This window comes from Rhodococcus sp. p52 (assembly GCF_000763325.2).
GTDB lineage: Bacteria > Actinomycetota > Actinomycetes > Mycobacteriales > Mycobacteriaceae > Rhodococcus > Rhodococcus pyridinivorans.
Genome location: NZ_CP016819.1, coordinates 4,642,761 through 4,700,028, shown reverse-complemented (window position 1 = coordinate 4,700,028; position 57,268 = coordinate 4,642,761). Strand labels below are relative to the sequence as shown.

Annotated in this window: 51 protein-coding genes and 1 tRNA gene (2 of these 52 only partly in view); 30 read left to right on the top strand and 22 right to left on the bottom strand. The window is 69.3% G+C overall.

Going from position 1 to position 57,268, the window contains the following annotated elements:
* Positions 1-100, top strand: the final stretch of a protein-coding gene (gene rsrA / locus IM25_RS21815; RefSeq protein ID WP_006550233.1) for a mycothiol system anti-sigma-R factor. Its footprint begins 182 nt before the window's first position; the window shows 100 of its 282 coding nt (coding positions 183-282); its start codon lies beyond the left edge, outside the window; its stop codon occupies positions 98-100.
* Between the two features lie 218 nt (positions 101-318).
* On the opposite strand, the gene IM25_RS27680 is transcribed toward rsrA, so the two are convergent.
* A complete protein-coding gene (locus IM25_RS27680) occupies positions 319-393 on the bottom strand; it encodes a 50S ribosomal protein bL37 (protein WP_022597109.1) in 75 nt (24 codons plus the stop codon).
* Positions 394-488: 95 nt separating this feature from the next.
* Here IM25_RS27680 and IM25_RS21810 point away from each other — a divergent pair, with 95 nt between their 5' ends.
* Positions 489-704: a biotin/lipoyl-binding carrier protein gene (locus IM25_RS21810; RefSeq protein ID WP_006550234.1), complete on the top strand. Its 216-nt coding sequence runs from the start codon at positions 489-491 to the stop codon at positions 702-704.
* A 34-nt stretch (positions 705-738) separates the two neighbouring features.
* The gene (locus IM25_RS21805) at positions 739-2,214 is read left to right on the top strand and encodes a sensor histidine kinase (RefSeq protein ID WP_033097101.1); all 1,476 of its coding nucleotides are present in this window, start codon (positions 739-741) and stop codon (positions 2,212-2,214) included.
* Between the two features lie 80 nt (positions 2,215-2,294).
* Here IM25_RS21805 and IM25_RS21800 read toward each other — a convergent pair whose 3' ends face one another.
* Both IM25_RS21800 and IM25_RS21795 read right to left on the bottom strand, forming a co-directional pair.
* Positions 2,295-2,549, bottom strand: coding sequence for a WhiB family transcriptional regulator (locus tag IM25_RS21800; protein WP_006550236.1), 255 nt, complete (start codon positions 2,547-2,549; stop codon positions 2,295-2,297).
* A gap of 271 nt (positions 2,550-2,820) precedes the next feature.
* Positions 2,821-3,759 (bottom strand): diacylglycerol/lipid kinase family protein, encoded by a 939-nt coding sequence (locus tag IM25_RS21795; protein WP_006550237.1) that lies wholly within the window; start codon positions 3,757-3,759, stop codon positions 2,821-2,823.
* A gap of 47 nt (positions 3,760-3,806) precedes the next feature.
* On the opposite strand from IM25_RS21795, the gene IM25_RS21790 reads away from it, so the two are divergent.
* Positions 3,807-4,229, top strand: coding sequence for a hypothetical protein (locus tag IM25_RS21790; protein ID WP_024101488.1), 423 nt, complete (start codon positions 3,807-3,809; stop codon positions 4,227-4,229).
* 6 nt (positions 4,230-4,235) lie between these two features.
* On the opposite strand, the gene IM25_RS21785 is transcribed toward IM25_RS21790, so the two are convergent.
* The gene (locus tag IM25_RS21785) at positions 4,236-4,721 is read right to left on the bottom strand and encodes a GNAT family N-acetyltransferase (RefSeq protein ID WP_019288485.1); all 486 of its coding nucleotides are present in this window, start codon (positions 4,719-4,721) and stop codon (positions 4,236-4,238) included.
* Positions 4,722-4,795: 74 nt separating this feature from the next.
* On the opposite strand from IM25_RS21785, the gene IM25_RS21780 reads away from it, so the two are divergent.
* A complete protein-coding gene (locus IM25_RS21780; RefSeq protein ID WP_065996565.1) occupies positions 4,796-5,596 on the top strand; it encodes a ParA family protein in 801 nt (266 codons plus the stop codon).
* A gap of 108 nt (positions 5,597-5,704) precedes the next feature.
* Here the strand turns inward: IM25_RS21780 and IM25_RS21775 are convergent, their stop codons facing one another.
* Together IM25_RS21775 and IM25_RS21770 are read right to left on the bottom strand one after the other, a co-directional pair.
* Positions 5,705-6,910 (bottom strand): Rv3212 family protein, encoded by a 1,206-nt coding sequence (locus tag IM25_RS21775; protein ID WP_033097102.1) that lies wholly within the window; start codon positions 6,908-6,910, stop codon positions 5,705-5,707.
* 4 nt (positions 6,911-6,914) lie between these two features.
* A complete protein-coding gene (locus IM25_RS21770; RefSeq protein WP_033097103.1) occupies positions 6,915-8,579 on the bottom strand; it encodes a DEAD/DEAH box helicase in 1,665 nt (554 codons plus the stop codon).
* Positions 8,580-8,785: 206 nt separating this feature from the next.
* Here IM25_RS21770 and IM25_RS21765 point away from each other — a divergent pair, with 206 nt between their 5' ends.
* Both IM25_RS21765 and IM25_RS21760 read left to right on the top strand, forming a co-directional pair.
* Positions 8,786-9,490 carry a ferritin-like fold-containing protein gene (locus IM25_RS21765; protein WP_033097104.1) on the top strand — a complete coding sequence of 235 codons (705 nt, stop codon included), beginning with the start codon at positions 8,786-8,788 and terminating at the stop codon, positions 9,488-9,490.
* A gap of 57 nt (positions 9,491-9,547) precedes the next feature.
* Positions 9,548-9,778: a DUF3107 domain-containing protein gene (locus IM25_RS21760; protein ID WP_006550244.1), complete on the top strand. Its 231-nt coding sequence runs from the start codon at positions 9,548-9,550 to the stop codon at positions 9,776-9,778.
* 91 nt (positions 9,779-9,869) lie between these two features.
* Here the strand turns inward: IM25_RS21760 and IM25_RS21755 are convergent, their stop codons facing one another.
* On the bottom strand, positions 9,870-10,526 hold the full coding sequence (locus tag IM25_RS21755; protein ID WP_065996405.1) for a TetR/AcrR family transcriptional regulator: 657 nt from the start codon (positions 10,524-10,526) through the stop codon (positions 9,870-9,872).
* A gap of 194 nt (positions 10,527-10,720) precedes the next feature.
* Between IM25_RS21755 and IM25_RS21750 the strand changes: the two genes are divergently transcribed.
* The 8 genes from IM25_RS21750 to IM25_RS21715 all read left to right on the top strand — a co-directional run bounded on the left by IM25_RS21750 (position 10,721) and on the right by IM25_RS21715 (position 20,539).
* Entirely contained in the window at positions 10,721-11,779 is a 1,059-nt protein-coding gene (locus IM25_RS21750; protein WP_373922158.1) for a DUF3152 domain-containing protein, read from the top strand.
* 89 nt (positions 11,780-11,868) lie between these two features.
* Positions 11,869-13,101 carry an adenylyltransferase/sulfurtransferase MoeZ gene (gene moeZ, locus IM25_RS21745; RefSeq protein ID WP_052040030.1) on the top strand — a complete coding sequence of 411 codons (1,233 nt, stop codon included), beginning with the start codon at positions 11,869-11,871 and terminating at the stop codon, positions 13,099-13,101.
* Positions 13,102-13,176: 75 nt separating this feature from the next.
* Positions 13,177-14,031, top strand: coding sequence for a TIGR02569 family protein (locus IM25_RS21740; RefSeq protein WP_006550248.1), 855 nt, complete (start codon positions 13,177-13,179; stop codon positions 14,029-14,031).
* Between the two features lie 122 nt (positions 14,032-14,153).
* Entirely contained in the window at positions 14,154-15,608 is a 1,455-nt protein-coding gene (locus IM25_RS21735; protein WP_065996403.1) for a nitrate/nitrite transporter, read from the top strand.
* Positions 15,609-15,637: 29 nt separating this feature from the next.
* Entirely contained in the window at positions 15,638-18,154 is a 2,517-nt protein-coding gene (nirB, locus tag IM25_RS21730; protein WP_033097106.1) for a nitrite reductase large subunit NirB, read from the top strand.
* 89 nt (positions 18,155-18,243) lie between these two features.
* Positions 18,244-18,678 (top strand): nitrite reductase small subunit NirD, encoded by a 435-nt coding sequence (nirD, locus tag IM25_RS21725; RefSeq protein WP_006550251.1) that lies wholly within the window; start codon positions 18,244-18,246, stop codon positions 18,676-18,678.
* Complete coding sequence (locus IM25_RS21720; protein ID WP_006550252.1) at positions 18,675-19,814, top strand: uroporphyrinogen-III synthase; 1,140 nt, start codon at positions 18,675-18,677, stop codon at positions 19,812-19,814. Before nirD ends, IM25_RS21720 begins: the two co-directional genes overlap by 4 nt.
* Positions 19,811-20,539 carry a sirohydrochlorin chelatase gene (locus IM25_RS21715; protein WP_019288475.1) on the top strand — a complete coding sequence of 243 codons (729 nt, stop codon included), beginning with the start codon at positions 19,811-19,813 and terminating at the stop codon, positions 20,537-20,539. The genes IM25_RS21720 and IM25_RS21715 overlap by 4 nt, the downstream gene beginning before the upstream one ends.
* A 1-nt stretch (position 20,540) precedes the next feature.
* Here the strand turns inward: IM25_RS21715 and IM25_RS21710 are convergent, their stop codons facing one another.
* Positions 20,541-22,277 (bottom strand): NTP transferase domain-containing protein, encoded by a 1,737-nt coding sequence (locus IM25_RS21710; protein ID WP_065996402.1) that lies wholly within the window; start codon positions 22,275-22,277, stop codon positions 20,541-20,543.
* 143 nt (positions 22,278-22,420) lie between these two features.
* Between IM25_RS21710 and IM25_RS21705 the strand changes: the two genes are divergently transcribed.
* Genes IM25_RS21705 through IM25_RS21695 form a run of 3 tightly spaced genes read left to right on the top strand, consistent with a single transcriptional unit; the run spans position 22,421 to position 24,775 of the window.
* Positions 22,421-22,834 (top strand): DUF6412 domain-containing protein, encoded by a 414-nt coding sequence (locus IM25_RS21705; RefSeq protein ID WP_033097107.1) that lies wholly within the window; start codon positions 22,421-22,423, stop codon positions 22,832-22,834.
* Positions 22,767-23,420: an ABC transporter ATP-binding protein gene (locus tag IM25_RS21700; protein WP_033097108.1), complete on the top strand. Its 654-nt coding sequence runs from the start codon at positions 22,767-22,769 to the stop codon at positions 23,418-23,420. The genes IM25_RS21705 and IM25_RS21700 overlap by 68 nt, the downstream gene beginning before the upstream one ends.
* Positions 23,411-24,775, top strand: a complete 1,365-nt coding sequence (locus tag IM25_RS21695; protein WP_033097109.1) for a DUF6297 family protein — start codon at positions 23,411-23,413, stop codon at positions 24,773-24,775. The genes IM25_RS21700 and IM25_RS21695 overlap by 10 nt, the downstream gene beginning before the upstream one ends.
* Here IM25_RS21695 and IM25_RS21690 read toward each other — a convergent pair.
* Both IM25_RS21690 and IM25_RS21685 read right to left on the bottom strand, forming a co-directional pair.
* The gene (locus tag IM25_RS21690; RefSeq protein WP_006550258.1) at positions 24,734-25,075 is read right to left on the bottom strand and encodes an MGMT family protein; all 342 of its coding nucleotides are present in this window, start codon (positions 25,073-25,075) and stop codon (positions 24,734-24,736) included. The genes IM25_RS21695 and IM25_RS21690 overlap by 42 nt on opposite strands.
* 3 nt (positions 25,076-25,078) lie before the next feature.
* Positions 25,079-25,864 carry an alpha/beta fold hydrolase gene (locus IM25_RS21685; protein WP_198162518.1) on the bottom strand — a complete coding sequence of 262 codons (786 nt, stop codon included), beginning with the start codon at positions 25,862-25,864 and terminating at the stop codon, positions 25,079-25,081.
* Between the two features lie 154 nt (positions 25,865-26,018).
* On the opposite strand from IM25_RS21685, the gene IM25_RS21680 reads away from it, so the two are divergent.
* Together IM25_RS21680 and IM25_RS21675 are read left to right on the top strand one after the other, a co-directional pair.
* Positions 26,019-29,345: an ATP-dependent helicase gene (locus IM25_RS21680; protein ID WP_065996564.1), complete on the top strand. Its 3,327-nt coding sequence runs from the start codon at positions 26,019-26,021 to the stop codon at positions 29,343-29,345.
* Positions 29,342-32,698 (top strand): ATP-dependent helicase, encoded by a 3,357-nt coding sequence (locus IM25_RS21675; RefSeq protein WP_033097110.1) that lies wholly within the window; start codon positions 29,342-29,344, stop codon positions 32,696-32,698. Before IM25_RS21680 ends, IM25_RS21675 begins: the two co-directional genes overlap by 4 nt.
* A 7-nt stretch (positions 32,699-32,705) precedes the next feature.
* Here the strand turns inward: IM25_RS21675 and IM25_RS21670 are convergent, their stop codons facing one another.
* A complete protein-coding gene (locus tag IM25_RS21670; protein WP_033097111.1) occupies positions 32,706-33,770 on the bottom strand; it encodes an NAD-dependent epimerase/dehydratase family protein in 1,065 nt (354 codons plus the stop codon).
* Between the two features lie 49 nt (positions 33,771-33,819).
* Positions 33,820-34,209, bottom strand: a complete 390-nt coding sequence (locus tag IM25_RS21665) for a DoxX family protein (protein ID WP_033097208.1) — start codon at positions 34,207-34,209, stop codon at positions 33,820-33,822.
* Between the two features lie 121 nt (positions 34,210-34,330).
* On the opposite strand from IM25_RS21665, the gene IM25_RS21660 reads away from it, so the two are divergent.
* Both IM25_RS21660 and nudC read left to right on the top strand, forming a co-directional pair.
* Positions 34,331-35,419 (top strand): potassium channel family protein, encoded by a 1,089-nt coding sequence (locus IM25_RS21660; RefSeq protein ID WP_006550264.1) that lies wholly within the window; start codon positions 34,331-34,333, stop codon positions 35,417-35,419.
* 9 nt (positions 35,420-35,428) lie between these two features.
* A complete protein-coding gene (nudC, locus tag IM25_RS21655; protein ID WP_006550265.1) occupies positions 35,429-36,328 on the top strand; it encodes an NAD(+) diphosphatase in 900 nt (299 codons plus the stop codon).
* Positions 36,329-36,454: 126 nt separating this feature from the next.
* Here nudC and IM25_RS21650 read toward each other — a convergent pair whose 3' ends face one another.
* The gene (locus IM25_RS21650; RefSeq protein ID WP_024101470.1) at positions 36,455-36,709 is read right to left on the bottom strand and encodes a mycoredoxin; all 255 of its coding nucleotides are present in this window, start codon (positions 36,707-36,709) and stop codon (positions 36,455-36,457) included.
* A gap of 112 nt (positions 36,710-36,821) precedes the next feature.
* On the opposite strand from IM25_RS21650, the gene IM25_RS21645 reads away from it, so the two are divergent.
* The gene (locus tag IM25_RS21645) at positions 36,822-38,963 is read left to right on the top strand and encodes an ATP-dependent DNA helicase UvrD2 (RefSeq protein ID WP_197481798.1); all 2,142 of its coding nucleotides are present in this window, start codon (positions 36,822-36,824) and stop codon (positions 38,961-38,963) included.
* Positions 38,964-39,629: 666 nt separating this feature from the next.
* Complete coding sequence (locus tag IM25_RS21640; RefSeq protein WP_228044579.1) at positions 39,630-39,956, top strand: WhiB family transcriptional regulator; 327 nt, start codon at positions 39,630-39,632, stop codon at positions 39,954-39,956.
* A gap of 19 nt (positions 39,957-39,975) precedes the next feature.
* Here IM25_RS21640 and IM25_RS21635 read toward each other — a convergent pair whose 3' ends face one another.
* From IM25_RS21635 to IM25_RS21625, 3 genes are all read right to left on the bottom strand, one after another.
* A complete protein-coding gene (locus IM25_RS21635) occupies positions 39,976-41,301 on the bottom strand; it encodes an ABC1 kinase family protein (RefSeq protein ID WP_033097113.1) in 1,326 nt (441 codons plus the stop codon).
* Positions 41,298-42,188: a hypothetical protein gene (locus IM25_RS21630; protein ID WP_065996399.1), complete on the bottom strand. Its 891-nt coding sequence runs from the start codon at positions 42,186-42,188 to the stop codon at positions 41,298-41,300. The genes IM25_RS21635 and IM25_RS21630 overlap by 4 nt, the downstream gene beginning before the upstream one ends.
* An 85-nt stretch (positions 42,189-42,273) precedes the next feature.
* Positions 42,274-43,719, bottom strand: a complete 1,446-nt coding sequence (locus IM25_RS21625) for a zinc-dependent metalloprotease (RefSeq protein WP_024101466.1) — start codon at positions 43,717-43,719, stop codon at positions 42,274-42,276.
* 115 nt (positions 43,720-43,834) lie between these two features.
* On the opposite strand from IM25_RS21625, the gene IM25_RS21620 reads away from it, so the two are divergent.
* Entirely contained in the window at positions 43,835-44,860 is a 1,026-nt protein-coding gene (locus IM25_RS21620; protein ID WP_006550272.1) for a YlbL family protein, read from the top strand.
* Between the two features lie 63 nt (positions 44,861-44,923).
* Here the strand turns inward: IM25_RS21620 and IM25_RS21615 are convergent, their stop codons facing one another.
* On the bottom strand, positions 44,924-45,529 hold the full coding sequence (locus tag IM25_RS21615; RefSeq protein ID WP_006550273.1) for a PPA1309 family protein: 606 nt from the start codon (positions 45,527-45,529) through the stop codon (positions 44,924-44,926).
* Between the two features lie 192 nt (positions 45,530-45,721).
* On the opposite strand from IM25_RS21615, the gene IM25_RS21610 reads away from it, so the two are divergent.
* The gene (locus IM25_RS21610; protein WP_198162517.1) at positions 45,722-48,736 is read left to right on the top strand and encodes a UPF0182 family protein; all 3,015 of its coding nucleotides are present in this window, start codon (positions 45,722-45,724) and stop codon (positions 48,734-48,736) included.
* A gap of 95 nt (positions 48,737-48,831) precedes the next feature.
* Here IM25_RS21610 and IM25_RS21605 read toward each other — a convergent pair whose 3' ends face one another.
* Positions 48,832-49,356 (bottom strand): transglycosylase family protein, encoded by a 525-nt coding sequence (locus tag IM25_RS21605; RefSeq protein ID WP_033097209.1) that lies wholly within the window; start codon positions 49,354-49,356, stop codon positions 48,832-48,834.
* Between the two features lie 465 nt (positions 49,357-49,821).
* Between IM25_RS21605 and IM25_RS21600 the strand changes: the two genes are divergently transcribed.
* Positions 49,822-49,898: transfer RNA gene (locus IM25_RS21600), tRNA-Met, on the top strand.
* A gap of 50 nt (positions 49,899-49,948) precedes the next feature.
* Here the strand turns inward: IM25_RS21600 and IM25_RS21595 are convergent.
* The 3 genes from IM25_RS21595 to IM25_RS21585 all read right to left on the bottom strand — a co-directional run bounded on the left by IM25_RS21595 (position 49,949) and on the right by IM25_RS21585 (position 54,511).
* Positions 49,949-51,652, bottom strand: coding sequence for an acyl-CoA synthetase (locus tag IM25_RS21595; RefSeq protein ID WP_052040031.1), 1,704 nt, complete (start codon positions 51,650-51,652; stop codon positions 49,949-49,951).
* Positions 51,653-51,873: 221 nt separating this feature from the next.
* A complete protein-coding gene (locus tag IM25_RS21590) occupies positions 51,874-53,088 on the bottom strand; it encodes an acyl-CoA dehydrogenase family protein (protein WP_019288456.1) in 1,215 nt (404 codons plus the stop codon).
* Between the two features lie 28 nt (positions 53,089-53,116).
* Positions 53,117-54,511: an acyl-CoA dehydrogenase family protein gene (locus IM25_RS21585; RefSeq protein ID WP_019288455.1), complete on the bottom strand. Its 1,395-nt coding sequence runs from the start codon at positions 54,509-54,511 to the stop codon at positions 53,117-53,119.
* Between the two features lie 166 nt (positions 54,512-54,677).
* On the opposite strand from IM25_RS21585, the gene IM25_RS27070 reads away from it, so the two are divergent.
* Positions 54,678-54,911: a MerR family DNA-binding transcriptional regulator gene (locus IM25_RS27070; RefSeq protein ID WP_231912117.1), complete on the top strand. Its 234-nt coding sequence runs from the start codon at positions 54,678-54,680 to the stop codon at positions 54,909-54,911.
* Positions 54,838-55,302, top strand: coding sequence for a GyrI-like domain-containing protein (locus IM25_RS21580; protein WP_052040032.1), 465 nt, complete (start codon positions 54,838-54,840; stop codon positions 55,300-55,302). Before IM25_RS27070 ends, IM25_RS21580 begins: the two co-directional genes overlap by 74 nt.
* Before the next feature lie 45 nt (positions 55,303-55,347).
* Here IM25_RS21580 and hisN read toward each other — a convergent pair whose 3' ends face one another.
* Entirely contained in the window at positions 55,348-56,133 is a 786-nt protein-coding gene (gene hisN, locus IM25_RS21575; RefSeq protein ID WP_006550344.1) for a histidinol-phosphatase, read from the bottom strand.
* 145 nt (positions 56,134-56,278) lie between these two features.
* Here hisN and prfB point away from each other — a divergent pair, with 145 nt between their 5' ends.
* Positions 56,279-57,268, top strand: the 5' portion of a protein-coding gene (prfB, locus tag IM25_RS21570; protein WP_006550345.1) for a peptide chain release factor 2. Its footprint extends 129 nt past the window's final position; 990 of the gene's 1,119 nt are visible here — the first part of the coding sequence; its start codon is at positions 56,279-56,281; the stop codon falls past the right edge of the window.

Here is a 57,268-nt window from a genome sequence, read left to right as displayed (position 1 = left end):
GTGCGGCGGGGAACACGCACCCGAGGGCCTGCGGGAGCGGCTCATGCTGCAGATCCGCCGCACCGTGGTGATCACCGAGACGGACAGCGCCGAGTCGTAGGCGGGGTCACTCGTACCGAGTCGTAGGCGAGTTCACTCGTACCGAGTCGTAGGCGAGTTCACTCGTACCGAGTCGTAGGCGAGTTCACTCGTACCGAGTCGTAGGCGAGTTCACTCGTACCGAGTCGCAGGCGAGTTCCACTCGTACCGAGTCGTAGGCGAGACCCCCCAACGTGACAGGGGCCGGAAAGCTGCTGCTTTCCGGCCCCTGTCCGCGTCTCAGGCGTTGGGACGCTTGCCGTGGTTGGCGGCGTTACCCTTGCGGCTGCGCTTCTTGCGACCTCGCTTACCCATGGTGGGATCTCCTTTCTCGTTCATTACAGTGTTTCACGTGCGGTCGAGTGGTCCTGTCGGCAGGTCCGCCGCCGGAGCGTGAAACGAGGTGTTCGATGGCGGAAGACGTACGCGCGGAGATGGTATCGACCGTGTTCGAGGTCGTCGTGCGAGAGGGTGACGTGGTGGCCGAGGGCGACACGCTGGTGATCCTCGAGTCGATGAAGATGGAGATTCCCGTGCTCGCCGAGTCGGCGGGCACCGTGACCTCCGTCGGAGTCTCGGTCGGGGATGTCATCCAGCAGGGCGACCTCATCGCCGTGATCTCCTGACGGCGGGTATCTCCTGAGTACGAAAGCGGTTCCCGTGTCCACACTCAGTTCGTTGCTCGCGAGGTACACGGATCTTCCGGGCGCGGCCGTCGATCACCTCCAACGTGTCGTGGGCGAGTGGCAGTTGCTCGCCGACCTGTCGTTCGCCGACGTCCTCCTGTGGGTCGACGCGGCGCCGTCCGGAATCGTGTGCGTCGCACAGTGCCGACCCACCACCGCCTCGACGGTGATCCCCGAGGACGCCGTCGGCACGCTCGTCTCCGACAACGAACATCCTTACGTCCGTAAGGCTTTCGAAACCGGAGAGATCGTCGACGTCAAGTCGGCCCCGGGCGCCGGGATCAACATCCGTCAGGCCGTGCCGGTGCGCTGGGACGGTCGGGTCGTCGCGGTGCTCAGCCGCGACGCCGCCCGCGTGTCGCGGCGGTCGGCCAGCGCGCTCGAGACGGCCTATCTCGAATGCGCCGACGACCTCTACCGGATGATCAGCGAGGGCACTTTCCCGACGCCCGAGGCGCGCTCGGACACCAAGTCGAGTCCGCGTGCGGGCGACGGATTCATCCGGCTCGACCGGAAGGGCAAGGTCGTCTACGCGAGCCCCAACGCGCTGTCGGCCTATCACCGGATGGGTCTGAACTCCGACCTGATCGGTCAGGATCTCGTCGAGACGACCCGCGCACTGGTCACCGACCCCTTCGAGAGTCGCGACGTCACCGACTACCTCCGCGGGGCCGTGGAGGGCCGTCTGGGGCAGCGCATGGAGATCGAGGCACTCGGGGCCACCGTTCTGATCCGTGCGTTGGTCCTGAACCCGGGAGGGAAGATCCGGGGCGCCGCGGTGATCGTCCGCGACGTCACCGAGGTCAAGCGACGCGACCGGGCACTGCTGAGCAAGGACGCGACCATCCGCGAGATCCACCACCGTGTCAAGAACAACCTGCAGACGGTCGCCGCGCTGCTGCGACTGCAGGCGCGCCGAACCGGGAACGCGGAAGCCCAGCAGGCCCTGGGGGAGGCGGTCCGTCGCGTGACATCCATCGCCCTGGTCCATGAGGCGCTGTCGATGTCAGTGGACGAGGAGGTCGATCTCGACGGTGTGTTCGACCAGCTGATCCCCATCGTCGTCGACGTGTCGACGGTCGGCAGCCAGATCCGGGTGGTGCGGGAGGGGAATCTCGGCGTGTTCCCCGCGGATCGCGCCACGCCTCTGGTCATGGTGCTGACCGAACTCGTCCAGAACGCCGTCGAGCACGCCTTCGATCCGGGCGTGAACGGCACGGTCACCGTCAATGCCCAGCGTTCGGCCCGCATGCTCGACGTCGTGGTCCGCGACGAGGGGAAGGGTCTTCCCGAGGGGTTCAGCCTAGAGGCGTCGAACCGGCTCGGTCTGCAGATCGTCCGGACCCTCGTGGCTGCCGAGCTCGGCGGATCGTTGGAGTTGACGTCCAACGAGGTCGGCGGGACCGATGCACGCCTGCAACTACCGCTGGGCAAGGTGCCGGTCGCCTGATCGTCCATACGACCGTGCACGTAAGAAGGCCCGGCCTCCCCCGTAGGGGAGCCGGGCCTTCGAACGTCTATCGGAGTTGCTCAGACCGCCGTACGAGCGCGGGTGCGGGCGTTGCGACGCTTGAGGGCGCGGCGCTCGTCCTCGCTCATACCGCCCCAGACGCCGGCATCCTGGCCGGATTCGAGCGCCCAGGAGAGGCATTCGGCGGTGACGGGGCAACGGTTGCACACGAGCTTGGCATCCGCGATCTGCGCGAGAGCCGGGCCGCTGTTTCCCACGGGGAAGAACAGTTCCGGATCCTCGTCGCGGCAGATGGCCTTGTGGCGCCAGTCCATGCTTCTACTCTCCTTCGATGGTGCGTGTGCACCGGCTGATTGGTCAATGCGTGTTCACGCCTGTGGCACGGAGTGTTTCCGCGCGGTTACTTGTGAATGCTTTCACGAACGAGCGTGGAGTCAATAGAATCGACCACGATCGTGGGGAAGCTCACGCTGGTGTGGGCTACGAGTTCGCCAATCCCTCTTTCTACTCCCCTCGGGCCGAGAAGGTAGTGGCAATCACAGAATTCGTGCTTCTCTTTCTGTCGCTGTCCCGCTGGGGGGATCGTCAGCGGGGCGCGACGACATCGAGGATCGACGCCACGGACACGAACTCGACCTCGGTCCGGAGTCCGAGATAGTCGCCGTCGACCTGAAGTCCGATCGGGCGCGAGGCCCGGGCGCGCACGCGCGCGACATCGTCCGCACGCACCAGATGCGGCGACGCCGGCTCGCCGCGGGCGGCCAGAAGTTGTCTCACCACCCGCAGGCTCGGAAGTACCCGGGTCGTCGTCATAGCAAACACACCCAAACCGGTGTCGAACGAGGTGCCGGGATTCGTGTGCACCGGCCGGGACTCGAGATAGGTCCACGGACTCGAGTTCGACACGAACGCATAGTGCACCCCCGAAACAGGTTCGGATCCGGGCATCTCGAGCGTGAGCGCCGGCTCGGCCCGCTTCGACGCGAAGAACCGGGCCACCGCGTGCCGCACGTAACGCGCCGTCGTCACCTTCTTGCCCTCGGCGCGGCTCAGGTCTATGGCCTCGCACACCTGGGCGTCGAGACCGAGGCCCGCGTTGAAGGTGAACCACCGCCCGTCGCAGTGGCCGAGGCCGATCCGGCTGGTCCTGCCCTCCTGCAACGACTCGAGTACCTGCTCGGTGGCCTCGAGTGGATCGGCGGACAGTCCCAGGGATCGCGCGAACACGTTCGCCGAGCCGCCGGGCACCACCGCGAGTCGCGGCAGGGTCGGATCGGCGCCTCGGTCGGGGGAGGGGCCGAGGAGGCCGTTGACGATCTCGTTGACGGTGCCGTCGCCACCGTGCGCGACGACGACGTCCATCCCGTCGGCGTGCGCCGAACGCGCCAGTTCTGCGGCGTGCCCGCGGTGGGTCGTGTGCGCGACGGTCAGCGCGAGCCGGCCTCTCAGGGCGTGAGCGAGGCGGTCGCGACCGGCCGGGGTGGTCGTCGTCGCATTCGGGTTCACGATCAGCAGGGCGCGCACGGAACATCAGCCTAAGTGGTGCCCGGCGGGTCCACTACGCTGGACGGGTGCCTCTCGAAACACCTCGCAGCAGCGTTCCGTCGACCGTGCGTGCCGCCGGTTGGCTCGTCGTCCTCGAGGGCGTCGTCGCGATGGGATTCGCGGTGTACTCGATCATCCGCGCCGCCTCGGGCGAACACGATCAGTCGGTCACCAATGGCTACGGCTTCGCGCTGTGGCTGTTCATCCTGTTCGGCGGGGTCCTGGCCGGCGGGATCGCGCTCGTGCGCGGTGTGCGCTGGGGACGTGCCGTGGCGATACTCGCGCAGCTGTTGTTGCTGCCCGTGGTGTGGTCGCTGCTGACGGACTCCCACCAGCCGGTCATCGGCACTGTGCTGGCGCTCGTCGTGGTCCCCACGCTCGTGCTGCTGTTCAGCCCGCCCACGTCGCGGTGGCTCGCGCACGAGTACGCGCCCGACGTCGACGAGTGATCCGGCTCAGCTGCCGAGCGCTTGCAGGGCGGGGCCGCTGAGCCTGAAGGTCGTCCACTCGTCCTGCGCGACGGCACCGAGGGATCGGTAGAAACCGATGGACGGCTCGTTCCAGTCCAACACCGACCAACTCAGGCGGGTGTAACCGCGCTCCACGCATTCGTGGGCGAGCGCCGCGAGCAGTGCCCGTCCGTGTCCCTTGCCGCGGTGTTCGGGACGGACGAACAGATCTTCGAGGTAGATCCCGTGCACGCCGTCCCACGTGGAGAAGTTCCGGAACCACAACGCCACCCCGACGACCCGGCCTTCGGTGCCGTCCTCTCCGGATTCCTCTGCGACGTGCGCGTACACCGAGGGCTGCGGCCCGAAAAGAGCCTCGTGGATCTGCTCGGGCACCACGGTGCACTCGTGCCGGGCCTTCTCGTATTCGGCGAGGTCGTAGATCAGCCCGGTGATCGTGGGGACGTCCTCGGGTGTGGCTCTGCGGATCACGGCGGGCTGCCTCCTGCGGTCTCGTGGGCGGATTCACCTCGCGCTGCGCCGCCGAGTGCGCGAGGATCGGGGTCGTGGCAACGGTACTTGCAGTGGCAAATCAGAAGGGTGGCGTCGCCAAGACGACCACCGTCGCGTCGTTGGGGGCCGCGCTGTCGGCGCTGGGCCGGCGGGGGCTCGTCGTCGATCTCGATCCCCAGGGGTGCCTGACCTTCTCTCTCGGGCACAACCCCGACAAGCTCGAACAATCCGTGCACGAGGTGCTCGTGGGCGGTGTCGAGACGAAGGACGTTCTGCTCGGGACAGCGGAGGGGATGTCGCTGCTGCCGGCGACCATCGACCTCGCGGGTGCGGAGGCGATGCTGCTCATGAAGCCGGGGCGTGAATACACCCTGAAGCGGGCGCTGGCGTCGGTGGAGGACGACTACGACGTCGTCGTCATCGACTGCCCGCCCTCTCTGGGCGTCCTCACCCTCAACGGGCTGACCGCGGCGCGGTCCGTGCTCGTTCCGCTGCAGTGCGAAACGCTCGCGCACAGGGGAGTCGGGCAGCTCCTGCGCACGGTGAACGAGGTGAAACAGATCACCAATCCGGATCTCGAACTGCTCGGCGCGCTGCCGACCCTGTACGACTCGCGGACCACGCACAGTCGCGACGTGCTCGCCGATGTCTCCGACCGGTACGACCTGCCGGTGCTGGCCCCGCCCGTACCCCGCACGGTCCGCTTCGCGGAGGCTTCCGCCTCGGGCGCGACGGTGCTGGCGGGACGCAAGAACAAGGGCGCCGAGGCGTACCGGGCGCTCTCCGAGAACCTGCTGCGCTACTGGTCGGGGGAGGCGGAACTCGAGACTTTCGAGACCGCCGTCGCGGACTGAGACGTCAGCACCGACCGGGACGGCTCGCTTTCAGCACCGACCGGCACGGCTCGCTTTCAGCACCGACCGGGACGGCTCGCTTTCAGCACCGACCGGGACGGCTCGCCATCAGCGCAGTGCCACGAGCTCATCGCCGCGTTGCTCGACCACGACATTCCCCGCGACGGCGACGTTCACCGTGGAGACCGTCCCGCGCTCGACGTCGATGCGCGGGCCGGGTTCACCGGTCCGTGAGTCGACTCCCACGAGGGCGTCCTCGACGGGAAGGAGCAGCGAACCGGCCATGATGTCGCCGTTGCCGAGAGTGTCCTCGACGGTCCACTGCGGGGCGAAATCGGTGGTGGACAATGCGACGGTGTCGCGGCCCGTCCACCACACGAGCACGCCGCCGCGCTCGAGGGCGGGGTCGTCCGATTCGCCGGCAGGACGCGACAGGGCGTGCGTGTCGAGGAGGACGCCCTCGCTGTCGAAGACCTCGATGCGCGGCCCGTCGTTGTCGTCCGGGGCCAGGTAGACCGCCGTGCGGTCGCCGACCACCGCGACGATGCGGGAGTCCCCGCCCGCTTCCGGCAGCACAGACGACGCGAACTCCTCGGGCTTGGCGCTGTCGTCGGGGGTGGGATCGAGAAGGGTGAGCCGATTGGTCGGCTCGTTCGCGCACTGCTCGAGCACGGCCAGCACTTCGGCGCCCGAATCCGCCGAGCGCAGTTCGCAACCCGATCGTGGCTGCGCGTTCGGGTTCACCGGTGCGTCGACGCGCCCGTACTCGACCGTGCGCACCAGATCGGAGCGCCACATCTCAAGACGTGACTCGCCGAAGGCGATCAGGTGCGAACCGGCGCCGACGACCCGGATCGGATCGTCGGCGTCGCTCGACCGTTGCGCGCCCCGAGAGCCACTGCCCGAGTCGAGCGCGGTGACCTGACCGCATCCCCGCGGGCCGCGATAGACCGAGACCACGTCGCCCCAGGCCTCGGTGACCGCGCACAACGCCCGGTCGCGGTCGTACCGCCAGCGTTCCTCGCCGGATTGCGGGTCGCGGCCGACCACCGCACCACCGTCTGCCGTGGCGACCGTGCCGCCGGACACCACCGGTGCGGTCGTCGCCGTACTCGGAGCACGCCACAGTTCGGCGAGCGTGCGCGGAAGAGATTGCGCGGCAGCGAGAGTGGGGACAGGGCCGTCCCAGGTGGTCGACGTGGTGCCCCGCGCATCCGAGTTCAGCCAGACGACACTCGCCGCCACCAGAGCGGTGACGACGAGTGCGGCTGCGACGAGAAGGTCGGTGCGGGTGCGGCGCTCGGGCGCGAGCACGTGGTTATCGGGCAGACGACGTCGAGACCGCTTCCACGTTCGACGTGTCCTGCTGCTCTGCGCGACCGGCCGGGCCCTCGCCCGAGCGGGTGCGACGGCGACGACGGCGACGACGTGCCGGAGCGGCCGCCCCGGTGTCCTCACCCGTCTCCGCTGCGGCAGGCTCGTTCTCGGCATTCACCGAGTCGTCCGAACCGGTTGCGGCCACATCCGTTGCGGAGCCGTCGGCAGACTTTCCGCGGACGGTACGACGGCGGACCCGGTTGCGCTTCGGGCGGGATCCGCCCTCGCGCTCGACGCGCTCGCGCTTCTCACCGTTCTCCGAGGCGGCGGGAGCGGCCTTGCGGACGCGTCCGGTGGCGTCGGACGGGATGTTCAGCTCCTCGAACAGGTGCGGGGAGCTCGAGTAGGTTTCGATCGGATCCGGGATACCGAGATCGAGAGCCTTGTCGATGAGCTGCCAGCGCGGCACGTCGTCCCAGTCGACGAGGGTGATCGCGATACCGGTGCGTCCGGCGCGACCGGTACGGCCGATGCGGTGGACGTAGGTCTTCTCGTCCTCGGGGCACTGATAGTTGATGACGTGGGTGACGTCGTCGATGTCGATGCCGCGGGCGGCGACGTCCGTGGCGACGAGCACGTCGATCTTGCCGCTGCGGAACTTGTCGAGTGCCTTCTCACGCGCGATCTGACCGAGGTCGCCGTGCACCGCGCCGCACGCGAAACCGCGCTCGACGAGGTCGTCGGCCACCTTCTGCGCCGTGCGCTTGGTGCGGGTGAAGACCATGGTGGCGCCGCGACCCTCGGCCTGCAGTACGCGGGCGACGAGTTCGGCCTTGTCGAGTGCATGCGCCCGGTAGATGAACTGCTGGGTGCGCTCGTGCACGGCCGACGATTCGGCCTCCTCGGCCCGGATGTGCGTCGGGCGGTTCAGGAACGTGCGGGCGAGGGTGATGATCGGGCCGGGCATGGTGGCCGAGAACAGCATCGTCTGACGACGGTCGGGGACCATCGTGAGGATGCGCTCGATGTCGGGCAGGAAGCCGAGGTCGAGCATCTCGTCGGCTTCGTCCATGACGAGCACGCCGATCTTGCCCAGGATCAGATGGCCCTGGTTGGCGAGATCGAGCAGACGGCCGGGAGTACCGACGACGACGTCGACACCCTTCTTCAGTTCGTCGATCTGCTGCTCGTAGGGGCGCCCACCGTAGATCGACAGGACCTCGAGGCCCGACTTGCGGCTGCCGGGCAGGTACTTGGAAGCGTTCACGAGGTCGTTGGTGACCTGGATGCACAGCTCGCGGGTCGGGACGATCACGAGTGCACGGGGAGTGCCGTCGAGGGTGGTCGTGCCGGAGCCCTCGGTGGCGATGCGATGCAGGAGCGGAACGCCGAAGCCGAAGGTCTTGCCCATACCCGTACGGGCCTGCCCGATGAGGTCGTCGCCGGCGAGGGCCAGCGGCAGGGTGAGTTCCTGGATCGCGAAGGTGCGTTCGATGCCGACCTCGGCGAGGGCGCGGACGATCTCGTCGCGGACACCGAGTTCGCCGAAGGTGGGGGGTACGTGGGTGGAGTCGAGTTGTGCGGAGACGGTCGTTTCGCTCGCGTCGTCTTCGTGGTCGATGGTGATCTTGCTCAGGGGTCCGGCCTTCCTGGTCTCGGCACGCACGCACGAGGGGGAAAGGCGACCGGCCTGCACCTCAGCGCGAGCGGTTTCCACCAGGCTCGGCGAAGCGCGGCAGCGATCCGCAGTTCGGGTGCGCGCACATTATCTGGGAAGCTCGCGGGCCACGGTCGGCGGCTCGAAGCGCGGGCTTCCCGATCCATTGTACCGGTTCCGGCGCATTCCACGAGGTAGTACTACGCTTCGTCGTCATGGGAGCCGATACGCCGCAGTCCACCTCCGAGTCCGGCACGACGCCGGGCGGACCCGCAGTCCCCGCCGATCACCCCGGTGTCGCAGAGCTCTTCGCGTTGCTCGCGTACGGCGAGATCTCGGCGTTCTACCGGCTCGCCGAGGACGCACGGTTCTCCCCGTCCCTGCGCGGGCGGGTCGCCCTCGCAAGCATGGCAGCTGCGGAGATGAGCCATTTCGAGACGCTCCACACCGCGCTCACCGATCGTGGTGTGGAGATCTACGCGGCGATGGAGCCCTACCGCAAAGCCCTCGACGCCTACCACGCCTCGACCACTCCGTCGACGTGGCTCGAGGTTCTCGTGAAGGCATACGTCGGTGACAGGATCGCCGCAGATTTCTACTGTGAGATCGCCGACATGCTTGCTCCCGAGGTGTCCACGGTGGTCCGAGAGGTCCTCGCCGAGACCGGCCACTCGGAGTTCGTGGTGCATGAGGTCCGTGAGGTCGTCGAGCGCAGCCCGCTGCAGAAGGACCGCCTGATGCTGTGGGGACGCCGGCTGCTCGGCGAGGCCATCACCCAGGCGCAGTACGTCCTCGCGCAGAACGAGAAACTCGCCGAGCTGGTGATTCTCGCGTCCGGTGACCTGGCGAACATCGCCGCGCTGTTCGATCGCATGCAGGTCGAGCACACCGAGCGGATGTCGGTGCTCGGACTGCATTAGCCTGGGGCTGATAGCAGTACCAGCTCGGTTTCAATGCATGAGAATCGGAGGTCCACCGTGGAGGTCAAGATCGGCGTCGCGGACAGCCCGCGCGAAGTTGTCGTCGTCAGCGACCAGACGCCCGACGAGGTGGAGAAGCTCGTCCGGGCCGCGTTGAACGGCGCCGACGACGGGGTGCTCGCCCTTGTCGACGAGAAGGGCCGCAAGGTTCTCGTGCAGGCCGCCAAGATCAGCTACGTGGACATCGGTCCTGCCACGCTGGGCAAGGTCGGCTTCGCCGCCAACTGAGAGCGACCGACGAGAACGGGCCGGGGCATGTCGCCCGGCCCGTTCGTCGTTCTCGGTATGTGTCGTCAGCGACGACGGTGCTCATATGTCGTCAGCGACGACGGAGTTCCGGCTGCAGCGGCACGTGCTTCAGACCGCCCCAGGCCAGCGCGACCGTGGTGTCCACGGCGTCCTCCTTGGGGATCGGACGTGCGGCGTCGAGCCAGTAGCGTGCGGTGAACTGGCTCGTTCCCACCAGGCCGACCGCGAGGATGCGGGCCCGGTACGGATCGAGACCGGAGTCGTGGCTGACGAGGGCGAAGACGGCGTCGACGCACGCCTCGGTGGCCTGCTCCACTCGCCGCGACACCTGCGGTTCGCCCATCAGATCGGATTCGAAGACGAGCCGGAATCCCTGGCTGTCGTTGTCGACGAAATCGAAGAAGGCCTGCACTGCGGCGCGCACGCGCTGACGGTTGTCGGTGGTGGACCGCAGGGCCTGGCGTACGCCGTTGATGAGGGTGTCCACGTAGTTCTGGAGCACGGCGCAATACAGTTCGAGCTTGCCGGGGAAGTGCTGGTACAGGACGGGCTTGCTCACTCCGGCACACTCGGCGATCTCGTCCATGCCGGCCGAGTGGTAACCGCGTGTGACGAATACCTCGCTGGCAGCCTCGAGCAACTGGGCACGACGCTCGTCACGCGGCATCCGGGCGCCCCGTTTGCCGTTGGAACCCCGGCCGGATGCTCGTTCGGTGACGTCGGTCATGCTTACTCCCAATCTGCACTACTTCCGAACGTGGCCTGTACCACCTCGGCGCTCCTCGTCTCTGCACGTTACAGGTGAAGTCGCGTGTCGAACGGATCGGCCTACCGCCCAGTATCCGTTCCCGGTGCACGAATGGGGGCGCAGGTTCGGCGCTTCGGATATCGAAATGGTCTCGATATGACATCCTGACATCCGTGATCGAGCGTGGAGGAGTGCGCGAGAGCAGGGGCCCGCAGGGCTCCTCGCCGACAGATCCTTCCCCGACGCTGCCCGGTTCGTCCCGGTCGCGAGGAACGGAACGACCCGAGGTGGGTCGCCGGTCGCACCAGCCCCTGCGTGCCGTGTGGGACCCGGTGGGACGGCCGGACCGGCCGCCGCGCCGACCGCGACCCGAACGGGACGTCCGCAAGCAGACCCGCGTGGGCAGGTTCGTCGCCACCTACGGCTGGCGCGCCTACGCCGTTCCGATCCTCGCCGTCGTGACCCTGATCGTGCTGTGGGACGCCGCGCGTGGCGCCGGAGCGGAGGAGCCCGCCGACCAGACCGACGCGAGCGAGGTCACCGAGATCATCGTCGAGGCCCCGCAACCCGAGGGAACCTTCCCCGAGTCGCTCGAGTCCGGTGCGCTGCCGGAGGGCGGCCCGTTCACGGAGGTCGGTGCGCGGGAGTGGCGGGTCGTGCCCGGCACCACGGGTCAGGTCGGCGCGGGGCAGACCCGTGTGTTCACCTACACGGTGGAACTCGAGGAGGGCATCGACACCACCGGCTACGGCGGCGACGCGGCCTTCGCGTCGATGGTCGACCGGACCCTTGCCGACCCGCGCAGCTGGATCGGCGACGAGGCGGTCGCCTTCCGCCGGATCGACACCGGCGAGCCGGACTTCCGGATCTCCCTCACTTCGCAGATGACCATTCGCGAAGGATGCGGCTACGACATCCCGCTCGAGGGATCGTGCTTCAACCCCTCGATGGAGCGGGTGTTCCTCAACGAAGCGCGGTGGGTGCGCGGGGCCGTCGCCTTCCAGGGCGACATCGGGTCGTACCGCCAGTACGTCGTCAACCACGAGGTCGGCCACGCCATCGGCCTGGCGCAACACGATGCCTGCACCACCGACGGCGGCCTCGCGCCGATCATGATGCAGCAGACCTTCGGCACCGCCAACGACGACATCGCGCGCCTGGACCCGGGCGGCACGGTCCCCGCCGACGGGGCGCGGTGCCGGTTCAACCCGTGGCCGTACCCGCGGGCGTAGGCGCCGGTCGGGGTCGACGGGCCGGGCGGAGTCGACGGGCGAGGTGGGGGTCGACGGGCGGAATGGGGGTCGCAGCAGGGAATGGCACCATGGACGGTGACGCAGGACGCATCGCGACAGGAGAACCCGTGACCGCAACGACACCGTCGACGCGCCGATCCCTTCCGCCGTTGGTGGAACCCGGCCCGGAGCTCGGTCGCGAGGAGGTCGCGCGGTACAGCCGTCACCTGATCATCCCGAATGTCGGGGTCACCGGCCAGCGTCGCCTGAAGAACGCGCGGGTGCTGTGTATCGGCGCCGGCGGCCTGGGTTCGCCCGCCCTGCTGTATCTCGCGGCGGCGGGGGTCGGCACGATCGGCATCGTCGAGTTCGACGACGTGGAGACGTCCAACCTGCAGCGCCAGGTGATCCACGGCCGCTCCGACGTCGGACGGCCCAAGGCGGACAGTGCCCGCGACAGCATCCTGGCGATCAACGACGGTGTGACTGTGCGCCTGCACGAGACGCGCCTGGAGTCGAGCAATGCCGTGCAGCTGTTCGAGCAGTACGACCTCATCCTCGACGGCACCGACAACTTCGCGACCCGCTATCTCGTCAACGACGCCGCGGTCCTCTCGGGCAAGCCCTACGTGTGGGGATCGATCTTCCGTTTCGAAGGCCAGGTATCGGTGTTCTGGGAGGACGCCCCGGACGGACGCGGCCTGAACTACCGCGACCTCTACCCCGAGGCACCGGCACCGGGGATGGTTCCCTCCTGCGCGGAGGGCGGGGTACTCGGTGTCCTGCCCGGCACGATCGGCACCGTCATGGCGACCGAGGCGATCAAGCTCATCACGGGGATCGGTGAGCCGTTGCTCGGCCGCCTCATGATCTACGACGCGCTTGCGATGTCGTTCCGGACGGTGACCCTGCGTCGCGATCCGGGACGGGTGCCGGTCACCGAACTCGTCGACTACGAGGCCTTCTGCGGGATCGTTCCCGATGCCGCCGCGTCGGCTCGCTCGGCCGTCACCCCCAGCGAGTTGCGCCGGATGCTCGACGAGGGCCGCGACCTCGCGCTGATCGACGTGCGCGAACCTGTCGAATGGGAGATCGTCCGTATCGACGGTGCCCGGCTCGTGCCGAAGGACCGCATCCTCTCCGGTGAGGTCCTCGCCGACCTGCCGCAGAACACGCCGATCGTGCTGTACTGCAAGACGGGAATCCGATCGGCCGAGGCGCTCGAAGTGCTTGTGCGAGCCGGATTCTCGGACGCGACACATCTGCACGGCGGGGTGATCGCGTGGGCGCAGCAGGTGGATCCCTCGCTACCGGTCTACTGACGGTGACCTCGTTGTGACCTGAAACAGCGGAGTGCCTTCCCGATCCGAGCGGTGTGCGGCGGTAGGTTGAGCTGCGTGAGCTCACTCGAACCGCCTCAGCACGTGTGCTCCACATTCGGTCTCCGCGACGTCGAACCGGTCCCGCTCGGGCCCGACTGGGACGGCGGTTTCCGGTGTGGAGACGTGGTGCTGTCCCGAGTCGCCGATCATGCTCGCGCGGCCTGGTCCGCCAAAGTGCGGGAGACCCTGACCGTCGACGGTGTGCGGCTGGCCCGTCCGGTGCGGTCCACCGACGGTCGCTACGTGGTCTCCGGATGGCGCGCCGACACCTACATCGTCGGTACGTCCGAGCCCAGGCACGACGAAGTGGTCTCGCTGTCGCTGCGGCTGCACACCGCCACCGCGCAGCTCGAACGTCCCCGTTTCCTCATGCAGCCTCCGGTCGCACCCTGGGAGGACGTCGACGTCTTCGTCGCGGCCGACCGCGCGGCCTGGGAAACCGTGCCCCTGCGCAGCGCCCGCGCGGCGGGGGCGCCCGAGACGGTGACCCCCGACGGCCGTAAGAGTCTCGACCTGATCAACCAGCTCGCGACCTTCCGCAAGCCCGTGCACCTGCCCGACCAGCTCGTCCACGGCGACCTGTTCGGCACCGTCCTGTTCGCCGGGCGCGCGGCACCCGGGCTGACCGACATCACCCCCTACTGGCGTCCGGCCTCGTGGGCGGCCGCCGTCGCCGTCGTCGACGCACTGTCGTGGGGCGGTGCCGACGAAGGGCTCATCGGTCGCTGGGAGGATCTGCCGGAATGGCCGCAGATGCTGCTGCGCGCGGTCATCTTCCGTTTGGCCGTGCACGCGCTGCACCCGCGCTCGACCGAGGACGCCTTCCCGGGCCTGGCGCACACCGCCGACCTCGTGCGGTTCCTCCTGTAACACCTCACAGGGCGGCCGGGGCCGGGGTGAGCAACTCTTGACGCGACGGTCACCGCGGGCAGCACCGTAGCAACACCCGTTTCCTACCTTGGGGATCAACACGGACCCGAGGAGGAACGGCGATGACGACCTTCATCGAAAAGGAAAGTCTCAGAGACAAATTCGCGCGCAAGCACAACATCGAGCGGTGGGACGCCGAGGATGTGGAGGCGTGGGAGGCCGGCGGCAGGCAGGTCGCCAAGCGCAACCTGATCTGGTCGGTGATCGCCGAGCACGTCGGCTTCTCCGTCTGGTCGATCTGGTCGGTGATGGTGCTGTTCATGCCCACCGAGGTGTACGGCATCGACGCCGCCGGTAAGTTCTTCCTGGTCGCCGTCCCCACACTCGTCGGCGCGATCCTCCGCATCCCCTACACCGTCGCCACCGCCCGTTTCGGTGGCCGCAACTGGACCATCTTCAGTGCCCTCGTACTGCTGATCCCCACCATCGGGGCGCTGTACCTGATGCTGAACCCGGGTCACTCCTACACGACGTTCATGCTGGTCGCGGCACTTGCCGGTGTCGGCGGCGGCAACTTCGCGTCGTCGATGACCAACATCAACGCCTTCTACCCGCAGCGACTGAAGGGCTGGGCCCTCGGACTCAACGCCGGCGGCGGGAACATCGGTGTCCCGGCCGTTCAGCTGATCGGCCTGCTCGTCATCGCCACCGTCGGCAACACCGAGCCCTGGATCGTGTGCGCGGTCTACCTGGTCCTGTGCGCCGTCGCCGCGCTCGGTGCCGCCCTGTTCATGGACAACCTCCGTGATCAGAAGGCCGACCTGCGGGCCATGGGCGCCGCGCTGAAGTTCCGCGACTCGTGGATCATCTCCTTCCTCTACATCGGCACCTTCGGTTCGTTCATCGGCTTCAGCTTCGCCTTCGGTCAGGTCCTGCAGATCAACTTCCTCGCCGGCGGCGACACCCCCGCCCAGGCCGCACTGCACGCCGCGCAGATCGCCTTCATCGGCCCGCTCCTCGGATCCATCTCGCGCCCGCTCGGCGGAAAGCTCGCCGACCGCATCGGCGGCGGGAAGATCACCCTCTACACCTTCGTCGCGATGGCCCTGGCCGCCGCGGTGCTCATCGTCGCCGGCACCCTCGACGACCGCACCACCGGCGCCGCGACCGGCGGTGTGCTGACCGCCATGGTGCTCGGCTTCATCGCCCTGTTCCTGCTCTCCGGGCTCGGCAACGGCTCGGTCTACAAGATGATCCCGTCCATCTTCGAGGCCCGTGCGCAGGATCTCGACGAACTGGATCGCGACGAGAAGGCCGCCTGGTCGCGCAGCATGTCCGGTGCCCTCATCGGCTTCGCCGGTGCCATCGGCGGACTCGGCGGCGTGGGCATCAACCTCGTCTTCCGCGCCTCCTACGGCGGCGAGGCGCAGTCCGCGACGATGGCCTTCTGGGTCTTCGCGATCTTCTACCTCGTGTGCATCGCGGTGACCTGGTTCGTCTTCCTCCGCCGCCCTCACACCCCCCCCACGAGCGAGCCGTCCAGCGAGGCTCCCGCCCCGGCCCGCGTCGCAGTCTGACCGATCCCGGCACGAAGAAAGAGAACATCATGAGCCGCAAGAACGTCGTCGTCGTCGGACACGGAATGGTCGCCCACCGCTTCGTCGAAGCCCTTCGCGTCCGCGACGAGCAGAACAGCTGGTCGGTGACCGTGCTCGGCGAGGAGGCCGACGCCGCCTACGACCGCGTGGGACTGTCGTCCTACGTCGGAGCCTGGGACCGCAAGGAACTCGCCCTCGCCGGAAACGACTACGCAGCAGACGACCTCGTCGACCTGCGTGTCGGCACCCGCGCCGTGGGAATCGACCGCGCGGCCCGCACCGTCACCACCGCCGGCGGCGACGTTCTGCCCTACGACAGCCTCGTCCTCGCGACCGGCTCGTACCCCTTCGTGCCCCCCGTGCCCGGCCACGACCTGCCCGGCTGCTTCGTCTACCGCACGCTCGACGATCTCGACGGCATCCGCGCCGCCGCCGAACGCGCCAAGGCCGCCGGCCTCGCCGGCATCGTCATCGGTGGTGGCCTGCTCGGACTCGAGGCCGCCAACGCGCTGCGCCTGCTGGGCGTGACCCCGCACGTCGTCGAGTACAACAACCGGCTCATGCCCGCCCAGGTCGACGAGGGCGGCGGCCGTGTCCTCGACCGTCTCGTCACCGACCTCGGCCTCGTCACCCACACCGGTGTGGGCACCGAGAAGATCGAGGCCGGACCTGAGGCGCTCCAGGTGACCCTGTCCGACGGCTCCGTCCTCGCGGCCGGGCTCGTGATCTTCTCCGCCGGCATCCGTCCCCAGGACGAACTCGCCCGCGAGGCCGGACTCGAACTCGGCGGCCGCGGCGGTGTGCTCACGGACCGCACCTGTCGGAGCACCTCGGACGAGGCCGTCTACGCGATCGGTGAATGCGCGGCCGTCGAGGGCACCTGCTACGGACTCGTAGCCCCCGGCTACAGCACCGCCGAGGTCGTCGCCGACCGGCTCGTCGGCGGCACCGCCGAGTTCCCCGGCGCCGACCTGTCGACGAAGCTCAAACTGCTCGGCGTGGATGTCGCGAGCTTCGGCGACGCCCACGCGACGACGCCCGGCGCCCTCGAGGTCGTGCTGTCCGACTCCGCGAAGGGCACCTACGCCAAGCTCGTCGTCTCCGACGACGCGAAGACCCTGCTCGGTGGCATCCTCGTCGGCGACGCCTCCGCCTACGGCACGCTGCGACCGCTGGTGGGCCGCGAACTGCCGGGTGATCCGGCCACGCTGATCTCCCCGGTGGGGGAGAAGCCGGGCGCCGGCGCGCTGCCCGACGACGCCGAGGTGTGCTCGTGCAACGGTGTCACCAAGGGCGCGATCTGCGGCGCGATCTCCGAGGGCGCCTGCGACATCGCGCAGATCAAGTCGTGCACGAGTGCGGGCACCACCTGCGGCGGCTGCCTCCCGAGCATCAAGCAACTGCTCGCCCAGTCGGGTGTGCAGATGTCGAAGGCCCTGTGCGAGCACTTCGAGCAGTCGCGCGCCGAACTGTTCGAGATCGTCCAGGCCACCGGCATCCGCACCTTCTCCGCGCTCATCGCGCAGTACGGAACCGGACACGGCTGCGACATCTGCAAGCCGGTGGTCGCCTCGATCCTCGCGTCCACCGACTCCGACCACATCCTGCACCCGAAGCAGGCAGGTCTGCAGGACACGAACGACCACTTCCTCGCCAACATCCAGAAGAACGGCACCTACTCGGTCGTGCCGCGCATGCCCGGTGGCGAGTGCACCCCCGAGCAGCTCATCGTGATCGGTGAGGTGGCACGCGATTTCGGTCTCTACGTGAAGATGACCGGCGGTCAGCGCGTCGACCTGTTCGGTGCCCGCGTCGAACAGCTCCCGCAGATCTGGAAGCGTCTCGTCGACGCCGGCATGGAATCCGGCCAGGCGTACGGCAAGTCGCTGCGCACCGTCAAGAGCTGTGTCGGCTCCACCTGGTGCCGCTACGGCGTGCAGGACTCGGTCGGGATGGCCGTCGCCCTCGAATTGCGTTACCGCGGACTGCGATCGCCCCACAAGCTCAAGATGGGTGTGTCGGGTTGCGCCCGTGAATGCGCCGAGGCACGCGGCAAGGACGTCGGTGTCATCGCGACGGAGAACGGCTGGAACCTGTACGTGTGCGGCAACGGCGGCCAGTCGCCCAAGCACGCACAGCTCCTCGCCGGTGGTCTCGACGACGAGACCCTCGTCCGCTACATCGACCGGTTCCTGATGTTCTACATCCGCACCGCCGACCGGCTTCAGCGCACCGCGCCGTGGCTCGACGCACTCGAGGGCGGTCTCGCACACCTCGAGGAGGTCGTGTGCGACGATGTCCTCGGCATCGCCGACGATCTCGAGGCCGCGATGGCCAAGCATGTCGAGGGCTACAAGGACGAGTGGGCCGGTGTCCTCGAAGATCCGGAGAAGCTGGCGCGGTTCGTCTCGTTCGTCAACGCGCCCGAGCAGCCCGACCCCACGGTCCGCTTCGACGACAGCGGCCCCCGCAAGGTCCCCGTCCTCGTGGGTATGCCGGGCATCGGACCCGGAACCGGGGCGTGACGACCGCTTACCCCGAGGGAACGAGCGGGTAACGCGCTCGAAACACCCGGCACCCACACTTCAGGACAGCAGTTTCAAGGAGGACAGCGATGACCGTCATCGAGACGCACACCGTAGGGGGATCGACGCGCGACAGCGTGTTCGACGGGCGACTGGAATGGACCTCGGCCTGTCCACTCAGCCATCTCATTCCGGGCCGCGGCGTGGCCGTGCTGCTGCGCGGCGGCGAGCAGGTGGCCCTGTTCCTGCTCGACGACGGAACGCTGCGCGCAGTAAGCAACTTCGATCCGTTCGGCCGCGCCGCGGTGATGTCCCGCGGTATCGTGGGCGACCGGGGCGGAGAGCCCACCGTGGCGTCGCCGCTGCTCAAGCAGGTCTTCTCCCTCGACGACGGCCGGTACCTCGACGATCCGTCGGTGCGTCTGCCCGTCTACGAGGTGCGCGTATGGGCGGGAGTCGTCCAGATCCACAGCCTCGTCCCCCGTGACCAGCGGCACGAGGGGCCGACCGGAGAGGGTTCGTGAGCGACGACAACGCGCCGTTGCGGGGATTCACCATCGGCGTGACGGCCGCTCGGCGTGCCGACGAGTTCGCCACGCTCCTCACCAGGCGTGGGGCCGAGGTCGTGCACGCCCCCGCCATCCGCATCATCCCGCTGTCCGACGACGACGAGCTCGAGCGCGTCACCCGCTGCATCGTCGCGCAGCCCCCGGACATCACGATCGCCACCACGGCGATCGGATTCCGCGGGTGGATGGGTGCAGCGGAGGGCTGGGGACTGGCCGACGACCTCGCGCAGGCACTCGGCTCGAGCCGGATCCTCGCCCGTGGCCCGAAGGTCACGGGCGCGATCCGGGCCGCCGAACTCCGCGAGGAGTGGTCTCCTTCCTCGGAATCGTCCGCCGAGGTGCTCGAACTTCTGCTGAAGGAGGGGGTCGCCGGCCGCCGCATCGCGGTGCAGTTGCACGGCGAGCGCACCGAATGGGAGCCTGGGACCGACGTGTGCGATGCGCTGCGCGCTGCGGGCGCCGACGTCGTGCCCGTCCCGGTCTACCGATGGACGGCCCCCGAGGATCTCACCGCGCTCGACCGGATGATCGAGCAGATCGTCGAACGCGGACTCGACGCCGTGAGCTTCACCAGTGCACCGGCCGTCGCGTCGATGCTCATGCGGGCCAAGGAGACCGGCTGGCTCGAGCCGATGCTCCGGTCGCTGCGGACCGGCGTCACCGCGGTGTGCGTCGGTCCCGTCACCGCGGCACCGCTCACCGAACTCGACGTACCCGTCAGCATGCCCACCCGATCCCGGCTGGGTTCGCTGGCCCGGCACATCGCCGAGGAACTGCCCCGGCGGGCTGTGCGCATCGAGGCCGGCGGTCACGTACTCAGTCCGCGAGGGCGCTGCGTGATCGTCGACGGCACCGTGCGGTGCCTTCCCCCTACCGGGATGGCCCTGATGCGCACACTCGTCGCGCGCGCCGGTCTCGTCGTCTCCCGCGAGGAACTCCTCGCGGCCCTGCCCGGCGGTGGCGGCGACACTCACGCCGTCGAAACCGCGGTCGCCCGGGTGCGCTCGGCTCTCGGCGCACCGGCGATCGTGCAGACCGTCGTCAAGCGCGGCTACCGCCTCGCCGTCGACCCGGAAGGAATGCATCCATGACCGGTACACACGCCGACCCGGCGCTCCTGCTCGTTGCGCACGGCACCCGCAATCCGCGCGGTGTCGACATGATCGCGGCGCTCGCCGATGCCGTCTCCTCCCGCGTCGGCCCCACCCGTGTCGCCTTCGTCGACGTCCTCGGACCGTCGCCCTCGGAGGTCCTGCGCGACACCGGCCGTCCGACCGTGCTCGTCCCCGCCTTCCTCGCCTCCGGCTATCACGTGCACACCGACGTTCCGCGCGAGGTCGCGGCCGGCGGGAACGACGCGGTGACGATCACCCCCGCGCTCGGTCCCGATCCTGCTCTCGCCCGTGTCCTCGTCGAGCGGTTGCGGCAGGCCGGCTGGGTCGAGGGCGACGACGTCGTTCTCGCGGCCGCCGGCTCGTCCGACCCTCGCGCCCGCCACGACGTCCACGTGACGGCCCGCATGGTCTCGTCGCTCGTGCACACCCCGGTGCGCGTCGGATGGATCGCCACCGGAGAACCGCGGGTCGCGACCGTCGTGGACGAGGTCCGCGCCGGCGGCGCACACCGGGTGTTCGTCGCGTCGTATCTTCTCGCCGACGGTCTGTTCCACCACCGCCTGGCGGAGGTCGGCGCCGACGGCGTCGCTGCGCCGATCGGTGTCGCCGAACCCGTCGTCGACCTCGTGGCCCGGCGCTACCGCTCCGCAGTCGACGCGTTGCGCCTCGCTCCCGTGGGAGCGGCTCGCCACCGCGCCTGAATCAGCGGGGGAGCGGCAGCAATTCGACGCGGTCGCCGTCCACCGCTCCCGGTGGCACCACGGCGATCGCGCTGCGCCCGATGAGGCCGGCGAGATGCGCGGTACGAATCGTATTGTCGCACAACCATCGTCCCTGCACGTCCTGGCGGGGGGGGAGCAACCGCGTGATGTCGCCGACGACCTCCGAGGCGTTCGCCAGCGGAGCGGTCACAGGAGTCGCCGGGGTGCGGAGGGTGCGGCCGTCGACGATCGCAGGCAGCAGCACCAGCAGCGTCGACACCGCCGCCACCGGATTCCCGGGCAGTCCCAGCACGGCACGGCCGTCCGGCAGCGTCGCCGCGACCTGTGATCCGCCGGGCTTGCACCGCACCCGTTCGACGACCACCTGCGCGCCGGCCCGCGCCAGCGCACCGCGCAACTGATCGGCGGCGCCACCGCCCGTCGCGCCAACGATGACGATCGCATCGGCATCGGTGCCCGTGAACAACGCATCGAATCCGTCGGCGGTGTCGCGGAGATGCCCTTCACCGACCACCGTGGCGCCGCACCAGCGGACGAAGTCCGGGAGTACCGGACCCAGCGAGTCGCGCGTCTGCCCCTCGCGCAGAGGGCCGGTGCGTCGGATCTCGTCGCCGGTGAGCACTATATGCACCCGTAGAGGACCTCGCACCCGGAGTTCGGTGACCTCACCGCTGGCGGCCGCGGAGGCGACCGCCGGGCTCACGGCGGTGCCGGCCTCGGCGAGGACCGTCCCCGACTCCCAGTCCTCCCCGCGGCGCCGCGCGTCGTCGCGCACGGGCGCATCGGGCAGGCGACTGACGAGACCGCCTTCCATGCGGACGAACTCGTCGCGCACGACGGCGGTCGCGCCGGCCGGCAGGTGGGCGCCCGTCGCAATCCGGGCCGCTTCCCCGTCGCCGAGCGTGAGCGAGCCTCCGTCGCCCGCGTAGCGGATCTCGTTGCGCAACAACCACGGTCCGTCGCCCGCCACCGCGTAACCGTCCATCGCCGAGGTGCGGACGCGAGGCAACGCCTCCACCGCGACGAGCGGAGCCGCCAATGTGGCGCCCCGCGCCTCCTCGACCGGGACGGTGCGGAAAGGCAACGGCGACAACGCTTCCCGTAGGATTCTCCGCGCCCGGTCCGGATCGGCGGCCACACGGGCGGTCGCGGATCCGGCGCGCGCCGCCTCCAGATCGGCAGGGGTGTCGCAGTCGGTCGCCTCGGACACCGAGACGGTGACGTACCGCTCGGGCAACAACGCCTTCATGGGCCGGTTCGCGACGTCTCCACCGAGAGAGTCCAGACGCGCGGCCAGCGCCGGTGTCCGCCACGCGGCGAGCAGGAACTGCACCCGGCCGGTGTCGTCCACCGCGAAGGCGGCCTCGGCCGTCGCATCCTCGTTCAGGGCCTCCAGCAGGGCCGCAACCGTCGTCGGTGTGACGAACGGAAGGTCGGCGGCGAGAGTGACCACGAGATCGGCGACCGGATCCGCCGCTGCCAGCGCCGCGACCGGACCCGCACCGGGCGGTGTCTCCTGGATCTGCAGCACGTGGAGGTCGAGATCGTCGCGGTGCGGACCCACCACCGTCACCCGCGCGCACCCCTCGACCGCGCCCAGGGCGGTGTCGAGCATCCTGCGGCCGCCGACGGTCAGAGCGGGCTTGTCGACGCCTCCCATGCGGGTCGCGCGGCCTCCCGCGACGATCACGGCTTCGACGTGGGTGAGCGTGCTCATGTCTTCATGCTGCCTCATCCGCCGCGCTCGTGATCGTCTGTACTCGCCGTGTCCGGCACCGATCGCACTGCCGTGTCCGGCACCGATCGCACTGCCGTGTCCGGCACCGATCGCACTGCCGTGTCGCGGATAGACTGCCGGGTATGTTCTTCGGCTGGCGGAACGGCGCGGCGGTGTTCGTCGTCCTCATGTCCTGGCTCGTCTCCGCGGTCGTTCCGGTCACCGCGGTCTCCACCGGCGACACCGCCGGATTGCTCCTCGGCCTGCTGGTGGTGGTCGTCGCAGCACTCGCGTTCGTCGCCGCCGCGGAGGATCCGCTGTTCGCCTTCGGTCGCAGCATCCGGGGCCCGACCTCCGAGGAACGACGTCTGCGCGGCGGGTTCCGCCGCCACTCCCACCCCGACACCGCCGGACGGCCACGTCCGCGCTCACCCGGTTCCGTCCTCGCCCTCGACACTCCGTCCGACGAGGAACACCGGGAGATTTTCCATGTTCGATCCCTATCCGCACGGCACACCCGCCGTGTCCGTCCGCAGCGCCCACCGCTCGTTCGGTGACCTGACCGTCTTCACCGGGGTGAACGTCGACGTCGCCCCCGGCCGATGTTGCGCCGTGATCGGCGCGAACGGCACCGGCAAGTCCACCCTGCTCGGATGCGTCGTCGGCGTCGACCGACTCGACGAGGGCGTTGTCGAGATCCACGGCGTCCCCGTCGACGAGAGCTCGCCGACGCTGCGACGGCAGGTCGCCGCAGTCCTCGGCGACGTGGCGACATTCGCGCATCTCACCGCGCACGAACACCTGCAACTCGTCGCCACCGGTCACGGCGTGACCGACCCGTTCGACGCGGCGACACAGGTCCTCGAGACGGTCGGTCTCGCCGCGTCGGCCGATCGACTGCCGCTGACCTTCTCGAGCGGGCAACGCCGCCGGCTCGCGCTGGCCTCCGCGCTGGTACGGCCCCGGCGGTTGCTCGTCCTCGACGAACCCGAACAGCATCTCGACGACGCCGGTCGCCGGTGGCTGGCGTCCACACTGGAAGCCGAGAAGCGCGCGGGCGGCACCGTGCTGATGGTCTCGCACGATGTCGCGCTGGTGGACGCGGTCGCCGACCAGGTGGTGGAGGCGGACCGATGGAGCTGACCGGAACCGTCCCCAGCGCGCGCGACCTCCGCGCGCTCCGTCACGCCTTCGAGCGCCGGCGCGCGCCGCTGGTGGATCGTCCGGCCCTCGCTGTGCTGGTCGTCCTCGGCTTGTATGTCGGCGGGGGGCTGGCGTGGTGGTTGTTCTCCCTTCCGGCGACGACCTTCGCGTGCGGGGACCCGATCGTGCGCGATTCGGGGTGCACCTCGGCGTGGGGATGGGCCGTCGTCGCGATCGCGGTCGCTGCGGGGACGGCGTCCACCCGGGCCGCAGGTCCGGTGACGTGCGGTACCGAGACGGAGTTCTGGCTGCTGTCCACACCGGTGGATCGCGGTGCGGCACTCCGCCCGAGAGTCGCGGCGCTCCTGATCTGCGGTGCAATCGCGGGTGCTCTCGCGGGACGGTTCGCGACGTTCGTGACCACCCCGGAGGGGCGCGTCGCGTTCACATGTCTCGCTGCCGCTCTCGGTGTCGGTGCCGTCGCCCTTCCGATGCTCGTGCAGTGCCGGGTACTCGTGCCCGCGGTCGTGCGGGTCGTGGTCGGGCTGTGCCTCGTCGCCGTTCCGGGCGTGGTGACGGTCGCCGCCGTCGGCGTCGCGGTGCCACCGCCGGGACCGTTGTTCGTGGTGGGGGCGTGGATCGCCGTTGCGGCACCGGCGGTCTCGGCGTTGCGTCGATGCGACAGGATCGCTGCACCGGAGTGGAGGGTGGGATCGGACACCGCGGTCGGTGTGTCGGCGTCGTTCACGGCACTCGATCCTTCGCTGCTGACAGGCGTGGTCGAACGGAAGGCCTGGTTGCGCATCGGATCCCGCCGCTCGCGGGCCCTGCCGCGCCGCCGGATCGCGGCACTCGTCCGTTCCGATCTGCTCTGCCATGTCCGTAGGCCCACACCCGTGCTCGTCGCGTGCGTGGCGCTGCTCGGCGTCGTGGTGCTGATGTCGGTCGTATCGCCGCCCGCCGCTGTCGTGGTGCAGCTCGTCGCCGTCTTCACCGTGGCGACGATTTTCGGTGCGGGTCTGCGCGACGTGAGCCGCGATCCCGATTTCGCCGTCCTGCTCGGTACGAGCGACACGTATCTGCGTCGCGCACTCTCGGCCGTCCCGGGGTCGGCCGCGGTCGTCGCCGGTGCCGTGACGGGATTCGCCGGGAGTGCGTCGGTGGCGAGCGTCGTGATCGTCATCGTCGGTGGGTGCGCGGCCGCCTATCGGATGCGCACGCGACCTCCGATCGGGTACGACGGTCTGATCCTCGAGACGGCCGTCGGGCAGATTCCGGTCGATCTGCTCCGGCAGTGGGCGCGGGGACCGGACCTACTCGTCGTCTGCGCGTGGCTCGCCGCCGTGCTCGCCTGAGCCCGGCGGGAACCGGTGTCGAGCACGGGTGAGATCGATCCGGTCGCCGGAGATCGGGACGCCCTCGAGTTCGAGACGCGCGAGTTGCCGGCGCGCGAGGTGCGAGGCCGGTCGCCCGGACGCCGGGACCACGCGGTGCCACGGCAGGTCGGCGGAATCGGTCCGCATGATCCATCCGACGGTGCGTGCACTCGACAGGCCCGCGGCACCGGCGATGTCGCCGTAGGTCGCGACCCGGCCTGCGGGCACGGAGGCCACGAGTTCGCGGACCCGCTCGATCTGCTCGTCCGTGGTGACCACCGGCTACACCATCCGGGCCACGAGTTCGGCGGTCTCGGCGGGACGCGCCTGGTCGATCATGTGGTCGCAGTCGAATTCGAGCAGGGTCAGGTCGTCGCCGAGTCGTTCCGCCAGGTCGCGACGGAAATTTGACGTGGTGTACGGGGGTTGCACCTTCCCGGCCTGCACGAAGATCGTCGGGATACCGGCCGGCGGCAGGACGGGTCCGCGGGCCAGCTCGCCCCACGAGGTCACCAGCGCAGGTACGCAGATCCGCCAGTTGACACGCCCCGAGTCGAGTTCGACGAGGTGCTCGGCGATCTCCTCGTCGAGCAACTCGGGGGCCACCTCGCCCCAGTCGCCGTGGACCTTCTCGGCCCGCGCCTCCGCCTCGTCCGTGTAGTCGGGGTTGTGGAGGGGGAGGTCGGCGATCTCGAGCATCCGGTCGGCCGGGAGGCCGATCGCCGGATCGAGGAGTACCAGCGCCCGCACCCTGTCGGGCACCGCGGCGGCGAGATGCAGCGCGAGGGCACCACCGAAGGAGTGGCCCACCACGGTGACGGGACCGGTGGTGTGTGCGTCCAGCACGGCCTTCAGGTCGGCGATGTGCGCCTCGCACGACCACGGGGGAGTCCACGGCGACCGGCCGTGACCCCGGAGGTCCGGAGCGACGAACCGCAGGTGGGGCAGGTGTCGTTCGGCGAGGTTCCGCCAGCGTCGGCCGTGACCGGTGAGTCCGTGCAGGGCGAGGACCTCCGGTCCGTCGACGGGGCCGAACAGATGGGTGTGCAGAAGATCCGTGGCACTCACGCCGACCACTATCCCAGTCGTGACTCCGCGGTGTGCCCCGGACGCTGTCGTACCCGTCTGGTGGGATGGGGTCATGCTCGACGTCGATACCGGCATCCCCGACCTGCACCCACCACGGGCGCAGGTCACCGACCTGCCCGCCACCGTCTCGCGCATGTCCGAACCGCAGATCCCCGATCGCGTCCGCCGCCCGGCCGCGCGCCTCGTGCGCAGGTCCGCCGAGGCGCCGGTGGCCCGCGAGTGGCCCGACGACGTGCGCGTGCTGTTCGACGACGCCCCGCCCTCCCTCCGCTGGCGGCCGTGGCAGGTCCTCGGCGGTCCCGGCACGGGCAAGACGTCCCTGCTGGTCGACCTCGCGGTCCACCGCATCGCCTCCGGCGCCGATCCCGAGTCGGTGCTCATCCTCACGCATTCGCGGCGGGCCGCCACCGCCGTGCGCGAGGCGATCACGGCCGGTCTGATCGCGCTCGGCGACGGCGCAGTGCCCCGCGCCACACGCGAGCCGCTCGTCCGTACCGTCCACTCCTACGCCTTCGCGGTGCTGCGGTTGCAGGCCTCGGCGCACGGCAATCCGCCGCCCCGTCTGATCACCGGCGCCGAACAGGACGCCGTGCTGCGCGAACTGCTGCGCGGCGACATCGATGACGGCGCCGGGATGTGGCCCGAGCGGTTGCGTCCGGCACTGGGCATGACGGGCTTCGCCGTCGAACTGCGCGACCTGATGTTGCGCGCCAACGAGCGCGGTCTCGGCCCGGAGGATCTGGTCGCGCTCGGGGAGCGCCGCAATCGGCCCGAATGGGTCGCGGCCGGGCGTTTCGCGGAGCGCTACGAGCAGGTGATGCTGCTTCGCGGTGCCGTCGGTCTCGAAGCTCCGGAGGCCACCGCTCCGGCACTCGACGCGGCCGAACTCGTCGGCGCGGCGCTCGCGGCGTTCGCGACCGATCCCGATCTGCTGGCCGCCGAGCGCGGCCGCATCCGCCACCTGCTCGTCGACGACGCCCAGCATCTCGATCCGCAGGCCGCCGACCTGGTCCGCGTGATCGGTACCGGCACCCGCACGAGCACGATCGCCGGCGACCCCGATCAGGCCGTCTTCGGCTTCCGCGGCGCCGACACCTCCTTCCTCGAGAGCCTCGGCGAGGCCGACGGATCGCGCCGCATCGTGTTGGGTGTCAACCATCGTGCCGCTCCCGAGGTGGCGTCCCTCGCCGACGGGATCACCCGCAGACTGCCGGGCCTGCCGCCGCACCGGGGTATGGCCGGGCACCGCGTCGAGGAGGGCGATCCGGGGCAGGTCCGCGTGGCGGTGTGCTCGTCGCAGGCCAAGGAGGCGGCACTGGTCGCCGACACCCTGCGCCGGTCCCATCTCGTCGACGGTGTGCCGTGGTCGCGCATGGCGATCGTTGTCCGGTCCGTGCCGCGGGTACTCGCGCCGCTGCGTCGCGCGCTGCTCGCGGCGGGCGTCCCGATGACGACCGCCGCCTCCGAACTCCCGCTGGCCCGCCAGCACAGCGTCGCGGGACTGCTGCTCGTGCTGCGCGCGGTATCCGACAGTGGCTTCGGCGGGGACGAAGCACTTGCCCTGCTGTCCGGGCCCATCGGCGGTGCCGAACCGGTCGCGCTGCGGAGACTGCGGCGTGGTCTGCGGCGGGGCGAGCTAGCATCGGGCAACGACCGCGACTCCGCCGAACTGCTGCGCATCCTGCTCACCGAGGGCGACGACACCGCCGGGAACTCGCATCTGATCCGCGGGCTGACCGACGTCGAGGCGGCACCGCTGAGGAAGGTGCTCGGTGTGCTGCGCAAGGCCCGCTCGGCGGCGCTGCGCGGGGGCGGTCTCGAGGACGTGCTGTGGGAGGCATGGCAGGCCACCGGACTCGAACGGCGATGGGCCGCCGCGTCGGCCTGGGGTGGGCCGATCGGGGCGCAGGCCGACCGCGATCTCGACGGCGTCGTGGCTCTGTTCGACGCCGCCGCCGACTACGTCGACCGTCTGCCCCGCGCACACATCGCCGGGTTCGTCGACTATCTCACCGAGCAGGAGATCCCTGCGACGGCTCGCACCCGTGTCGCCGCCGAATCCGAAGCGGTCACGGTCGTCAGCGCGCACTCCGCCGCCGGTCGCGAATGGGACGTCGTGGTGGTCGCCGGTGTCCAGGAAGGGCTGTGGCCGAGCCTGCGCGCCCGCGGCACCCTGCTCGGCATCGAGGCCCTGATCGACGCGGTCTCCGGTGCCGACGGCGGCGACGAGGCCGGTTCGCGGCTCTCCCGCACCGCACCGCTGCTCGCCGAGGAGCGGCGCCTGTTCCTGGTGGCATGCAGTCGCGCCCGCACCCACCTTCTGGTGACCGCCGTCGATTCGGTGAGCGGCGACAGCGAACTGGTCCGGTCCCGTTTCGTCGACGAACTGCGCGGTGTCGGCACCGACGACCTCGACGCGCCCGACGACCTCCTGGCCGAACCGGCGCCCGACGAGGTCCGCACCCGCGTGCTGGCCCTGCCCGCCCTCGTCGCCGAACTGCGCAGCGTGGTCTGCGATCCCGAGATCGCCGAGACCGAACCCGAACGACAGCAGCGAGCCGCCCAGCAACTCGCGCGGCTCGCGCGCGCCGGGGTGCGCGGCGCCCACCCCGACGACTGGTACGGCACGGCCGATCCCAGCACCGCCGACCCGCTGTGGGATCCCGACGACGACGCGGTGCGATTGTCGCCGTCCACGGTCGAACAGCTCACGACGTGTCCGCTGCGGTGGATGTTCGAGCGCCACGGCGGTTCCGACGGCGAGAACAGCCATGCCGTCACCGGCACGCTGGTACATACCCTCGTCCAGGCGCTCGCCGGGCGGATCCCTCCCGACCGCATCGACCAGGCCCTCGAGAAGGCATGGGACTCGGTCGATCTGGGTGCCGAATGGTATGCCCGCCGCGAGCTCGAACGCACCCGCCGCATGCTCGACACCTTCTCGACGTGGCTGCAGGGCACACGCGGAGAGCTCACCGAGATCGGCGTCGAGATCAAGGTCGACGGCATCCTCGAACCCGATTCCGACGACAAGCCCCGCGTGCGGCTCCGTGGTCGCATCGACCGGCTCGAACGCGACGCCGAGGGCCGCCCGGTCGTCATCGACGTCAAGACCGCGAAGAACCCGGTGTCGAAGGACGCCGCGCGCGATCATGCCCAGCTCGCCGCCTACCAGGTGGCCGCGGCGGCCGGCGCGATCGAGGGCGAACCGGCATCGGAGCCCGGTGGCGCGCGCCTGGTCTTCGTGGCGAAGCCGCACAACAAGGAAGGCGCGACGCAGCGCGTGCAACCGCCCCTCGACGAGGACGGTCTCGCGCAGTGGCGGGAGATCATCCACGACGCGGCGGCCGCGACCCGTGGCCCCCGCTTCGTTGCGAGGGTCAACGACGGGTGCCGGCACTGCCCGGTGCTGTCGAGCTGCCCGGCACACGACGAAGGCAGGCAGGTGACAGGGGAATGAGTGCACCACGGGTGAGCGCGAAGCGCCTGGCGGAGGCACTGGGACAGTTGCCGCCGACGACCGAGCAGGCCGCCGTCATCGAGGCCCCGCCCGGCCCGATGCTGGTCGTCGCCGGGGCCGGTGCCGGCAAGACCGAGACGATGGCCGCGCGGGTGGTGTGGCTCGTCGCCAACGGTCTCGTCGAACCCGAGCAGGTGCTGGGCCTGACCTTCACGCGTAAGGCCGCGCAGCAGCTCACGGCCCGCATCCGGGCGCGCCTGGCCAAGCTCGCCGGATCGGCGCTCCTGCGCGACCTCGATCCGAGCGGCGGGTTGCGCGCACGGATCCTCGGCAGCGAACCCGAGGTGAGCACATACCACGCATACGCCGGTCGCCTGCTCACCGAGCACGGTCTGCTGCTGCCCATCGAACCGTCGGCGACGCTGCTGTCCGAGACCGAGCTGTGGCAGGTCGCGCACCGCGTGGTCAGCTCGTGGGACGGCGAACTCGACACCGACCGCAATCCCGCATCGGTGACCGAGGCCGTTCTCGCCCTGTCCGGCCAGCTCTCCGAGCACCTCGTCGAGCCGGATCTGCTGCGCGACGCCCACGTCGAACTCGAACAGCTGGTGCACACCCTCCCGCCCGGCCCGGGGCAGCGCGGAGCACCGTCGAAGACGCTGCTCGGCTACCTCGAGACCCAGCACGCGCGGTTGCAGTTGCTTCCGCTCGTCGAACGGCTGTCCGAGACACTGCGTCGCGAAGGTGCTCTCGACTTCGGGAGCCAGATGTCGCTCGCCGCGCGGGTCGCCCGCGATCACCGCGAGGTGGGAGCCGGGGAGCGGGAACGATTCCGGGCTGTGCTGCTCGACGAGTACCAGGACACCGGGCACGCCCAGCGCGTGTTACTCGCCGCCCTGTTCGGCGGTGGCGCCGATCCCGGTCTCGCGGTCACCGCGGTCGGCGATCCCATGCAGTCCATCTACGGCTGGCGCGGCGCGTCGGCCGCCAACCTGCCGCGGTTCGCGACCGACTTCCCGGCGGCCGACGGCGAGCCGGCACCCACCCGCGAACTGCTCACCAGCTGGCGCAATCCGCCGCAGGCCCTCGAACTGGCGAACGTCTCGTCCGAACCTCTGCGCGATCGCGGGGTGTCGGTCAGCCGGTTGCGTCCCCGCCCCGACGCGGCCGCCGGCGACGTCCGCCTCGCGTTGCACTCCGACGTCGCGGTGGAACGCGACTGGGTCGCCGACCGGATCGCCGACGAGTACGCCGCCGCCCGCGAGGCCGGACGCACACCGCCGACCGCTGCGGTCCTCGTCCGGCGCAACGCCGACGCCGCTCCGATCGCCGAGGCGCTGCGCGCCCGCGACCTTCCGGTCGAGGTCGTCGGCATCGGCGGGTTGCTGCACACGCCCGAAGTCGCCGACGTGCTCGCGATGCTGCGCCTGGCGGCGGATCCGCTGGCCGGGAGCGCAGCTGTGCGGGTGCTCACCGGCGCCCGCTGGCAGCTCGGTGCCGCCGACCTGAAGGCACTGTGGGAGCGCGCCCAGGAACTGGCCATCGCGGGACGCTGGGGTGTCGCCGGTGCGGTGACCGATCCCGACGCGCTCGAGGACGCCCTCGATTCGGCGCTGCCCGGTGAATATGCCGACCAGGCCGGTCTCGCTGATGCGATCTCCGATCCCGGCGACAGCAGCCGCTATTCGAAGTTCGGCTACGCGCGCATCGTCGCGCTCGGTCGCGAATTGACCTCCCTGCGCGAGCGGCTCGGCCAGCCGCTCACCGAACTCGTCGCCGAGGTCGAGCGTGTGCTCGGTCTCGGCATCGAGACCGAGGCCCGCGTGGGCCGCCGACGCGGTGTCGCCGGCCGCGAGCATCTCGACGCCTTCGCCTCGGTCGTCGCGTCCTACGCGGGGCGGACCAACGCGACCCTGCCCGGTTTGCTGTCCTATCTCGCGGCGGCGGAGGAGATCGAGCAGGGGCTCGCGCCCGGTGAGGTGGAAGTCGACCCCGACCGCGTGCAGGTCCTCACCGTCCACTCCGCGAAAGGCCTCGAATGGGAGGTCGTCGCCGTCCCACATGTCGCTGCCGGGGTCTTCCCATCCTCCACCGCCGCCGCGACCTGGCTCGGTTCGACGACCGAACTTCCCCCGCACTTGCGGGGCGACCGGGTGCTGCCCGCCGACGATCCGGGCAGCACCGACGGTGTGCCCGTGCTCGAGCTCGACGACCTCTCCGATCGCAAGATGCTCGAGCGGGCCATCGACTCCCACAAGGACGCGCTCAAGCGCCGCAAGCTCGACGAGGACCGTCGGCTGTTCTACGTCGCTCTCACCCGCACCGAACGAACACTGTTCGTCTCCGCCCACCACTGGGCAGACACCGGATCCGAACCGAAGGGACCCTCGCCGTTCCTCGAGGAACTGCACGAGATCGTCACGGCCCGGCCCGAACTCGGTGCGATCGACCACTGGGCTCCGGAACCCGAACCGAAGGAGGAGAACCCGCTCACGGCCTCACCGCGCAGCGCACTGTGGCCGCGCGACCCGCTCGGTGCCCGGCGCACCGAGGTCGAACGCGGCGCGGCACTGGTCCTCGCCGAGTTCGACCGGACCGACCTCCCGACCGAATACGACGACGATCCCGACGAGTGGGCCACCGACGTCGATGCGCTCCTGGCCGAACGCGAACAGCGCGCCGAGCAGAGCGCCGAGGTGGTGCTGCCCGCACAGCTGTCAGTCAGCCAACTCGTCGATCTCGCCACCGATCCCGACGCCCTCGCCGCGCGTCTGCGTCGTCCGTTGCCGTTCCGGCCCAATCCGCTCGCGCGTCGCGGCACCGCCTTCCACGCGTGGCTCGAGCGCAGATTCGGCGCGACGCGCCTGCTCGACCTCGACGAGCTTCCCGGTGCCGACGACGAGGACGGCGACGATTCGCACTTCGACCGGCTCCAGGAGGCATTCCTGCGGTCGAAGTGGGCGTCGCGCAACCCCGTCGAGGTCGAGGTGCCGTTCGAAACGGCCCTGGGCGGCATCGTGATCCGCGGACGTATCGACGCCGTCTTCGAGGATCCGGACGGCGGTTGGACGGTCATCGACTGGAAGACCGGCGCCGAACCGGAAGGCGAGAAGCTCGCCGCGGTGGGTGTGCAGCTCGCCGCCTACCGGCTCGCCTGGGCCCAGTTGATGGCAGCGCGGACCGAGCGGCTCACCGGCCGACCGGCCGAACTGCCGCTGCACAAGGTCCGAGCGGCCTTCCACTACGTCCGCACCGGACGCACCGTCGCGCCCGAGGAACTGCCGAATGCGGCGATGCTCGAACGCCTCGTGCTCGAGGCGGGGAATCTGCGAGGGCGTGCCGACGGCGAGTGACGCAACCTCAGGGGCGCTGCCCGATACCGGTGGCCGCTTCGTGTGCCCGGCGTCCGGCGGTATCGGGTGCAAGGGGAGCGGTGGGCATCCCGGCTCCCTCCCGCAGTCCCGACAGGAATTCCTCGAGGATCTCGGGCGGCGAATACTGCGGTTCCCAGCCCAGTTCTGTGCGGGCGCGCGTGTTGTCGAGCAATGGAAGTTGCAGCACGGTGTCGAGCAGGCCGGGGGAGGCCGGAACGAGATGCGCGTGCCAGGCCGCCCGCACGGCCTTGCGGAGTGCTGCACGCGGTACGTGGATCTTCCTGGCGGAGAACATCTCTGCCAGGAACGCGCCGTCCACGGGCGGTTCCGTGGCGAGGTTGAACGCGCCGCGGACGGGCCGGACGGTCGCACGGACGAAGGCGTCGGCCACGTCGCTCGTGTGCAGTACCTGGGCACGCAGATCCTCGACCAGCGGCATCACGGGGAGCAGTCCGCTGCGCAGCAGGTTTCCCGGGAGCAGGGGGCCGACGAACAGGCGTCGCTGTGAGGTCGCCGATTCGCGCTTGAAGAGGAAGTAGGGCCGCATCCGTACGATGCGCATCTCCGGCGCCCGCAGTTCGAGGGTGTCGAGAAAACGTTCCAGATACGACTTCTCGCGGGGATAGGCGGCACCCGGCCACCCGTGCGTGGGCCAGTCCTCGGTGACGCGATCCGTCGAGCGTCCGGGCGAATAGGCCGCGACCGACGACGAGTAGATCAGCGCGGGAACCTTCTCCGCGGCAGCCGCCTCGAAGACAGAGATCGCGCCGAGCACATTGTTCTCCCAGGTCACCTCCGGGCGGTGCGTGGGTTGGAACAGCCAGGACAGGTGGATCACCGCGTCCGCGCCCCGCACGATGGGGCGGAAGTCGTCGGTGGTGGTGTCGGCGACCGTGAAGGTCGCCTTGGGGGACGTCCATTCCGTCGGTCGTCGCGCGACGCCGACGATCTCGGCGACGTCGGGTTCGCGTCCGAGCGCCTCGACGATCCCGGTTCCCAGATTTCCGGTCGCGCCGACGACGACCACCTTCAGACCACGTGCGGTGTCCATACCGACGCATACCCGCTCGCTGTGACCTCACTCACCGCGTGTGGTCAGCTCAGCGGGAGGATGTGCGGCGGACCTTCAGTGCCTCGGTGACGAGCGGGACCTGCAGCGGGAGCCGGGCGAGCGACACCGCCTTGGCGGCGGGGGAGAGCTTCGGGCTGCGCAGCCACGTCACGGCCATCTGCACGTTGGCGGGGAAGACCGCCAGGAACAGCGCCGCGGCCAGGGAACCGCCGAGGCGCCGGGTGCGGGGCACGGCGAGCGCGCCGGCGACGGCGATCTCCGCGACCCCCGAGGCGTAGGTGTAGGTGCGGGCATCACCCGGCAGGGCGCGGGGCACCATGCCGTCGAACGGTTCCGGTCGCACGAAGTGCAGGACCCCCACGCCGAGAAGTAGACCTGCCAGCCGGATCGCAGAGCGCTGCGACGCTTTCGTGGACATGCGTGCCACACTAGCGCGCGGCGGTACGCTGCGATCCGGTATCGGGCGCAGTTCGTTCGGTACCGCGACGACCGAGGGTGGCCACCAGTGGAGGCCGACAGCAGGAAGGTGGGACACCGCGATGCCCGGGAGGTTGCGTGCGCGGTTCAGCCGCTCCGATCAGCTCACCGAGCGCCCCGACTTCGCGCTCGTCGGTGTGCTGCGCGTACCCCAGGAACAGACGAGTCCCGGACTCGCGATCGCGCGTCGCATCGGCTACGCGTTCGCGGCGCTGTTCCTCGCGGTCGTCGTGGTCTACCTCGATCGCGATGGCTACCGCGACGCCCAGGGCGACGAACTGTCGCTGCTGGACTGCGTCTACTACGCCACGGTCTCGCTCTCGACCACCGGCTACGGCGACATCACCCCGTTCACACCCGAAGCGCGCCTGATCAACATCTTGCTGATCACCCCGCTCCGGGTGTTCTTCCTCATCGTGCTCGTCGGTACCACTCTGTCGGCACTGACCGAGAGTTCCCGGCAAGCATTCAAGATCCAGCGTTGGAGGCGCCGCGTGCGTAATCACACCGTCGTCATCGGTTACGGCACCAAGGGCCGTACCGCAGTCGACGCGATGCTCGGCGACGGGGTACCCCCGTCCGAGATCGTCGTGGTCGACACCGATCCGGTGGTTCTCGAGTCCGCGGCCGGCCAGGGCCTCGTGACGGTCCAGGGTTCGGCGACGAAGTCCGATGTGCTCCGGCTCGCCGGGGTGCAGCACGCGTCGGCGGTGATCGTCGCCGCGAACCGCGACGACACCGCGGTGCTCGTGACCCTCAGCGCCCGCGAGATCGCCCCGCGCGCGAAGATCGTCGCCGCCATCCGCGAGTCGGAGAACACCCACCTGCTGCGTCAGTCCGGTGCCGACTCGGTGGTCATCTCGTCGGAGACGGCGGGGCGACTGCTCGGCATTGCCACGACCACGCCGAATGTTGTCGAGATGATCGAGGACCTGCTCACCCCGGAAGCCGGGTTCGCCATCACCGAACGCGATGTCGACCCCAGCGAGGTCGGGGGATCCCCGCGGCATCTCAAGGACATCGTGCTCGCCGTCGTCCGCGACGGGCGGATGTGGCGGATCGGTTCGCCCGAGGTCGACGCGCTCGAAGCGAACGACAAACTGCTCTACATCCGGCTGGTGGGTTCGTCGCCGGGCGCCATGCGTGGCTAGGGTGCTGATGTGACCGGTTTCGCTCTGTCGGGTACCCCGCTGCTCTCACGTACCGTCGTCGACCGGGCGGAGGAACTGCGTTCGGACGAGGACGCCCTCCGCGCCGGCTGGGCCGGTGCGAAACTCCTGCGGGTCGATCGTCGCAACCAGGTCCGTGTCTCCGACAACGCGCTCGTGCTCGGTGAGGCGTCCGAACTCGGTCCCGAACCGGTCGAGGGCGCGATCTTCCTGGGTATCCGCGACGGACACCACGTCTGGGCGTCTCGCGTCCTGGCGCAGACGGGCACGGTGGCCGATCTGCGGCGCATCGGCGAGCGTCTCGACGATGCCGACGCCGATCTGATGGTCAGCGCGGTCGCGTTGCTGAACTGGCACGACAACGCCGGCTACAGCGCGGTCGACGGCTCGCCCACCCGTCCGACGATGTCCGGCTGGTCGCGGATCAGCACCGAGACCGGACACCAGGAGTTCCCTCGCACCGACCCGGCGATCATCTGCCTCGTACACGACGGACACGACCGGGTGCTGCTCGCCCGGCAACCGGTGTGGCCCGAGCGGCGCTTCTCCGTTCTCGCAGGCTTCGTCGAAGCCGGTGAGTCGCTCGAATCGTGCGTGGTGCGGGAGATCCGTGAAGAGGTCGGTGTCGAGGTGCGCGACGTGCGGTATCTCGGCAGTCAGCCCTGGCCGTTCCCTCGATCGCTCATGCTCGGATTCGCGGCGATCGCCGATCCCGAGCAGGCGCTGGACTTCCGCGACGGGGAGATCACCGAGGCGCGGTGGTTCACTCGTGACGAGGTCCGTGCGGCGCTGGCGACTGGCGACTGGGCGTCCGCCGAGGACGCCCCGCTGTTGTTGCCCGGTTCGATCTCCATTGCGCGCGGGATGCTCGAGGGCTGGGCCAAGGAGTAGCAGGCCGTGCGGTAGAGGGCACTGCGGTAGAGGGCACTGCGGTAGAGGGCGCAGGATCGAGTCGGGCCCGGACACGGGAGAGGCCGGCCGCGACGAACGCGACCGGCCTTACCGGAAGAGCGGGAGCTACAGACCCAGAGCGCGCTGGACCTCGGCGAGCGACGGGTTGGTCGCGGTGCTGCCGTCGGCGAACTTGACGGTGGGCACCACGTGGTTGCCGTTGTTGACGCTGCCGACGAACTCCGCGGCGGCCGGATCCGACTCGATGTCGATCTCGGCGTATGGGATGCCGTTCTGGTCGAGCTGGGTCTTCAGCCGCCTGCAGTAACCGCACCAGGTGGTGGAGTAGACGGTGAGGGCGGGTGCGTCGGTGGGCGTCATGTCTTCGAGAACATCACAGCCGCCGAACATGTTCCGCGACGGGGTGAGCTGTGGTCCTCACCACACCGGGTGATCTCACCGGTGGGCTGCGCTGTCGGCGGTCGCTGTCATGATGGAGGCCATGTGTGCGGATGTGGTGGACGGTCTCGACCCCGAGCAGGCAGCAGCGGTGCTCGCCCCACGCGGGCCGGTCTGTGTACTCGCCGGCGCCGGTACCGGCAAGACCCGCACGATCACCCGCCGCATCGCCCATCTCGTCTCGGCCGGTCACGTCTCCGCGAGCCAAGTCCTCGCCGTCACCTTCACCGCCCGCGCGGCAGGGGAGATGCGTTCCCGCCTACGCGCCCTGGGCATCGGTGGCGACGGTACGCAGGTGCAGGCCCGCACCTTCCACGCCGCTGCGCTGCGGCAGCTGCGGTACTTCTGGCCGCAGGTGGTCGGCGACACACCCTGGCAACTGCTCGATCGCAAGTTCGCGGCGGTCTCGCAGGCGGCGCACCGGTGCGGCTTCCCGACCGACACCGACACCGTGCGCGACCTGCTGTCCGAGATCGAATGGTCCAAGGGCACGCTCGTCGCGCCCGAGGACTACCCCGCCGCGGCCGCCCGCGCCCACCGCACCCCACCGGCCGATCCCGAGCGGGTCGCGCGTGTCTACGAGACGTACGAGCAGCTCAAGACCCGGTCGGGCGACGGGATGTATCTCGACTTCGACGACCTGCTGCTGCACACCGCCGCGGCCCTCGAGGACAACCTCGCGGTGGCCGAGGAGTTCCGCGACCGCTACCGCTGCTTCGTCGTCGACGAGTACCAGGACGTCACGCCGCTGCAGCAGCGCGTGCTCGACGCGTGGCTCGGCGCGCGCGACGACCTCACGGTGGTCGGCGACGCCAACCAGACCATCTACTCGTTCACGGGCGCCACCCCGAAGCACCTGCTCGACTTCTCCCGCCGGTTCCCCGACGCCACGGTCGTGCGCCTCGAACGCGACTACCGCTCCACGCCGGAGGTGGTCGACCTCGCCAACCGCGTGATCGGTGCGGCGCGGGGCCGCATCGCCGGCACCCGGCTCAAGCTCATCGGTCAGCGTCCGTCCGGGCCGGAGCCCACCTTCGCCGAGTTCGACGACGAACCCGCCGAAGCGCAGGCGGTCGCCAAGGCCGTCGCGAAGCTGATGGGCAAGGGGGTCCCGGCGGCCGAGATCGCGGTGCTCTACCGCATCAACGCCCAGTCCGAGGCCTACGAGCAGGCGTTCACGCAGGCGGGTATCCCGTACCAGGTGCGCGGCGGTGAAGGTTTCTTCAACCGCGCGGAGGTCCGGCAGGCGGTCAACGCGCTGCGTCAGGTGGGTACGCGCGACGACCTGCCGGAGGATGCCGGTCGCGGTGCCGGGCTGCGCAGCCTCGTCCGGGCCACCTTGGTGCCGCTGGGCCTGACCGACACCGAACCGGTGGGTGCGCAGGCACGCGAGCGCTGGGCGTCGCTCGTCGCGCTCGTGCAGCTCACCGAGGAACTGCTCGAGCACGAACCCGATCTCGATCTGCAGGGTCTGTTGCGCGATCTCGCGGCCCGTGCCGAGGCGCGCCAGCCACCGACGGTCCAGGGCGTCACCCTCGCGTCGCTGCATGCGGCGAAGGGCCTCGAATGGGACGCCGTCTTCCTCGTCGGACTCACCGACGGCACCCTGCCGATCACTCATGTCACCGGCGACAAGGACACACCGCCCGACGAGGCCGGCATCGAGGAGGAACGGCGGCTGCTCTATGTCGGTGTCACCCGAGCCCGTGTGCACCTGCAACTGTCGTGGGCGTTGTCCCGCACGGCGGGCGGACGTCGGTCGCGGCGACGCTCTCGATTCCTTCACGGGCTCATCCCCGACAGTTCACCCGCGTCGAAGATCGCCGAACCGTCCTCCCCGCGGAAGAAGCGCCCGCAATGCCGCGTCTGTGGCAAGCCGCTCATGGGCACCACCTCGACCATGCTCGGCCGCTGCGAGGGTTGCCCATCCGATCTCGACGAGAATCTGCTGGTCGCGCTCAAGGAATGGCGCCGGGAGCGTTCGAAGGAGATGAAGGTTCCGGCCTACGTCGTCTTCAGCGACAACACCCTCGTCGCGATCGCCGAACAGCAGCCGCGCGACGATCGTGCGCTGGTCGCCATCCCCGGGATCGGGGCGAAGAAGCTCGAGCAGTACGGTGCCGACGTGCTCGCCCTCGTGCGGGGGGAGCACACCGTCGACACCCTCGACCTCTGACGACTACCCGACCGTGTTCATTCGGCGCACAGGCAGAAGTAGTGCCCGGCCGGTCGCGGAACACCCGGAAGGTGCTTTTGTTCGAGCCGTCGTCGGCGCGCAACGCATCGAGCCGAGCCCGAGGACGAGGCGTTCGGCCTCGTCGAGGTCGGGCAGGAGTCTCGTGGTCGCGAGGGACATGCCCTCCGACTTTGGTGCGGGGACGAAGAACGCGGCACGAAACCGCAGGTAGAAAATAACTTGTGCCGATCGTGCTCACGAATCTAGTCTGGATGACGATGTCACGGGAGACGGTCCGTGCGCGACGAGAAAGTGAGGTGGCCCCGATGCTCGGTTTCGATGCTCTTGCAGCGGCAGCGGCCCCTCGTGTCGCTGGGGCCGCCGCTACCACTCGCACCGCCACATCTGTGGCACCCGCAGTGGCAGCCGCGCCGCGTGCACGCCGACGTGTGCACGCCGCCGCCGTCTCGTCCGTGGTCGGAAGTCGATCGGGAACTGTTTCCCGGTAGACCTTTCGTCTCCTCCAGGCCACGGACCCCGCCCAGCGGACCGTGGCCTTTCTCGTTCTCCGGCCGGGTTCGCATCGCATTCCACCGAACCAACGAAGGAGCTCACGTGCCGAGCGAATACCCGTCGAGCCTGCCGAACCGAACGGAAGGAGACGAGATGCGTTGTACCGACATCCTGTCGCGCAGCGACACTTTCGCGGTCTCCCGCAACGACCGCGACCGCGACACCCTGCCGTGCCACGACAACGACCCCGACCTCTGGTTCGCTGAGACCCCGGCCGATCTCGAGTACGCCAAGACGCTGTGTGCGGGCTGCCCGGTGCGTGCCCAGTGTCTCGACGCCGCTCTCGAGCGGGAGGAACCCTGGGGCGTGTGGGGCGGGGAGATCATCGACCGTGGTGTGGTCGTGGCCCGCAAGCGGCCGCGGGGCCGGCCGCGGAAGAATCCGCTGCCCGAACCCCGCAAGGAACTGGTCTGTGCGTGAATACGGTTGCCCGGCTTTGTCACTCCTCGACGAAGCCGGGTAGCCATTCACTGAGGATGCGCATGTACGGTGCCTCGGCGTCGAGCTGAGCGCAGATGCCCACCGAGCCGAGCAGCACCCGGAACACACTCACGTACTCGGGCGGAAGATTCAGCGTCCGAGCCGTCTTGAAGGTCGAACTCGAGAAGTCCGTGGCCGTGCCCGCCACCCGCTGCAGCCATGTGCGGGTGAAGTGGAACGACTCGGTGTGGATCGGGTCGGTGAACGGCCGGAGGTAGTCGGCGATCTCCTCGTCGGTGACCGTGCGGCCGGGCAGGACGAACTTGTTGTCGTAGAGCAGCCGGGTGAGTTCGTCGAAACGTTCCTCGAGGGCGAGTCGGACCATCCGTCCGAGCACCGGCGGGAAGCCGTCGGGCATCGACGCCGTGGCCCCGAAGTCGATGACTCCGAGACGGCCGTCGTCGAGAAGCATGAAATTGCCCGGATGCGGGTCGCTGTGGAGCAGACCGGCGCGCGCGGGCGAACAGAAGTGGAACTCCGCGAGCAGCGCACCGGCCCGGTTGCGCTGCTCCCGCGTGCCACCGCTGATGATCACAGACAGCGGAGTGGCCGAAAGCCATTCGGTCACGACGACTTTCGGGGCGCTCGCGACGACACGCGGGATCACGAACTTCTCGTCGCCGGCGAAGGCCTTCGCGAAGGCTCGCTGGTTGTCGGCCTCGATCCGGTAGTCGAGCTCTTCCTCGGTGCGTGCGGACAACTCGTCGAGCAGCGCACGCACATCGGCACCCGGCATCATCGTGGCGAACAATCCGGCGAACCGGGACAGCGTGCGCATGTCGGCGCGCAGAGCCTCGTCGGCGCCCGGGTACTGGACCTTCACCGCGACCTCGCGTCCGTCCGACCACACGGCCCGGTGCACCTGGCCGATACTGGCCGACGCGACGGGCACGTCGTCGAACGACTCGAAGCGCTCACGCCACTTCGTTCCGAGTTGCTGGTCGAGCACGCGGTGCACGGCTTGGGCGGGCAGTGGAGGGGCCTCCGCCTGCAGTTTGGTGAGCGCCTCCCGATACGGCTCGGCGAACTCCTCCGGGACGGCGGCTTCCATCACGCTCAGGGCCTGGCCGAACTTCATGGCGCCGCCCTTGAGTTCGCCCAACACACTGAACAACTGTTCGGCGGCCTTCGCCGTCATCTCGGCGTCGATCTCCTCCCGATCTCCGCCGGCGAGTCGACGGCCGAAACCGACAGCGGCGCGCCCGGCGATTCCCAGAGGAATGCTCGCGAGCTTGGCAGTGCGGGACGAGCTTCTGCGAGGGATGTCTGGCACGCCCCCCATCATGCCTGACCGACCCGAGCGATGGCCGAGCAGTCGCACCGGGGGTGACGGAACCATCGGCGCGTGACGATGCGGTGGGTTCGCAGGTCCAGTTCGAGTGTGCGGTCGACCGCCGGGGTCACGGACGGATCTGCGGAGAGGAACGCCTCGATCTGGCCGACGGCCATCGCCGCGGTCGCCGACGTCACCGCCCTGCCGGCGTGGCCCTGCCGCCCGTACAGCTGACTCGCCAGTCGCGGCCAGGACGGATCGAGATCGGCCCGCACGAGATCGGCGCAGCGCAGACAACTGCTCCGGCCGGGGAGTACGAACGGGCCGACGATGCCGCGTCCGTCCCTGATCCGCACCGCGAGATGGGGGATACCGGCCCGCACGAGCATGTTCACGAGATGGGGGTCGGGCACCTGCCCGTCGGCGAGGACGACACAGTCGGCCGGGTCCTGCAGTTCGTCACCGGACGACGAGCGCACCCACCGCACATCCCATACCGGGAGATCCTCGACGATCGCCGAAGCGAGCGGACCCGAGCCGTGAACCCGCACCCGCCGCGGTCGCGCCGGACCGTGCGACGCGGGGCCCTGCCGGACCGCACCCGTCGCGGTGAGCTCATCGAGCACCTGCCGGACCCGTCCGGACGGAAGCCCGCGCTCGGCTGCGACGTCCAGCACCTCGTCGATGGTGAGCCGGCCGTCGAGCAGTCGGACGAGAACGCCGAGGTCGAAGCTGTCCATGCCCTGGGGTGGCAGGACGACGGTCGCGGTGCCGGGACCCCAGCCGAGCTGGAGCGAGCCGTCGGACCGCTCGAGCACGGCCAGTTCCGGATCGACCCGGAGAACCGCAGCCTCGGCCGGCGCGGGATTCGTGGTCGTCTCGCGCGATGCGGTGATCATGGAGACAGACTGACAGTATCCGCGCCCGTGGACGGCTCACGAGGAGCAGTTTGTCCACAGGCGCGGGTGCCTCTATCGGGTCGTTCTAGGAGGTGCTGTCGTCCCCGGGCCGGTCCTCGCCGGATCCGTCCTCGGCCGCGCGATCCCGTTCGGCCTGCTCACGTTCCATGGTCGCCTGAAGCTGGGCGATCGGATCCTCGAAGGCTCCGGTGCCACCGCCGATCACACGATCGACGAAGGCCGTCGGGTTGTCGAGATCCGACGAGTCCGGCAGCAGGTCGGGATGCGCCCACACATGGTCGCGGGCCTCGGTGCCGGCGTCGGTGGTGAGGCGTCGCCACAGCGCAGCGGCCTCGCGCACCTTCCGGGGCCGGAGCTCGAGGCCGACGAGCGTAGCGAAGGTCTGCTCGGCCGGTCCGCCCGTGGCGCGGCGACGGCGCAGGGTCTCGGTGAGGGCCGAGGCACCCGGGAGCCGCTCGCCGAGCGCGTCGGCGACGACCGTCTCGACCCAGCCCTCGACGAGCGCGAGCATCGTCTCGAGTCGTTCGAGTGCGGCCTTCTGCTCCGGGGTGGTCTGGGGTTCGAACGCGCCCTGCTTGAGGATTTCCTCGAGCTTGGACGGGTCGGTGAGTGCAGACGGGTCGAGTCCCTGGGCGAGATCCTCGATCGACGACATGTCCATGCGGATGCCGCGTGCGTACTCCTCGACGGTCGCCAGCATCCGCTGACGCAGCCACGGCACGTGGCTGTAGAGGCGCTGATGGGCGGCCTCGCGTGCGGCGAGGAAGACGAGCACCTCCTGAGCGGGCTGCTCGAGTCCTTCACCGAAGCTCTCGACCGCGGCCGGCAGGAGAGCGGCGGTGCCCTCCGGGCCGAGGGGGAGACCGATGTCGGTGGAGGTGAGCACTTCCTTCGACAACTGGCCGAGGGCCTGGCCGAGCTGGGAGCCGAAAGCAACCCCACCCATCTGCGAGAACATCCCGAGCATGGGCCCGGCCATCGCACGGGCCTCCTCGGGTAGACCGTTCAGCATCATGCCGTTGACCTGCTCGGCGATCGGATCGCACAGGCGCTTCCACGTCTCGAGGGTGTTGTCGAGCCAGTCGACGGGCGTCCACGCCACGACCTTCGACGCACCCGCGGGCAGCGTGGTGGCCGCGTCGAGCCACAGTTCCGCGAGGCGCGCGGCGTCCGTCACGGCGTCGGCGGTACGGGGCGAGACCGGGTCGACGGACCCGATCTGCTGACGTGCGAGCTTCGTCGCGATGTCGTAGTTGACCGGACCCGAGCCGCCGCCGGAACCCATGGCGCTGCCCATACCGGCGAGCATCTGGCCGAACTGGCTGAGCATCTGACCGAACTGCGCGGGATCGAAGCCCTGACCGCCGAACGGGTTGTCGCCCCCACCGCTGCCGGGGAGTCCGAATCCGAAGGGCATGCCGCCACCGGCTCCGCCGCTACCGGAACCCTCGTCCTTCCTACGGTCGGGGTCGTCGTCGGGATTCGAGAATCCGAAGGGCGTGTCGCTCATGTATCCAACGGTACAAGGCGTCCAGGGCGGGGACCGGCGTCGTGGTCACGCTCATGGCGAACACGACACGGTCGTGGTGTGAAGGGGGTGGTCGGGCGACCGTTACCCTGGCCGGGTGAATCGTCGCTACGTCCTGCCGCTCGCGCTCGTGCTCCCGATCCTCGTCATCGTGGTCGTGGCGTTCAACGTCCGGGCGCCGTACGTGGCGCTCGGCCCCGGCCCCGTCTTCGACACGCTCGGGGAGATCGAGGGCACCCCGGTCGTCGCGCTCGAGGGGATCGAGGAGGACGAGACCGAGGGCAGTCTGTTCATGACGACCGTCGGGGTCACCGACAATCTCACCCTCGCGCAGACCTTCACCGCCTGGATCAGCGGGCGCTACGGCGTGGCGCCGCGCGAGCAAGTCTACCCGCCCGACCGCAGCAAGGACGAGGTCCAGGCCGTCGACCAGGCGCAGTTCGCCCAGTCGGAGCGGTCCGCCGAACTCGCCGCCCTGCACTATCTCGACCTGCCGGTGACCCTGCGGATCGCCGAGGTGGGCCAGGACGCCCCTGCCGCCGGGTTGCTCGAGGCGGGCGACCGGATCGTCGCCGTCGGCGGCGAGGAGATGCGCACGGCCGGCCAGGTCCAGCGCGCGGTCGGCGACGTGCCGCCCGGTGAGTCGGTGGACGTCACCGTCCGGCGCGGCGATGCCGAGGAGTCGTTCGACGTTCCTGTCGGTTCCCGGCCCGGCGACCCGGACAAGGGCTTCCTGGGCATCGCCACCGAGGAGGTTCCCGAGGTGCCCTTCGAGGTCACCTTCAACCTCGCCGACATCGGCGGACCGTCCGCCGGCCTGATGTTCAGTCTGGCCGTGGTGGACAAGCTCAGCCCGGGCCTGCTCAACGGCGGTCTGGACGTCGCCGGTACCGGCACCATCGACTCGGACGGGATGGTCGGTCCGATCGGCGGGATCACCCACAAGCTCACCGCGGCGTCGGAGGACGGCGCGACCGTCTTCCTGGTGCCCGCCGAGAACTGCGCGGAGGCGCAGAGCGGCGCCCCCGAGGGTGTGCAGCTCGTGAAGGTCGAGACGCTCGAGGGTGCGATCGACGCGCTGGCAGCGATCGCGGACGGACGCGACGCGCCCGCCTGCAGCTGATCCCGCCCGTCGGCAGCCGATCCCGCGCGCCGCACGGGGGCCGGCAGTGCGGTGATCGCCCTCTCAGTAGTCGTCGTCGCTCGCCTCGAGGGTCGCGTACAACGCGGCCACGACGTGCGGGGCGAGGTTGTCGTAGGTCCGCAGTTCAGTGCCCGCGAACGGATCGTCGTCGTCGAGGGGGCGCAACTGAAGGAGCGAGAGTGACGGCCCGTCGCGCAGGACCGCGGAGATGAGGCGGGCGGCGCGTCGTTCCGGGTGACTGTGCGCTGCGAGCCGGGCCGCCTCGTCTGCCGCGTGGGCGTCGGCGAGCAATGGCGTGAAGGCGTCGTCGAGTTCGTTCTCCGCGCTCGGCGGCAGCACGACCACCTCCTGCACGAGAGCGCACCCGGCAACCGATCCGGGCCAGGTGGTCGTGGCGAGGAACTCCTCGAGTGCGGGACTGCCGCCCTCGACGTCGTCGGGGAAAGATTCCTGCGCGATCGGGGTGTACTCGTGTCCCTCGTCGAGCTGGTCGGCGAGGGCGGGTTCGGCGGCTGCGAGAAGCACGGTCGGGACGAGCGCGAACATGACGGGAGGGCGGTCCCAACCCTCCGCATCCGCGAAATCGATGATCTCGTGGACGGCGCGCGCGAGTCCTTGTTCGGAAGGTACGGGAAGACGTTGGTTCACCGGCCTATCCTGGCACCCGTACGCGGGTGTGCGCTGCCGGACCTGCGTCGTGCGACCCCCTGTACGAGGATTCCGTAGAGTGGGGCGAAACGGTCACTCCGTGAGAACGAGGCGTGCTCGCACGCTTTCGTCGAGCGCGAGATGTACAGATGCGGTGCGATCGCGCCGCCGGACGAGTTGGGAGCGTGGCACGTGGGCATGAGGCCCCCGACCGGAGTACCTACATTGTCGAAGCGGAGCAGAGTTCTGCTGATCCTGGCAGTGGTGGCCGCAGTGCTGCTCCTGCTCGGACCACGGTTGGTGGACACCTACACCAACTGGCTCTGGTTCGGCGAGGTCGACTTCCGGGACGTATACGTCAAGGTTCTCCTGACCCGGATCGCACTGTTCCTGGCGGTCGGGTTGTTCATCGGCGGTGTCGTCTGGCTGGCGATGCTGCTCGCCTACCGGTCGCGCCCGGTCTTCGTGCCGACCACCGGACCCAATGATCCGGTGGCGCGCTACCGCACCACCGTGATGACGCGCATGCGCGCCTTCGGGATCGGTATCCCGGTCGTGCTCGGTGTGCTCTCCGGTCTGGTCGCCCAGGCCGGCTGGGTCACCGTCCAGATGTTCTTCAACGGCGGCGACTTCGGCACCACCGATCCGCAGTTCGGTCTCGACGTCGGCTTCTACGCCTTCGCCCTGCCGTTCTACCGCTTCCTGCTCAACTGGTTCTTCGTCGCGATCGTGCTCGGGTTCATCGCGAACCTCGTCACCCACTACATCTTCGGCGGCATCCGCCTCGCCGGTCGCGGGGGAAGCATGTCGACGGCCTCGCGTGTGCAGCTCGCGGTCCTCGCCGGCCTGTTCGTCGCGTTCAAGGCGTTCGCCTACTGGCTCGATCGGTACGAACTGCTGTGGAGCAGCCGCAAGGAACCCACCTTCACCGGCGGTGGCTTCACCGACATCAATGCGGTGTTGCCGGCCAAGCTCATCCTGCTCGCGATCGCCGTCATCTGCGCGATCGCGTTCTTCGCCGCGATCTTCCTGCGCGACCTGCGGATCCCCGCGCTCGCGACGGCGCTGCTCGTGCTCTCGTCGATCCTCGTCGGCGCGGTGTACCCGCTCATGGTCGAGCAGTTCTCGGTGCGCCCGAACGCTGCCGACAAGGAGAGCGAGTACATCGAGCGCAACATCGCCGCGACCCGCGAGGCGTACGGCATCACCGACGACAAGGTGGCGTACGAGGACTACCCGGGTGTGGGCACCACCTCGCCCGAGAACATCCCGGCCGACATCACCACGATCGCGAACGCCCGCCTGCTCGACCCGAACGTGCTTCCCCGCACGTTCACGCAGCAGACGCAGCTGAAGAACTTCTACGGCTACCCCGAGTCGCTCGACATCGACCGGTACGAGCTCGACGGTCGTATGGAGGACTACATCGTCGCGGCGCGTGAGCTCTCGCCGACGAGCCTGACCGGCAACCAGACCGACTGGATCAACCGCCACACCGTGTACACGCACGGCAACGGTCTCGTCGCGGCGCCCGCCAACCGCGTGAACGCCGCCGCGAGTGCCTCGGCGGAGGAGGCCGCCAACAGCAACAGCGGCTATCCCGTCTACTTCGTCAGCGACCTGGCGTCGCTCGCTGCGGAGAACCAGGTCATCCCCGTCGAGCAGCCCCGCATCTACTACGGCGAGGTCATCGCCGAGGCCGATCCGGACTACGCGATCGTCGGCAACAGCGCCGACTCGTCCGGTCCGCGCGAGTACGACACCGACACCGAAAAGTACACCTACACCGGCTCGGGCGGCGTCGACATCGGCAACTGGTTCAACCGGCTCGCCTTCGCCGCGAAGTACGGCGAACGCAACATCCTGTTCTCGAGCGCCATCGGCAGCGACTCGAAGATCCTGTTCAACCGCGACCCGCGTGAGCGCGTGACGAAGGTCGCGCCGTGGCTGACGGCCGACGGCGACGCCTACCCGGCCGCGATCGACGGTCGCATCAAGTGGGTCGTCGACGCGTACACCACGCTCGACTACTACCCGTACGCGCAGCGCGCGTCGCTCGAGGGCCTCGTCGAGGACAGCATCGACCAGAACACCGGCCGGTTGCTGCCCCGCAAGGAGGTCTCGTACATCCGCAACTCGGTGAAGGCGACGGTCGATGCCTACGACGGCACGGTGACGCTCTACCAGGTCGACGATGAGGACCCGGTTCTGAAGGCGTGGATGGGTGTCTTCCCTGATGCGGTGACCCCGCAGGACCAGATCTCCGACGAGCTGCGGGCGCACTTCCGGTACCCGGAGGATCTGTTCAAGGTGCAGCGCGAGATGCTCGCCAAGTACCACGTCGACGACCCGCGCGAGTTCTTCACGAACAATGCGTTCTGGTCGGTGCCGGCGGACCCGACGGTCGACACCAGCGCGAACCAGCCGCCCTACTACCTGCTCATGGGCGATCGCGAGACGGCGGATCCCCGGTTCCGTCTGACCTCGGCGATGGTGGGTTACAACCGGCAGTTCCTGTCGGCGTACATCTCGGTCGAATCCGATCCGGAGAACTACGGGAAGTTCACGATCCTGCAGTTGCCGACGGATACGCAGACCTTCGGTCCGGAGCAGACGCAGAACGCGATGATCTCCGACACCCGAGTGGCTTCGGAACGGACCCTGCTCGAACGGTCCAACCGGATCCAATACGGCAACCTGCTCACCCTGCCCATCGCGGACGGCGGCATCCTGTACGTCCAGCCGATGTACACCGAGCGCAACGCGACGGCGGGTAGCACGTCGACCTTCCCGCAGCTGTCGCGCGTGCTCGTCAGCTACCGGGAGCCGGGTGCCAGCGGTGGCGTCCGGATCGGTTACGCACCGACTCTCGCCGGTGCGCTCGACCAGGTGTTCGGTCCCGGCGTCGGCGACGCGGCCACCGCTCCCGGTGGTGAGGCGCTGCCCACCGCCGAGGTGGAGGACGAGACGCGGGGCGAGGTGATCGAGGGCACCACGGACGAGAACCAGCCTTCCGATCAGCAGCAACAGCAGCCCACCTCGCCGGCGCCGACGACTCCCGCGAATCGCGATGCCGCGGTCGCGGAGCTCGATTCGGCACTCGCGGAGCTGGCCAACGCGCAGACCAGCGGCGATTTCGAAGCCTACGGACGGGCGCTGCGGCGGGTGCAGCAAGCCGTCGATGCCTACGAATCCACTGGCGGCTGAATCCACCGGCGGCTGATCCGGTAACGGAAACCGACACGACGAAGGCCCGCGGTTCGCACCGCGGGCCTTCGTCGTGTTCGCAGAGACGGTCTGCGTCAGCGACCGGCCAGCGTGATATCGACGATCTGCGCGAACTCGGCGCCGAAGCCGTACTGCTGGGCGAGCTGGTTCGCGGTGTCGACGGCCTGGGTGACCTCGGCCGGCAACTCGGGGGCGGCCGGAGCCGCGGGTGCCGGAGCCTCGGGTGCCGGTGCGGGCGCCTCGGGTGCGGCGGGAGCCGGCGCGGATTCGGTTGTCAGGTACTGACCGCAGACGGGCCACGCGCCGGGGCCCTGTGTCTGCAGGACGTTCTCGGCGATACGGATCTGCTCCGCCTTCGAGGCTTGGTCCGCGCGGCCGCTGCCGCCGTTGGCCTCCCAGGTGCTCTGCGAGAACTGCAGGCCGCCGTAGTAGCCGTTGCCGGTGTTGATGGCCCAGTTGCCACCGCTCTCGCACTGGGCGACGCCGTCCCAGTTGTGCTGGGCGGCGGACGCGGTGCCGGTGGCGAGCGCGAACGGAACCGCGGCGAGTGCACCGGTGACGACGGCAGTGCGGAATGCACGCGTGCTGAAGTTGGTCATTCTGTGGAGTCCTTCCCGCGCTCGCGGAGCGCGACGGCCCTCGTCGATCTCGGTCGACGGAGAAATGTCTCCGTCCGGATCGGGGACCACGTCGGTTGCGTCCCTGCCCCTCGGGTCTTCGTAGGCACCGGATCCCGCGGGGCAGACTGGCGGCGACGGGCCGGTGGTGGCTCGGCTGTTTCGAGCCGGGACCGACAGTACAAAGCGCTCCGCGGCGCGTCATCCCCCGCCGGGAGAGGTGTTTGTCCACCTGATGGGATGGGACGATTGAGTCTTCGCAGCTCAGGAAGGTGATAACGAGGGTCGATGCAAGATCGTTACACCGCCGTTATGTGGCGATAGTCATGGCGGAAATGTGAACCGAGACACCTCGGGGTTGCGATTTCGGTTGTCGTCGAGGCCCATCCGCGTCCGACGAGGCGATTTGCATTCCGTTTCCGTGCTCGTGTAAGTTCATTCATGCAACGCGGGGTGGAGCAGCTCGGTAGCTCGCTGGGCTCATAACCCAGAGGTCGCAGGTTCAAATCCTGTCCCCGCTACCACCACGAAGGCCGGTCGTCTCGGACGACCGGCCTTCGTTCGTTCGAGGGGGTCACCCCCGAGCGGTGGTGTACCCCTTCTCGGGATCCTCGGGCAGATCCATCTCCACCAGCACCCGGCGCAGCAGCTTCCCGGTGGCGTTGCGCGGCAGCTCGTCGAGGAAAACCACCTCGCGCGGAACCTTGTACCGGGCGAGATTCGACTTCACGAACGCCTTGATGTCCTCGGCGTTGCGGGAGGAGTCGGGGGAGGGAACCACGAAGGCTCGCAGCCGCTGCCCGAACTCGGGATCGGGGACACCCACCACGGCGGCGTCGAGTATGTCCTCCCGCTCGGCGAGCAGGTTCTCGACCTCGAGTGGATAGACGTTCTCGCCGCCGGAGACGATCATGTCGTCGTCGCGACCGTTGACGAAGAGCAGGCCGTTCTCGTCCCAGTGCCCGATGTCGCCGATCGACAGCAACCCGTCGATGCGTTCCTTGTCGCGACCGTCGGTGTAGCCGGCGAAGGACAGGCCGCTCGAGACGAAGATGCGGCCGGGGACGTGCGGCTCGGTGATGCGGTTGCCGTCGTCGTCGAACAGCACCACCCGACACGTCACGGGAGGGCGACCGGCCGTGCCGGGGGCCTGCCGGATGTCGTCGGGGGTCGCGACCGTCGCGACGGCGCATTCGGTGGAGCCGTACAGGTTGTAGAGCACGTGTCCGAACGCCTCCGTCGTCCGGCGACACACGTCGGGCGAGAGCGACGAACCCGCGGAGAAGACGATCTTCAGGCTCGAGGTGTCGTACTCGGCGATCTTCTCCGGTCCGAGGTCGAGGATCCGCTGCAGCATCGTCGGGACCACCACCAGCACGATCGCTCCGTGCTGCTCGACGAGGCCCAAGGTGTCGACGGGGGAGAAGCGCCGCATCATCACCACGGTCTGACCCAGTGCGAGGGCGAGCGCGAACTGCGAGACGCCGGTGCCGTGGAAGGCCGGGGCGGCCATGAGCATCGTCTGCCCGGGGCGCAGTGGAACCCGATCGAGGAACTGGACCGACGCGAACGGTGACGTGCGGCCGCGCGGCGCGCCCTTCGGGGTGCCGGTGGTGCCGCTGGTGAGCAATACGAATCCACCGAAGACCTCCGGCGCGGGCAGGGACGAGCCGTCCAGCCCTTCGATCGACTGCTCCAGCGTCGGGATGCCGGGGACCTCGTCGTCCGCCCAGGAGACGTACCGGCGCACGTCGTCGGGGAGCGCGGCTGCGACCTCGGCGAATTCGCTGTCGAAGACGAACGTCGAGACCTGTTCGCGCGCTGCGACATCGACGAGTTGCCGCGGCGCGAAACCGGTGTTCATCATCACCAGTCGCACACCGAGCTTGGCGGTGGCGAGCATCGTCAACACGAGACCGCGGTGATTCCGGGCCATGATGCCCATGACCGATCCCGGCTCCACCCCGGCGCGTTGCCACGCACGCACGAGGGCATTGGAGCGGGCCTCGAGTTCCTTGTAGGTGACATCGCCGGCCTCGTCGATCAGGGCGACGGCGTCGAGACCGCGTTCGGCCTGTGCGTGCACGGCGCCGGCGAAGGGGCCGTACTTGTTGGCCGCCATGATCGTCCCGATGCTGTGGTCCACGCGCGGAAAGTGCAGCAGACCTGCGCGATGGAGTACCGCGAGTGATCCGATGGTGTCCTTGACCTGGCCGATCGTGTCGTCGAGCGTGATCCGCCCACTCGTGATCCTGCCGAGAATGTCCTGACCGAGCATCCGTCCCCCTAGCTGTGTGTCGGCGTCAGCACACACAGTAGCCGTGACGTAGCTCACATTCCAGGCAATCTTCCACGGATGATCTTCCTGGAACGGGTAGAGCCCTCGCCGTACCTGCGGCGAGGGCTCTACCCCGATGGATCCTCCGACACGTCCGGTACCGTGCGCAGACACCGGTCCCATCCTTCCGGCGCCCGCGGACGGACCCCATGCCCCGAGCGTTACTTCAGTTCGGAGGACGACTTTCCGAGCACCCGCCGAGCGACGATGAGCTGCTGGATCTGCTGGGTGCCCTCGAAGATGTCGAGAATCTTGGAATCGCGTGCCCACTTCTCGAGCAGCGGCCGCTGCGAATACCCGTAGGTTCCGGCGAGTTCGACGGCCTTGAGCGAGACCGCGGTGCCGGTGCGGCCGGCCTTCGCCTTCGACACCGACGCCTCGAGGGAGTTGGGCTTCTTGTTGTCGGCCATCCACGTCGCGCGCAGCGCGAGCAGGTAGGCGGCCTCCCAGTCGGCCTCGAGCGCGAGGAACTCGGCGGCCGCGGCATGCTGGTTGTTCGCGGGGATGTCGTAGGAGACCTCGACGCCCGCCTCCTTCAGGATCGTGCGCAGTTCCTCGAGTACCGCACGACCGAGACCCACGGCCATGCCGGCCACGATCGGACGCGTGTTGTCGAAGGTCTGCATGACCCCGGCGAACCCCTTCTCGGTGTTCACCTCCGGGGAGCCGAGGATGTTGTCCTTCGGGATGCGGCAGTTGTCGAGCACGAGCACCGCGGTGTCGGATGCCTTGATGCCGAGCTTCTTCTCGAGACGCGCGACCGAGAGTCCGGGAGCCTCGCGCGGCACGACGAACGACTTGATCGCGGCGCGGCCCTTCGACCTGTCGACGGACGCCCACACGACGATGTGCGTGGAACGCTCACCGGCGGTGACGAAGATCTTCTCGCCGTTGAGGACCCACTCGTCGCCGTCGAGCACGGCCGTGGTCGTCACGGCCGCCGAATCGGATCCGAAACCGGGCTCGGTGATTGCCATGGAGGCCCACACCTTGCCGAAGCGTTCGAGCTGTTCGTCGGTGGCCACCGCGGCGATCGCGGAATTGCCCAGGCCCTGGTAGGGGATCGACAGGGTCAGGCCGACGTCGCCCCAGCACGTCTCGATGACATTGAGGAGTCCGGCCATGTTGCCGCCGTTGGCATTTCCGGCGGGGCCGTCCTGCTTGGCCTTGCTGTCGCGGCCGAGCGCGGCACCCGCCGCGCCCTGGCCGGAGTCGTTGAGCCCTTCGACCATCGCGGCCATGGTGTCGAGTTCGATGGGGTACTCGTGCTCGGCGAGGTCGTACTTGCGGGAGATCGGCCGGAAAATCTGCGCGGCGACCTGATGGGCCTGGTTCGCGGAAGCCTTGAGCTTCCGGGGAAGTTCGAGATTGATCATCACAGGTTCCTTGTTCGGGTCGGGCCGATCAGACGAGGACGACGCCCTCGGCGACTCCGATTGCTCGCAGGTCGCGGTACCAACGTTCGACGGGGTGTTCCTTGGTGTAGCCGTGGCCGCCGAGCAGCTGGACGCCGTCGAGGCCGAACTGCATGCCCTTGTCGGTGGCGAGCTTGCGGGCCAGGGCCGCCTCGCGAGCGAACGACAGGCCCTGCTCGGCCCGCGACGCACCGCGCAGGGTGACCAGACGTAGACCGTCGAGCTCGATCTTGATGTTGGCCACCATGAACGCCACCGCCTGCCGGTGGCTGATGGGCTCGCCGAACGCCTCGCGCTCGTTGACGTAGGGGACCACGTAGTCGAGCACGGCCTGACCGGTGCCCATCGCCAGAGCTGCCCAGCCCAGGCGCGACAGGCGCACGGCGTCGGCGTACTGCTCGGCGCGGACGTCGGCGTCGTCGTCGCCGAGACGTGCCGATTCCGGCACCGCGACGTCCTCGAGCAGAAGGCGGCCCAGTCCGGCGGCGCGCAGGCCCATGCCCGGATCGGCCTCGATCACGACGCCCTTGCTCTTCGCCTCGACGAGGAAGAGGGACGGCTTACCGTCGAGTTCGGCTGCCACGACGAACAGTTCGGCGCTGCCCGCCGCCGGGACGAACGACTTCACGCCGTTGAGCCGGTAGCCGCTGGGGGAGCGCACCGCCTTGGTCTGCAACGCGAAGGGATCGAACAGGGCGCGCGGCTCGGCGATGACGACCGACGCCTGGGGGACATCGTCGCCGGCGAAGGCCGGCAGGTAGGTCTTCTGTTGGTCCTCGGTGCCCCACTGTGTGAGCGCCACGGCCACACCGCTCGGCGCGAGGATCGGCAGGGCCAGGCCCATGTCGCCGTGCGCGAGGGCCTCGGCGACCAGCACGTTGGTGACCACGCCGCGCTCGTCGGCGGCGCCGTCGAACGCCTCGGGTACGTTGACCATGGTGATGCCGAGTTCGGCTGCGCGCGCGAGTAGATCGGCCGGGGCCGCGGCGGCCTCGTCGGCGTCGTGCGCGGCGGGGCGCAGGATCTCGGCGGCGAACTCACGCACCGTCTCCGTGATCATCTGCTGATCGTCGGTCGGGGTGAGATCGAAGAAGTCGGCGTTCTTCGCGGTGGTGAGACGCTGCGGGCCGCTCGCGCCGCCGGACATCTTCTTGAAGGTGCGCGTGGCGGCGCCGAGGGTCTTGAAGCCGGTTTTCGTGGACTGGTACGTGATCCGGTCGATCGTCTCGCGGATCTTGTACCGGTCGGCCAGTTCGGAACCCGTGATCCGGGTGAGCACGCGCATGGCAGCACCCATGGCGTCGCGTTTGATCGGATTGAGGCCGACGGCGGACGTGTCGCGAGGCGTGTGGCGGCCCACGCTGTCTTGCTTGCTCATGATCACCAGAAGTCTCTCGATGCGGCAGTGGACACTCCCGATCTTACTTCTGAGTAAGGTCACTGTCTACCGCGCAGTAAGTTCCGCGGTGGACGCGTGTCGCCCAGCATCGTCCGCTGTGTCGCGAGCACGAGTTGACTCTCACACCGTGTGAGGTCGCAGACTCGGCGCCATGGCCGACACCACCAGGTTGATGTCCATCGGAAAGTTCTCGTCCCTGACCCGGATCAGCGTGCGGATGCTGCGGCACTACGACTCGCAGGGAGTGCTGATCCCCGCCGTGGTCGACGAGGTCAGCGGTTACCGCCGATACCTCCCCGAGCAGACCGCCGATGCCGCGCGAGATTCCTCAGCAGACGTACGTCTGCCTCCGCGGCACCGTCGCCGACTACTCGGCCGAAGGTGAACTGTGGCAACGCTTCATGCCCGACCTGCAGGAGCAGGGCATCGTCCCGACCGGACCCGGCGGATGCATCGAACACGACGGCGAGTTCCGTGAGTCGGACGTCGACGAATCGGTGTTCCTGCCGGTGGCGCCGGGAACCACGGCCCGCGAGCCGCTGACGGTCCACGAGTTCCCCTCACGCCGGGCGGTCGTCGCCACCGTGACCGGGCCGTACGCCGAATCGATCCCGCGGGCCCACGAGGCGATCGCCGAATTCCTGACCGAACACGGCCTGTCCGCGGCCCGGGTCGACGACGACGTGGCCACCCACCACTTCAACGTCTACCTCGATGATCCGGGCGTCACGAACGAAGCCGACCTCGAGACCGCTGTGCATCTCCCGGTCCGCTGACGAACCCGGCCCCACGCGTGACCATCCGTGCGTGGGGCCGGCCACTCACTTCAGTCGACCGAGCACCTCGTCGTGCAGCGTGCCGTTGGTCGCGACCGCACTGCCGCCGTGCGGACCGTCCGCACCCTCGAGGTTCGTGAACCGTCCACCTGCCTCGCGCACCAGCACGTCGAGCGCGGCCAGATCCCACAGCGAAACCTCGGGTTCGAGCGCGATCTCGAGGGCGCCCTCGGCGAGCAGGCAGTAGGAGAAGAAGTCGCCGTAGGCGCGCACCCGCCACACGTCGTCGGTCAGGGCGACGAAACGATCACGGATGCCACGCTCGTGCCAGCCGCTCAGGCTCGAAAAGCTCAGCGACGCCGACGCGAGGTCGGTCACCTCCGACACCGAGATGCGCCGGGGCTCGGCACCGTCGTGCGACACCCAGGCGCCGCCGTCCGCGGCCGCCCACCACCGACGGTTCAGTGCCGGGGCGCTGACCACGCCCACGACAGGCACACCGTCCTCGAGGAGCGAGATCAGGCTCGCCCAGACCGGTACGCCACGCACGAAGTTCTTCGTGCCGTCGATCGGATCGACGACCCACTGCCGCCCGCGGAAGACCGCGTCGCCACCGAACTCCTCGCCGAGCACCGCGTCGTCCGGTCGCTGCTCGCCGAGCATCTCGCGGATGGCGCGCTCGACGGCGAGGTCGGCGTCGGAGACCGGACTCAGGTCCGGCTTGTCGTCCACCTTCAGGTCCAGCGCACCGAAGCGGTCGCGGGTGATGGCGTCGGACGCGTCGGCGAGTCGGAGTGCGAGGTCCAGGTCGGCGGTGTAGTCGGTGGTCATGGCGGAAACGCTAGCCGCCGTCGTCCGAGGCCGAGCAGCTTGCCGTCCACTCCGGGGTCGGCGCGGTGCTCGACCCGACCGGGCCCTGCCGTGTCGATCGCTGCCCACGGCGGGCCGGGTCGTCGCTCCGGTAACCTGTTGAATCGTGCATCCCGATGTTTCCGCAGCCCTGACCGAGCTCGACACGACCCTCCGCACCGTGGAATCGGTCCTCGACGTCGAGGAGCTGCGACGGCGCATCGACGAACTCGAACACCAGGCCGCCGACCCCGAGCTGTGGAACGACCAGGACCACGCCCAGAAGGTCACCAGCGAACTGTCGCACGCACAGGGTGAGCTGCGCCGGGTCGAGGGCCTGCGCCAGCGGCTCGAGGATCTCCCGGTTCTGTACGAGCTCGCCGAGGGCGAGGAGGGCGAGGCCCGCACCGCCGCCCTGGCCGACGCCGAGGCCGAACGCGAGAGCCTGCGCGCCGATATCGAGGCGATGGAGGTGCGCACGCTGCTGTCCGGCGAGTACGACCAGCGCGACGCGCTCGTCAACATCCGCGCGGGCGCCGGTGGCGTCGACGCCGCCGACTGGGCCGAGATGCTCATGCGTATGTACATCCGCTGGGCCGACAAGCACGGCTACGGCGTCGAGGTCTACGACACCTCCTACGCGGAAGAGGCCGGCATCAAGTCCGCCACCTTCGCCGTCAAGGCGCCCTACACCTACGGGACCCTGTCGGTCGAGATGGGCACGCACCGTCTCGTCCGCATCAGCCCCTTCGACAACCAGGGCCGCCGCCAGACCTCCTTCGCCGAGGTCGAGGTGCTGCCCGTCGTCGAGACCACCGACCACATCGACATCGACGAGAACGACGTCCGCGTCGACGTCTACCGCTCGTCCGGCCCGGGAGGCCAGTCGGTCAACACCACCGACTCCGCCGTGCGCCTGACGCATATCCCGACCGGCATCGTCGTCACCTGTCAGAACGAGAAGTCGCAGTTGCAGAACAAGGTCGCGGCCATGCGTGTCCTGCAGGCCAAGCTCCTCGAGCGCAAGCGCCAGGAGGAGCGCGCCGAGATGGATGCGCTCAAGGGCGACGGCGGCAGTTCGTGGGGCAACCAGATGCGCTCGTACGTGCTGCATCCC

Bases quoted from the DNA above. Each gene is read 5' to 3' on its own strand.
- IM25_RS21810 (WP_006550234.1), top strand. From the start codon at position 489: ATGGCGGAAGACGTACGCGCGGAGATGGTATCGACCGTGTTCGAGGTC.
- IM25_RS21800 (WP_006550236.1), bottom strand. From the start codon at position 2,549: ATGGACTGGCGCCACAAGGCCATCTGCCGCGACGAGGATCCGGAACTG.
- IM25_RS21765 (WP_033097104.1), top strand. From the start codon at position 8,786: ATGGGAGCCGATACGCCGCAGTCCACCTCCGAGTCCGGCACGACGCCG.
- IM25_RS21755 (WP_065996405.1), bottom strand. From the start codon at position 10,526: ATGACCGACGTCACCGAACGAGCATCCGGCCGGGGTTCCAACGGCAAA.
- moeZ (WP_052040030.1), top strand. From the start codon at position 11,869: ATGGACGGTGACGCAGGACGCATCGCGACAGGAGAACCCGTGACCGCA.
- IM25_RS21735 (WP_065996403.1), top strand. From the start codon at position 14,154: ATGACGACCTTCATCGAAAAGGAAAGTCTCAGAGACAAATTCGCGCGC.
- nirB (WP_033097106.1), top strand. From the start codon at position 15,638: ATGAGCCGCAAGAACGTCGTCGTCGTCGGACACGGAATGGTCGCCCAC.
- nirD (WP_006550251.1), top strand. From the start codon at position 18,244: ATGACCGTCATCGAGACGCACACCGTAGGGGGATCGACGCGCGACAGC.
- IM25_RS21715 (WP_019288475.1), top strand. From the start codon at position 19,811: ATGACCGGTACACACGCCGACCCGGCGCTCCTGCTCGTTGCGCACGGC.
- IM25_RS21710 (WP_065996402.1), bottom strand. From the start codon at position 22,277: ATGAGCACGCTCACCCACGTCGAAGCCGTGATCGTCGCGGGAGGCCGC.
- IM25_RS21705 (WP_033097107.1), top strand. From the start codon at position 22,421: ATGTTCTTCGGCTGGCGGAACGGCGCGGCGGTGTTCGTCGTCCTCATG.
- IM25_RS21700 (WP_033097108.1), top strand. From the start codon at position 22,767: ATGTTCGATCCCTATCCGCACGGCACACCCGCCGTGTCCGTCCGCAGC.
- IM25_RS21695 (WP_033097109.1), top strand. From the start codon at position 23,411: ATGGAGCTGACCGGAACCGTCCCCAGCGCGCGCGACCTCCGCGCGCTC.
- IM25_RS21680 (WP_065996564.1), top strand. From the start codon at position 26,019: ATGTCCGAACCGCAGATCCCCGATCGCGTCCGCCGCCCGGCCGCGCGC.
- IM25_RS21675 (WP_033097110.1), top strand. From the start codon at position 29,342: ATGAGTGCACCACGGGTGAGCGCGAAGCGCCTGGCGGAGGCACTGGGA.
- IM25_RS21670 (WP_033097111.1), bottom strand. From the start codon at position 33,770: ATGGACACCGCACGTGGTCTGAAGGTGGTCGTCGTCGGCGCGACCGGA.
- IM25_RS21665 (WP_033097208.1), bottom strand. From the start codon at position 34,209: ATGTCCACGAAAGCGTCGCAGCGCTCTGCGATCCGGCTGGCAGGTCTA.
- IM25_RS21660 (WP_006550264.1), top strand. From the start codon at position 34,331: ATGCCCGGGAGGTTGCGTGCGCGGTTCAGCCGCTCCGATCAGCTCACC.
- IM25_RS21650 (WP_024101470.1), bottom strand. From the start codon at position 36,709: ATGACGCCCACCGACGCACCCGCCCTCACCGTCTACTCCACCACCTGG.
- IM25_RS21645 (WP_197481798.1), top strand. From the start codon at position 36,822: ATGGAGGCCATGTGTGCGGATGTGGTGGACGGTCTCGACCCCGAGCAG.
- IM25_RS21640 (WP_228044579.1), top strand. From the start codon at position 39,630: ATGCGTTGTACCGACATCCTGTCGCGCAGCGACACTTTCGCGGTCTCC.
- IM25_RS21635 (WP_033097113.1), bottom strand. From the start codon at position 41,301: ATGATGGGGGGCGTGCCAGACATCCCTCGCAGAAGCTCGTCCCGCACT.
- IM25_RS21630 (WP_065996399.1), bottom strand. From the start codon at position 42,188: ATGATCACCGCATCGCGCGAGACGACCACGAATCCCGCGCCGGCCGAG.
- IM25_RS21625 (WP_024101466.1), bottom strand. From the start codon at position 43,719: ATGAGCGACACGCCCTTCGGATTCTCGAATCCCGACGACGACCCCGAC.
- IM25_RS21605 (WP_033097209.1), bottom strand. From the start codon at position 49,356: ATGACCAACTTCAGCACGCGTGCATTCCGCACTGCCGTCGTCACCGGT.
- IM25_RS21595 (WP_052040031.1), bottom strand. From the start codon at position 51,652: ATGCTCGGTCAGGACATTCTCGGCAGGATCACGAGTGGGCGGATCACG.
- IM25_RS21590 (WP_019288456.1), bottom strand. From the start codon at position 53,088: ATGATCAATCTCGAACTTCCCCGGAAGCTCAAGGCTTCCGCGAACCAG.
- IM25_RS27070 (WP_231912117.1), top strand. From the start codon at position 54,678: ATGGCCGACACCACCAGGTTGATGTCCATCGGAAAGTTCTCGTCCCTG.
- IM25_RS21580 (WP_052040032.1), top strand. From the start codon at position 54,838: ATGCCGCGCGAGATTCCTCAGCAGACGTACGTCTGCCTCCGCGGCACC.
- hisN (WP_006550344.1), bottom strand. From the start codon at position 56,133: ATGACCACCGACTACACCGCCGACCTGGACCTCGCACTCCGACTCGCC.